45 protein-coding genes, 2 tRNA genes and 1 pseudogene (1 of these 48 cut by a window edge) are annotated in these 53,293 nt (G+C 66.8%); 21 read left to right on the forward strand and 27 right to left on the reverse strand.

Going from position 1 to position 53,293, the window contains the following annotated elements; translation table 11 throughout:
- The 5 genes and pseudogenes from mrf to BPODLACK_RS02120 form a co-directional block, all read left to right on the forward strand.
- A protein-coding gene (gene mrf / locus BPODLACK_RS02100) for a ribosome hibernation factor-recruiting GTPase MRF (protein WP_159404605.1) crosses the window boundary here: on the forward strand, nucleotides 1–793 show its 3' portion. 554 nt of this gene lie to the left of the window's left edge; only the last 793 of its 1,347 coding nucleotides appear in the window; the start codon falls outside the window, past its left edge; the stop codon is at nucleotides 791–793.
- Nucleotides 777–955 (forward strand): annotated as a pseudogene (rpmE, locus tag BPODLACK_RS02105) (50S ribosomal protein L31). The gene mrf and the pseudogene rpmE overlap by 17 nt, the downstream one beginning before the upstream one ends.
- A gap of 31 nt (nucleotides 956–986) precedes the next feature.
- Nucleotides 987–1,235: a hypothetical protein gene (locus tag BPODLACK_RS02110; RefSeq protein ID WP_024497922.1), complete on the forward strand. Its 249-nt coding sequence runs from the start codon at nucleotides 987–989 to the stop codon at nucleotides 1,233–1,235.
- On the forward strand, nucleotides 1,225–2,058 hold the full coding sequence (locus BPODLACK_RS02115; protein WP_159404606.1) for an SDR family NAD(P)-dependent oxidoreductase: 834 nt from the start codon (nucleotides 1,225–1,227) through the stop codon (nucleotides 2,056–2,058). Before BPODLACK_RS02110 ends, BPODLACK_RS02115 begins: the two co-directional genes overlap by 11 nt.
- Before the next feature lie 36 nt (nucleotides 2,059–2,094).
- Nucleotides 2,095–2,814 (forward strand): type 1 glutamine amidotransferase domain-containing protein, encoded by a 720-nt coding sequence (locus tag BPODLACK_RS02120; RefSeq protein WP_159404607.1) that lies wholly within the window; start codon nucleotides 2,095–2,097, stop codon nucleotides 2,812–2,814.
- Nucleotides 2,815–2,820: 6 nt separating this feature from the next.
- Here BPODLACK_RS02120 and BPODLACK_RS02125 read toward each other — a convergent pair whose 3' ends face one another.
- Complete coding sequence (locus BPODLACK_RS02125) at nucleotides 2,821–3,390, reverse strand: TetR/AcrR family transcriptional regulator (protein ID WP_159404608.1); 570 nt, start codon at nucleotides 3,388–3,390, stop codon at nucleotides 2,821–2,823.
- Between the two features lie 75 nt (nucleotides 3,391–3,465).
- Between BPODLACK_RS02125 and BPODLACK_RS02130 the strand changes: the two genes are divergently transcribed.
- Nucleotides 3,466–4,032, forward strand: a complete 567-nt coding sequence (locus BPODLACK_RS02130) for a dihydrofolate reductase family protein (RefSeq protein ID WP_159404609.1) — start codon at nucleotides 3,466–3,468, stop codon at nucleotides 4,030–4,032.
- Between the two features lie 74 nt (nucleotides 4,033–4,106).
- Here the strand turns inward: BPODLACK_RS02130 and BPODLACK_RS02135 are convergent.
- From BPODLACK_RS02135 to dnaA, 9 genes are all read right to left on the reverse strand, one after another.
- Nucleotides 4,107–4,182: transfer RNA gene (locus BPODLACK_RS02135), tRNA-Ala, on the reverse strand.
- A gap of 61 nt (nucleotides 4,183–4,243) precedes the next feature.
- Nucleotides 4,244–4,317: transfer RNA gene (locus BPODLACK_RS02140), tRNA-Ile, on the reverse strand.
- A gap of 67 nt (nucleotides 4,318–4,384) precedes the next feature.
- Nucleotides 4,385–5,290 (reverse strand): DUF3566 domain-containing protein, encoded by a 906-nt coding sequence (locus BPODLACK_RS02145; RefSeq protein WP_159404610.1) that lies wholly within the window; start codon nucleotides 5,288–5,290, stop codon nucleotides 4,385–4,387.
- A 103-nt stretch (nucleotides 5,291–5,393) separates the two neighbouring features.
- The gene (gene gyrA / locus BPODLACK_RS02150; RefSeq protein ID WP_024497928.1) at nucleotides 5,394–7,883 is read right to left on the reverse strand and encodes a DNA gyrase subunit A; all 2,490 of its coding nucleotides are present in this window, start codon (nucleotides 7,881–7,883) and stop codon (nucleotides 5,394–5,396) included.
- A 44-nt stretch (nucleotides 7,884–7,927) separates the two neighbouring features.
- Complete coding sequence (gene gyrB / locus BPODLACK_RS02155; protein ID WP_024497929.1) at nucleotides 7,928–9,994, reverse strand: DNA topoisomerase (ATP-hydrolyzing) subunit B; 2,067 nt, start codon at nucleotides 9,992–9,994, stop codon at nucleotides 7,928–7,930.
- Nucleotides 9,995–10,338: 344 nt separating this feature from the next.
- Nucleotides 10,339–10,926 (reverse strand): DUF721 family protein, encoded by a 588-nt coding sequence (locus tag BPODLACK_RS02160; protein ID WP_159404611.1) that lies wholly within the window; start codon nucleotides 10,924–10,926, stop codon nucleotides 10,339–10,341.
- Nucleotides 10,919–12,133 carry a DNA replication/repair protein RecF gene (gene recF / locus BPODLACK_RS02165; protein ID WP_159404612.1) on the reverse strand — a complete coding sequence of 405 codons (1,215 nt, stop codon included), beginning with the start codon at nucleotides 12,131–12,133 and terminating at the stop codon, nucleotides 10,919–10,921. The genes BPODLACK_RS02160 and recF overlap by 8 nt, the downstream gene beginning before the upstream one ends.
- Nucleotides 12,134–12,170: 37 nt before the next feature.
- On the reverse strand, nucleotides 12,171–13,340 hold the full coding sequence (gene dnaN, locus BPODLACK_RS02170) for a DNA polymerase III subunit beta (protein WP_006437505.1): 1,170 nt from the start codon (nucleotides 13,338–13,340) through the stop codon (nucleotides 12,171–12,173).
- A gap of 667 nt (nucleotides 13,341–14,007) precedes the next feature.
- The gene (gene dnaA, locus BPODLACK_RS02175; protein ID WP_159404613.1) at nucleotides 14,008–15,543 is read right to left on the reverse strand and encodes a chromosomal replication initiator protein DnaA; all 1,536 of its coding nucleotides are present in this window, start codon (nucleotides 15,541–15,543) and stop codon (nucleotides 14,008–14,010) included.
- Between the two features lie 514 nt (nucleotides 15,544–16,057).
- Here dnaA and rpmH point away from each other — a divergent pair.
- From rpmH to BPODLACK_RS02220, 9 genes are all read left to right on the forward strand, one after another.
- On the forward strand, nucleotides 16,058–16,201 hold the full coding sequence (gene rpmH / locus BPODLACK_RS02180; RefSeq protein WP_006437507.1) for a 50S ribosomal protein L34: 144 nt from the start codon (nucleotides 16,058–16,060) through the stop codon (nucleotides 16,199–16,201).
- Between the two features lie 44 nt (nucleotides 16,202–16,245).
- The gene (rnpA, locus tag BPODLACK_RS02185) at nucleotides 16,246–16,677 is read left to right on the forward strand and encodes a ribonuclease P protein component (protein WP_159404614.1); all 432 of its coding nucleotides are present in this window, start codon (nucleotides 16,246–16,248) and stop codon (nucleotides 16,675–16,677) included.
- Complete coding sequence (gene yidD, locus BPODLACK_RS02190) at nucleotides 16,674–17,171, forward strand: membrane protein insertion efficiency factor YidD (protein ID WP_159404615.1); 498 nt, start codon at nucleotides 16,674–16,676, stop codon at nucleotides 17,169–17,171. The genes rnpA and yidD overlap by 4 nt, the downstream gene beginning before the upstream one ends.
- A gap of 28 nt (nucleotides 17,172–17,199) precedes the next feature.
- Nucleotides 17,200–18,399, forward strand: a complete 1,200-nt coding sequence (gene yidC, locus BPODLACK_RS02195; protein WP_159404616.1) for a membrane protein insertase YidC — start codon at nucleotides 17,200–17,202, stop codon at nucleotides 18,397–18,399.
- Between the two features lie 44 nt (nucleotides 18,400–18,443).
- Nucleotides 18,444–19,088: a Jag family protein gene (locus tag BPODLACK_RS02200; protein WP_159404617.1), complete on the forward strand. Its 645-nt coding sequence runs from the start codon at nucleotides 18,444–18,446 to the stop codon at nucleotides 19,086–19,088.
- Nucleotides 19,089–20,368: 1,280 nt separating this feature from the next.
- Nucleotides 20,369–21,073 (forward strand): 16S rRNA (guanine(527)-N(7))-methyltransferase RsmG, encoded by a 705-nt coding sequence (rsmG, locus tag BPODLACK_RS02205; RefSeq protein ID WP_024497935.1) that lies wholly within the window; start codon nucleotides 20,369–20,371, stop codon nucleotides 21,071–21,073.
- Nucleotides 21,074–21,298: 225 nt separating this feature from the next.
- The gene (locus BPODLACK_RS02210; RefSeq protein ID WP_024497936.1) at nucleotides 21,299–22,255 is read left to right on the forward strand and encodes a ParA family protein; all 957 of its coding nucleotides are present in this window, start codon (nucleotides 21,299–21,301) and stop codon (nucleotides 22,253–22,255) included.
- A gap of 37 nt (nucleotides 22,256–22,292) precedes the next feature.
- Entirely contained in the window at nucleotides 22,293–23,333 is a 1,041-nt protein-coding gene (locus BPODLACK_RS02215; RefSeq protein ID WP_024497937.1) for a ParB/RepB/Spo0J family partition protein, read from the forward strand.
- A gap of 146 nt (nucleotides 23,334–23,479) precedes the next feature.
- On the forward strand, nucleotides 23,480–24,340 hold the full coding sequence (locus BPODLACK_RS02220; RefSeq protein ID WP_024497938.1) for a hypothetical protein: 861 nt from the start codon (nucleotides 23,480–23,482) through the stop codon (nucleotides 24,338–24,340).
- Here BPODLACK_RS02220 and BPODLACK_RS02225 read toward each other — a convergent pair.
- The 9 genes from BPODLACK_RS02225 to BPODLACK_RS02265 all read right to left on the reverse strand — a co-directional run bounded on the left by BPODLACK_RS02225 (nucleotide 24,285) and on the right by BPODLACK_RS02265 (nucleotide 31,743).
- On the reverse strand, nucleotides 24,285–25,418 hold the full coding sequence (locus tag BPODLACK_RS02225) for an N-acetylmuramoyl-L-alanine amidase (protein WP_024497939.1): 1,134 nt from the start codon (nucleotides 25,416–25,418) through the stop codon (nucleotides 24,285–24,287). The two genes, BPODLACK_RS02220 and BPODLACK_RS02225, sit on opposite strands and share 56 nt — an antisense overlap.
- A 271-nt stretch (nucleotides 25,419–25,689) precedes the next feature.
- Nucleotides 25,690–26,028: a thioredoxin gene (gene trxA / locus BPODLACK_RS02230; RefSeq protein WP_006437518.1), complete on the reverse strand. Its 339-nt coding sequence runs from the start codon at nucleotides 26,026–26,028 to the stop codon at nucleotides 25,690–25,692.
- A gap of 55 nt (nucleotides 26,029–26,083) precedes the next feature.
- Entirely contained in the window at nucleotides 26,084–27,091 is a 1,008-nt protein-coding gene (trxB, locus tag BPODLACK_RS02235; protein ID WP_159404618.1) for a thioredoxin-disulfide reductase, read from the reverse strand.
- Nucleotides 27,092–27,238: 147 nt separating this feature from the next.
- Nucleotides 27,239–28,072 (reverse strand): hypothetical protein, encoded by an 834-nt coding sequence (locus BPODLACK_RS02240; RefSeq protein ID WP_159404619.1) that lies wholly within the window; start codon nucleotides 28,070–28,072, stop codon nucleotides 27,239–27,241.
- A gap of 155 nt (nucleotides 28,073–28,227) precedes the next feature.
- Nucleotides 28,228–28,803, reverse strand: a complete 576-nt coding sequence (gene sigM / locus BPODLACK_RS02245; protein WP_006437521.1) for an RNA polymerase sigma factor SigM — start codon at nucleotides 28,801–28,803, stop codon at nucleotides 28,228–28,230.
- A 96-nt stretch (nucleotides 28,804–28,899) separates the two neighbouring features.
- Nucleotides 28,900–29,262, reverse strand: coding sequence for an SH3-like domain-containing protein (locus tag BPODLACK_RS02250; protein ID WP_024497942.1), 363 nt, complete (start codon nucleotides 29,260–29,262; stop codon nucleotides 28,900–28,902).
- Nucleotides 29,263–29,264: 2 nt separating this feature from the next.
- Entirely contained in the window at nucleotides 29,265–29,993 is a 729-nt protein-coding gene (scnC, locus tag BPODLACK_RS02255; protein WP_024497943.1) for a thiocyanate hydrolase subunit gamma, read from the reverse strand.
- Nucleotides 29,990–30,850 (reverse strand): SH3-like domain-containing protein, encoded by an 861-nt coding sequence (locus tag BPODLACK_RS02260; RefSeq protein ID WP_035760296.1) that lies wholly within the window; start codon nucleotides 30,848–30,850, stop codon nucleotides 29,990–29,992. Before BPODLACK_RS02260 ends, scnC begins: the two co-directional genes overlap by 4 nt.
- Before the next feature lie 110 nt (nucleotides 30,851–30,960).
- Nucleotides 30,961–31,743 (reverse strand): TetR/AcrR family transcriptional regulator, encoded by a 783-nt coding sequence (locus BPODLACK_RS02265; RefSeq protein ID WP_159404620.1) that lies wholly within the window; start codon nucleotides 31,741–31,743, stop codon nucleotides 30,961–30,963.
- 130 nt (nucleotides 31,744–31,873) lie between these two features.
- Here BPODLACK_RS02265 and BPODLACK_RS02270 point away from each other — a divergent pair, with 130 nt between their 5' ends.
- Nucleotides 31,874–32,821, forward strand: a complete 948-nt coding sequence (locus BPODLACK_RS02270) for a sterol desaturase family protein (protein WP_096274866.1) — start codon at nucleotides 31,874–31,876, stop codon at nucleotides 32,819–32,821.
- Here BPODLACK_RS02270 and BPODLACK_RS02275 read toward each other — a convergent pair.
- The 3 genes from BPODLACK_RS02275 to BPODLACK_RS02285 form a co-directional block, all read right to left on the reverse strand.
- Complete coding sequence (locus BPODLACK_RS02275; protein WP_024497947.1) at nucleotides 32,805–36,431, reverse strand: murein biosynthesis integral membrane protein MurJ; 3,627 nt, start codon at nucleotides 36,429–36,431, stop codon at nucleotides 32,805–32,807. The two genes, BPODLACK_RS02270 and BPODLACK_RS02275, sit on opposite strands and share 17 nt — an antisense overlap.
- Before the next feature lie 341 nt (nucleotides 36,432–36,772).
- Nucleotides 36,773–39,514 carry a DUF6049 family protein gene (locus BPODLACK_RS02280; RefSeq protein ID WP_415270935.1) on the reverse strand — a complete coding sequence of 914 codons (2,742 nt, stop codon included), beginning with the start codon at nucleotides 39,512–39,514 and terminating at the stop codon, nucleotides 36,773–36,775.
- Nucleotides 39,507–40,703: an NUDIX hydrolase gene (locus BPODLACK_RS02285; protein WP_159404622.1), complete on the reverse strand. Its 1,197-nt coding sequence runs from the start codon at nucleotides 40,701–40,703 to the stop codon at nucleotides 39,507–39,509. Before BPODLACK_RS02285 ends, BPODLACK_RS02280 begins: the two co-directional genes overlap by 8 nt.
- A 227-nt stretch (nucleotides 40,704–40,930) precedes the next feature.
- On the opposite strand from BPODLACK_RS02285, the gene BPODLACK_RS02290 reads away from it, so the two are divergent.
- A complete protein-coding gene (locus BPODLACK_RS02290; RefSeq protein ID WP_159404703.1) occupies nucleotides 40,931–42,373 on the forward strand; it encodes a CCA tRNA nucleotidyltransferase in 1,443 nt (480 codons plus the stop codon).
- A 35-nt stretch (nucleotides 42,374–42,408) separates the two neighbouring features.
- Here BPODLACK_RS02290 and BPODLACK_RS02295 read toward each other — a convergent pair whose 3' ends face one another.
- Nucleotides 42,409–43,335 (reverse strand): diacylglycerol/lipid kinase family protein, encoded by a 927-nt coding sequence (locus BPODLACK_RS02295; protein WP_159404623.1) that lies wholly within the window; start codon nucleotides 43,333–43,335, stop codon nucleotides 42,409–42,411.
- 48 nt (nucleotides 43,336–43,383) lie between these two features.
- On the opposite strand from BPODLACK_RS02295, the gene BPODLACK_RS02300 reads away from it, so the two are divergent.
- Entirely contained in the window at nucleotides 43,384–43,965 is a 582-nt protein-coding gene (locus BPODLACK_RS02300) for a TetR/AcrR family transcriptional regulator (RefSeq protein ID WP_159404624.1), read from the forward strand.
- A 13-nt stretch (nucleotides 43,966–43,978) separates the two neighbouring features.
- Entirely contained in the window at nucleotides 43,979–45,511 is a 1,533-nt protein-coding gene (locus tag BPODLACK_RS02305; protein ID WP_159404625.1) for a glycerol-3-phosphate dehydrogenase/oxidase, read from the forward strand.
- Here the strand turns inward: BPODLACK_RS02305 and BPODLACK_RS02310 are convergent.
- The 3 genes from BPODLACK_RS02310 to BPODLACK_RS02320 are packed head-to-tail and all read right to left on the reverse strand — an operon-like array spanning nucleotide 45,498 to nucleotide 50,475.
- A complete protein-coding gene (locus BPODLACK_RS02310; protein WP_236577591.1) occupies nucleotides 45,498–48,623 on the reverse strand; it encodes an MMPL/RND family transporter in 3,126 nt (1,041 codons plus the stop codon). The two genes, BPODLACK_RS02305 and BPODLACK_RS02310, sit on opposite strands and share 14 nt — an antisense overlap.
- Nucleotides 48,624–48,683: 60 nt before the next feature.
- Nucleotides 48,684–49,346, reverse strand: a complete 663-nt coding sequence (locus BPODLACK_RS02315) for a TetR/AcrR family transcriptional regulator (RefSeq protein ID WP_024497954.1) — start codon at nucleotides 49,344–49,346, stop codon at nucleotides 48,684–48,686.
- A gap of 37 nt (nucleotides 49,347–49,383) precedes the next feature.
- On the reverse strand, nucleotides 49,384–50,475 hold the full coding sequence (locus tag BPODLACK_RS02320) for an aminotransferase class V-fold PLP-dependent enzyme (protein ID WP_006438696.1): 1,092 nt from the start codon (nucleotides 50,473–50,475) through the stop codon (nucleotides 49,384–49,386).
- Between the two features lie 104 nt (nucleotides 50,476–50,579).
- On the opposite strand from BPODLACK_RS02320, the gene BPODLACK_RS02325 reads away from it, so the two are divergent.
- Nucleotides 50,580–51,131, forward strand: a complete 552-nt coding sequence (locus BPODLACK_RS02325; protein ID WP_159404626.1) for a hypothetical protein — start codon at nucleotides 50,580–50,582, stop codon at nucleotides 51,129–51,131.
- Here the strand turns inward: BPODLACK_RS02325 and BPODLACK_RS02330 are convergent.
- Nucleotides 51,112–52,443 carry an MFS transporter gene (locus BPODLACK_RS02330; RefSeq protein WP_159404627.1) on the reverse strand — a complete coding sequence of 444 codons (1,332 nt, stop codon included), beginning with the start codon at nucleotides 52,441–52,443 and terminating at the stop codon, nucleotides 51,112–51,114. The two genes, BPODLACK_RS02325 and BPODLACK_RS02330, sit on opposite strands and share 20 nt — an antisense overlap.
- A gap of 167 nt (nucleotides 52,444–52,610) precedes the next feature.
- Here BPODLACK_RS02330 and BPODLACK_RS02335 point away from each other — a divergent pair, with 167 nt between their 5' ends.
- On the forward strand, nucleotides 52,611–53,204 hold the full coding sequence (locus tag BPODLACK_RS02335) for a YqgE/AlgH family protein (RefSeq protein ID WP_159404628.1): 594 nt from the start codon (nucleotides 52,611–52,613) through the stop codon (nucleotides 53,202–53,204).
- Nucleotides 53,205–53,293: the final 89 nt, after the last annotated feature.

The following is a 53,293-nucleotide window of genomic DNA, read 5'->3' on the forward strand; positions in this document are numbered from 1 at the left end:
CACACTGGCACAGGTCGCGGTCGGTCAAGTCGCCTTCGCGGACGCCCTCGTCGTCGCCGGAACGGATCCCAGCACTCGGGACGCCTGGGAATCCGCTCGTCTCATGGCCGTCCTCAAGCGGCTGGCACCGCAGGCGCCGATGATGTTCGAGCTGCCGGAACGCCCGGTCAGTCCCCTGCTGATGGAGCAGCTGGTCACCGCGATCCCGCGATCCTCGCGCCGGGGGCGCATCGACGGACCACACGACCCGCTCCTCGCCGATCAGCCCTCCCTCGACCCTGATTGCGGTGTCACCTGGATGGAGTTCACCGCCGACCGGCCACTCCATCCCGGTCGCCTGCACGACGCGATCGATTCCCTTCTCGACGGCGTGGTCTGCGCCCGTGGGCGGCTGTGGCTCGCCACGCAATCCGACGAGGCGTTGTGGCTGGAGTCGGCCGGCGGCGGTCTGCGCGTCGCACCCGGAGGACGCTGGCTGGCCGCGATGGACGACGACGAACTCAGGCAGGTCACACCTGAGCGGCGCGCACTCGGCGCGCTGCGCTGGGACGACGACCACGGCGATCGCCATTCGTCGTTGGTCGTGCTCGTCCACCGCGGCGTCCCGGACGACATCGCCGAGGCATTACGCAACGCCTGCGTGAACGACGTCGAATTCGCTGCCGGACAGGAGTTCTGGTCAACGTTCGACGATCCTTTCGGACGGTTCCACGCAGACCCCTGCGACGACGTCGACGACATCGTGGTCCCGATGGCCGACAGTCCCATGACCGGGGATCCATCCGACAACTGACCCGGCGACCACGACCACGTGGACCGACGGAAATGTGTACCCGCTCATCGTCATCGACGTCACCAGCGACTCGCACCCCTTCTACACCGGGTGTCCACCATCCCCGACGTCGCGGGGCGGGCCGAGAAGTTCCGGCGCCGGTATCCACATCTGGACCGGTGACGTATCGCCGATCCTCAGGCATGGTGGAGAGATGGCGGACAACGAGCAGCCCGACTGGACGACCACCGAAGCCGACCTGAAGGCCGACCCCGACATGCCCGAGCAGCCCGGCGAACGAGACGGCCCGGGGTCGGTGTTCCCCTCGGCCGACGACACCCCGATCGGTGAGACCAAGCGCATCGCGGAGGAGAAGGCCACCTACGACGCGGCGCCGGCCGATGCCGATTCGAGCAGGGATCATGCGGTCGGCGGATCGGAGGGCACTGCCGATGGCCAGTGAACGACGCACCATCGTGCTGACGGGTGCCAGCGACGGGATCGGTGCCGTCGCGGCCCGCGCGCTGGCCGGGCCCTCGACGAATCTGGTGATCGTCGGACGGTCCCGACGGAAACTCGCGCCGATCGCCGCCGAAACCGGTGCGACTCCGTTCACCGCCGACTTCGCCGATCTCTCCGAGGTGCGTGAGCTGGCCACTCAGATCGCCGGCACCGTTGACTCCATCGACGTCCTGATGAACAACGCCGGTGGGACGTTCTCGCCGTCGATGCGGACCGCAGACGGACACGAGCCGAACTTCCAGATCAATCACCTCGCGCCGTTCCTGCTGACCAATCTGCTGCGCGACCGACTGGCCGCCGGCGGTCCGTCGCTGGTCCTGAACACCTCGAGCGTCGGCAATCTCGCCGGGAGTGTGGATCTCGACGACCTGGACTTCGAGCGACGCAGGGCATTAGGCGGACGAACCTACGGCACCGCGAAGCTGATGAACATCCTGTTCACCCGCGGCATCGCGCAGCGCTGGACAGATGACAAGATCTATTCCGCCGCAGTGCATCCCGGTCCGGCGGCGACCAGTTTCGGTCGGGATTCGCGACTCGTCGGCCTGGCCTACCGATCCCCGCTTGCCAAGCTGGTGACCATCACACCGGAGCAGGGCGCAGCACCACTCATCGCACTCGCCGAGCGCGGCGCGGATCCGTCGGTCAACGGCGTCTATTTCAGCCGCCACAAGCCGAACGGACGCGAGAACCGTCAGGCACACGACCAGAGGCTCATCGACGGCCTGTGGGAGAAGTCGACGGAACTGACCGGGCTCACCTGACCCGCTGACGGGTCATCCCAACCGAAGGAGAGCAAGATGACACACAACATTCTCTTCGTCATGACCGGCGCCGATGCGTGGACGCTGAACGACGGATCGAGTCACAAGACCGGATTCTGGGCCGAGGAGGCGGCGGCGCCCCTCGAGGTCTTCCGCAAGGCCGGCTACTCGGTGACCGTCGCAACGCCGGGCGGCGTGCGTCCACCGGTCGACGAGGGCAGCCTCAGTCCCGACGCGGTCGGTTCCGCGGAACGCGCCGACGAGATCCGGAATGTGGTCGAGACCGCTCCCGAACTCCAGAAACCCATCTCGCTGTCCGACGTGAAGATCGCCGATTACAACGCCGTATTCGTGCCCGGCGGCCACGGACCGATGGAGGATCTCGCGGTGGACGCCGATGCCGGCGCGCTCCTCATCGCCGCCGACCAGGCCAAGAAGACGATCGGCATCGTCTGTCACGGACCCGCGGTCCTGCTGGCCGCGAAGGGCGAGGACGGCGTGAACGTCTTCTCCGGCCGCACCGTCACATGCTTCGGCAATGCCGAGGAGCAGCAGGCCGGGTTGGCCGACAAGGCACCCTGGCTTCTCGAGGACCGGCTCACGCACGAGGGCTTCAAGGTCACCCTCGGACTGCCGTGGACCGTGCACACCCAGGCCGACGGCAACCTGCTGACCGGGCAGAACCCGGCGTCGTCGGAGAAGCTGGCGCACGAGGTCGTGCAGCGGGTGAAGAAGATGGCGGAGGAGTCGGCGTAGCGCCGGTCAGGCCGGTAACAGCCCCGTGACGAGCGCATCGACGATGTCGTCGATGCGCTCGTCGGGCAAGAGCGGTCCGGTGAGCTGATCGAGGATCAGCCCGTCCACCGCGTAGTGGAAGAGCGCGATCTCCCGCGCCGATCCGGGCAGGCCGGCCTGCTCGTTGAAGGCCACGTCACCGGCGAACCCGGTACGACGCCACGTGCCGATGATCTCGGCGACCTCGGGTCGTCGAATGCCCTCGAGCCGTAGTTCGATCAGCGCGATCGTCACGTCGCGATTTGCAAGAAGCCGTTCGACGATGTTGCGCAGGTACTCGGCGAAGAGCTTCTGACTCGGCGGCCGGCCGGCGCGCTCGGCAATGAATTCGTCACTGGGCGCGAGACGCTCACCGATGCGCTCGACCAGCCCGTGGAGGAGCGCTGCCCGGTTCCGGAAGTAGTTCGTCGTCGTGCCCTGCGGAACGCCCGCCTCCCGATCCACTGCACGGTGCGTGAGTCCCCGTGCGCCCGCTGTCGCGAGCACCGTCAGTCCGGCGTCGGCGAGTGCGCGGCGTCGTTCGTCGTTTCGGACCATGGCAAGAACGATAGCGCGAACCACTACAGCTGTTGTACATTCCCAACCACTACACCTGAAGTGATTGGAGTGAGCATGCGAGAACTCGTGTACTACGTGGCGGTGAGCCTCGACGGGTACATCGCGGGACCGGACGGACAGTTCGACGCCTTCCTCGTCGAGGGCGACCACATGACCGGCATCAACGAGCGCTTCCCCGACACGATCCCCACCGACTACGCATCGGCCCTCGGCATCGACCAGAGCGGCGGTGGCTTCGACACCGTCCTCATGGGAGCCAACACCTACGCCGTCGGACTGCCGGAAGCTCCGAGTCCGTACCGGCACCTCGACCAGTACGTGTTCACCCATCACCCGATGCAACCGGTCGACGGGGTGACATTCACGGACCGGGATCCCGTCGAGCTGGTGCGGGAACTCAAGCCCCGGGAGGGCAAGGACATCTGGTTGTGCGGCGGCGGATCCCTGGCGACGCAGTTGGCCGCCGAGATCGACCGACTGGTGCTCAAGCGGCAACCGCTGCTGTTCGGCAACGGCACCCCGTTGTTCGCGCCGGGGTCGTATGCGCCGGGTCGGTTCGAACGGGTCAGCAGCCGGGAGTTCGAGACCGGGGTGACGTTCACGGAGTACGTCCGCGCGTGACCCGCTCACATTCTCCGTGTGCGCGAAACCAAAACGCACCACCGGGGTCCGGTGGTGCGTTGCGGTTCTTTCAGTGGTGGAGCCTAGGAGATTCGAACTCCTGACATCTGCCTTGCAAAGGCAGCGCTCTACCAACTGAGCTAAGGCCCCGTGCCGACCGAGAACGGGTCGACGGGTGCGAATCGGAAGTCCGAAAACTTCGGTGTCGCAGTGGGCCTAGGAGGACTTGAACCTCCGACCTCTTCGTTATCAGCGAAGCGCTCTAACCGCCTGAGCTATAGGCCCTTGAACCGAGAAGTGAGGTTACCCGACGGATCCCCGACCAGCCAAAACGGCTGGTCAGGGGCTCGACTCAGTCGAGGTCCGCGAGGGTCACCTCGGCGCCGCCGACGAGGTCGGCACAGATGTTGTAGATGTAGCTGCCGACCGTCGCGATGGCCGTCAGCAGAATGGCGTTGATGGCCCCCAGCAGGGCCGCCACGCCGAAAACGGTGCCGGCTCCGATGACATCCCCGGCGGAGCTCGATTCGTCCGCCACGAGCGTTCCGAAGCTGTTGTTGACCTGATCCCAGATACCCATGCCGTCGAAGATCAGGTACAGCACGGCGATGGCGATCATCCAGATGAAGAACCCGACGAACGACAGCACCGCGGCGATCTTGAAGGTCGCCCACGGATCGATCCGGCGCAGTTGCACCGCCGCGCGCAGAGCCGTGCCGGCTCCGACCTGACGCGGAGCCGACCGCGGAGGAACCTTCGCCGGCGCAACGGCCGGCGGCGCCTCCGGCGGACGCTTCAGATCGGCCGTGTGGTGGATCTGATCGAGATCGGGCAGATCCTGTCCGGGCAGGTTCTCCCGGTCGATCGTGCTCGTCGGCGACTCGACGAAACCGGGCTCGTCGGTCGCGACGGCCGAACCCGGTCGCCGTGGACTGTCGAGCTTGGTGACGGGAGCCTGCTGGCCGCTCATGCTGGCGGCGGCGGTGCCGCTGTTGGTCACGATGCCGCGCGGCGGCGGACCGCCACGGTGCTCTTGCGGCGGGCCGCTCCGATTCTCCTGCGGCCGGCCGTCGCGATTGTCCTGTGCGTTCGGGCGCGAGTCGTCCTCACGCCCGAACGCCTCCGTCGGCGCGGAGCCCGACGAATCCTCGACCGGTCCACGCTGCCACGGCGGCACCAGCCCACCGGTCGGTGTGCCCGAACCGGGACCGGACGGGCGCCCGTTCTTTTCCTGGTTCGGCTCGTTCGGTGTGCTCACAGGCAATCCCTCACTCTGGCGTCACTGCCGATGGACATCGACGCGTCGGGTCACTTTCTACCGTCACCGACTGGTCGGCTGCACGTGTTCTCAACCCTAACGCCTACTCCGAGGCGTCCGTCTCCTCCGGCTCGTCGGCGTTGCGGGCGATCGCGATGACGGTGGTGCCCTCGTCGAGGTTCATAAGACGCACACCCTTGGTCTGGCGTCCCGCCTTGCGGACCTGCTTGGCCGCGGTGCGGATGACACCGCCGCCCGAGGTGATCGCGTACAGCTCCGAGTCGTCGTCGACGATGAGCGCGCCGATGAGTTCACCGCGCCGGCGGTCGTGGGCGATGGTGAGCACACCCTTGCCGCCACGGCCCTGGACGGGGTAATCGTCCATACCGGTGCGCTTGGCGTAACCACCCGACGTCGCGACGAGCAGGTAGGTGTCCTCGCGAACCACGTTGAGCGACAACAGGGTGTCGTCGGCGTTGAACCGCATGCCCTGGACACCCGACGTCTGCCGGCCCATCGGACGCAAGGCCTCGTCGTCGGCGTGGAAGCGGATCGACTGACCCTTCTGCGACACGAGCAGCAGATCGTCGTCGGCACTGCACAGCTGGGCGCCGACCAGTTCGTCCTCACCGCGCAGGTTGATCGCGGCGATGCCGCCGGAGCGGTTGGAGTCGAAGTCGACGAGCTTGGACTTCTTCACCAGACCGTTGCGGGTGGCGAGCACCAGGTACGGCGCGTCCTCGTAGGTCTTGAGCTGGATGACCTGCGCGATGCGTTCCTCCGGCTGGAAGGCCAGCAGGTTGGCGACGTGCTGACCGCGTGCGGTGCGGTTGGCCTCGGGCAGCTCGTAGGCCTTCGCCCGATAGACCCGGCCCTTGGTGGTGAAGAACAGGATCCAGTCGTGCGTCGAGCACACGAAGAAGTGCTTGACGATGTCGTCCTGCTTGAGACCCGCGCCCTGGACGCCCTTGCCGCCGCGACGCTGGCTGCGGTAGAGGTCGGTCTTGGTGCGCTTGGCGTAGCCGGTCTCGGTGATCGTGACGACGACATCCTCACGCGCGATCAGATCCTCGTCGCTGACATCACCGTCGGCGGCGATGATCTTGGTGCGGCGCTCGTCGCCGTACTTCTCCACGACCTCCTTGAGCTCGTCACGCACGATGGCGCGCTGACGCTCCGGCTTGTCGAGGATGTCCTTGTAATCGGCGATCTCCAGCTCGATCTCGGCGAGTTCGTCGACGATCTTCTGACGTTCCAACGCCGACAGGCGACGCAGCTGCATCGCCAGGATGGCGTCGGCCTGGATCTCGTCGATGTCGAGCAGCTCGATGAGGCCGGTGCGCGCGGTGTCGGTGTTGGCCGACCGGCGGATCAAGGCGATCACTTCGTCAAGCGCGTCAAGGGCTTTCACCAGACCGCGCAGGATGTGTGCGCGTTCCTCGGCCTTGCGCAACCGGTACCGCGTGCGCCGCACGATGACGTCGATCTGATGCGCCACGTAGTAGCGGATCATCTGGTCGAGACGCAGGGTGCGCGGCACCCCGTCGACGATGGACAGCATGTTGGCGCCGAAGCTGGTCTGCAGCTGGCTGTGCTTGTACAGGTTGTTCAGCACCACCTTGGCCACCGCGTCACGACGCAGCGTGACCACGATGCGCATGCCGACGCGGTCCGAGGACTGGTCCTCGATCCGGCTGATGCCCTTGAGCTTTCCTTCGTTGACCTGCTCGGCGATCGACTGGATGAGGTTGTCCGGGTTGACCTGGTAGGGCAACTCGGTGACCACCAGCGTGGTGGTGCCCTTGTTCTCCTCGATGTCGACGACGCTGCGCATGCGGATGCTGCCGCGGCCGGTGGTGTAGGCGTCCTTGATCCCCTGGCTGCCGACAATCAGTCCGGCCGTGGGGAAATCGGGTCCCTTGATGCATTCCATGCAGGCGGCGAGGGTGGTCTCGTCGTCGGCGTCGTGATTCTCCAGGGCCCAGAACACCGCGTCGGCAACCTCATTGAGGTTATGCGGCGGCATATTGGTGGCCATACCGACGGCGATACCGCCGGATCCGTTGATCAACAGGTTGGGGATCCGCGCGGGCAGGACCGTCGGCTCATTGGTCTTGCCGTCGTAGTTCGGCGTGAAATCGACTGTCTCCTCGCCGATGTCACGCAGCATCTCCATGGCGAGCGGGGTCAGGCGGGCCTCGGTGTAACGCATGGCGGCCGCGCCGTCGTTGCCGCGGGAACCGAAGTTGCCCTGTCCGTCGATGAGCGGATAACGCATCGACCACGGCTGAGCGAGACGCACCAGGGCGTCATAGATCGCCGTGTCGCCGTGGGGATGGTAGTTACCCATCGTCTCCGCAACGGGTTTCGCCGACTTCACGTAGCTGCGGTCGGGTCGGAAACCAGCGTCGAAGGATGCGTATAACAGTCGGCGATGCACCGGCTTGAGGCCGTCGCGCACCTCGGGAAGCGCGCGGCCCACGATCACGCTCATCGCGTAATCGATGTAGCTCTTCTGCATCTCCTGGCCGAGATCGACAGGTTCGATGCGGTCGCCTTCACCGCCGGCGGGCGGCAGGGTGGTGTCAGTCATTGTGGTTTCTTTCTCCGATCACTGCGAACTCAATCGATCCGTGATCAGACATCAAGGAAACGAACGTCTTTCGCGTTACGGGCGATGAAGCTTCGACGTGCGGCGACGTCCTCACCCATGAGGATGGAGAACAGTTCGTCGGCGGCAGCGGCGTCGTCGAGCGTCACCTGGCGGAGGACGCGCACCGCCGGATCCATGGTGGTCTCCCACAGTTCCTTGGCATTCATCTCGCCGAGACCCTTGTAGCGCTGGATGCCGTCGTCGCTGTTGATCTTCTTTCCGGCCGCACGGCCCGCCTCGAGCAGGCCGTCGCGCTCGCGATCGGAGTAGGCGAACTCCGGAGCCGACTTCTGCCACTTGAGCTTGTACAGCGGCGGCTGCGCCAGGAACACGTGACCGTGCTCGATGAGCGGACGCATGAAACGGAACAGCAGCGTCAGCAGCAGCGTCGAGATGTGCTGGCCGTCCACGTCGGCGTCGGCCATCAGCACGATCTTGTGATAGCGCAGCTTGGAGATGTCGAATTCGTCGTGGATGCCGGTGCCGAAGGCGGTGATGATCGACTGGACCTCGGCGTTCTTGAGGACGCGATCGATACGGGCCTTCTCGACGTTGATGATCTTGCCGCGCAGCGGGAGGATCGCCTGGTACATCGAATCGCGACCGGACTTGGCGCTACCGCCGGCCGAGTCGCCCTCCACGATGTAGACCTCGCACTTGGTCGGGTCGTTGCTGCGGCAGTCGGCGAGCTTGCCGGGTAGGCCGCCGATGTCGGTTGCGGTCTTGCGGCGCACCATCTCTCGTGCACGACGCGCCGCCATGCGGGCCTGTGCGGAGTCGGCGGCCTTCTTGATGATGATCTTGGCCTCGGCGGGATTCGCCTCGAACCAGTGACCCAGGTGCTCGTTGCAGGTGCGCTGGACGAAGCCCTTGATCTCGGTGTTGCCGAGCTTGGTCTTCGTCTGGCCCTCGAACTGCGGATCGGCGACCTTCACCGAGATCACCGCGGCGAGACCCTCGCGGATGTCGTCGCCGGTGAGCTTGCCGTCCTTCTCCTTGATCAGCTTCTTCTCGAGCGCGTACTTGTTGACCGTGCTGGTCAGCGCCGCACGGAAGCCCTCTTCGTGTGTGCCGCCCTCATGGGTGTTGATCGTGTTGGCGAAGGTGTGCACCGACTCCGAGTAACCGGCGTTCCACTGCATCGCGATCTCGACCTCGTGCCCCTCGCCCTTGGCGTTGAACCCGATGACGGTGGTGTGGATCGACTGCTTGGTGCGGTTGAGGTGCTTGATGTAGTCGACGAGCCCGTCCGGGTAGTGGTACGTGCGCGTCTTCGGCTTCGCCGCGGCCGCGGCCTTCTCGGTCTCGGTCTTGACCGTCTCGGCGACCTCGGTGGTCGGGGCGGCCTCGTCGTCGCCGTTGGCATCGCCCGGCGCCTCGACGGCCTGGGGTCGCTGGTCGGTCAGCGTGATGGTCAGACCCTTGTTGAGGAAGGCCATCTCCTGCAGACGCCGCGCCACGGTCTCGGCGTTGAACCGGGTGGTCTCGGTGAAGATCTCCGGGTCCGGCCAGAACCGCACCGTCGTACCGGTCTTACGGGTGGCGTCGCCCTTCTCCAGGGGACCCGGCTTGGCGTAGGAGTAGGTCTGCTCCCAGTTGAAGCCGTCGTTCGCGATCTCGAGCTCGACCTTGGTCGACAGTGCGTTGACCACCGAGATGCCGACGCCGTGCAGACCACCGGACACCGCGTAGGCATCGGAGTCGAACTTGCCGCCGGCGTGCAGCTGGGTCATGACGACCTCGACGGTGGGAACGCCGGTCCGGTGCATGCCGGTCGGGATGCCACGACCGTCGTCGACGACCTGGACGCCGCCGTCCTCGAGGAGCGTGACGTCGACGCGGCTTGCGAAGCCGGCCATCGCCTCGTCGACCGAGTTGTCGACGACCTCCCAGATCAGATGGTGCAGGCCGCGTTCACCGGTGGAACCGATGTACATGCCGGGCCGTTTGCGGACGGCTTCCAAACCTTCGAGGATGTTGATCGAGTCGGCGCCGTACTCTGACGGCTTCTTCTTGCTCTTCTTGGGTCCGGTGTCGTTGGTGTCGGCCACGAGGTGCGTCCGCTCCTGTTCTGCTCATCGGCGGATCCCAGGTACCCGGTATCCGTCGTCGATCTTCTCGACCAGGGGGCGGGCAGGGCGATGCGCACACAGGAATGCCCGGGACTTCCCGGGTTGCCTGAAGGCGACGGTCGATCTGCCGTTTGTGGTCCCCTGTCGGGACAACTCCTCACAGTGTACTGCCTGACTTGCCCAGGAACGTGCATCCGGGGCCGCTAACAGGCCCTCAGATCGATTATTTTGGACAGAGCCCGGTTCGATCGTGGCCTGGGGAGGAAAATCGGCTCACGGGGCGCATCGACTAGTAATGTGCGGGCGAGTCTGCTAGGCCCGGCTCACCCGTAGGTGTCACGGGGGCCCCTCCCCCGCACATGTCGCTCGCCTTTTCGCCACGACGGCCCCTTGGGCCCGCTGATGCGCAGGGACTTCACCACGCCGTCGCCGACCGCCGCCGCGATCTTCGCCAGGATCTGCGACTGCACGTACCGCAGCTGCGTCGCCCACGCGGTGGACTCGGCCTGCACGTGAAGTACGTTGTCCCGCAATTCAATCGGCTTCGCATGTGCGGCGATGTCGGCGCCCACGATCGTATCCCACATCCCGAACAGGGTGCCCTCGCCGATCTTCTCCTGCCAGCCGCGGTCCTTGGCCAGGCCGCCGACGAGACGACCGAACGGTTGGGGATCCCGCGCGTCCGGCCCCGACCCCGACCATCGCTTACGGCTCTGCGCACCCCTGGGTGTCCGGCGGACCGGAGACGCTCGACCGCGTCCCACCGACTTCCCGGCCGCCCGCGCCGCGGCGCGCGCCTCCTCGAGGGCCTTGCGGGCACGTTCGTATCCGCCGAGTTCGCCCGGCTCGATCGGCCGGTTCGACGGCTCCCCCGCCGCGTCGGGACGCGACCAGTGTGTTTCGTCACTCATCGGAGACCCCACTCACCGGTTCCTCGACCCGCTCGGTCACCGCATCCGTGTCGTCCCCGACGATCGTGGAGCGACGACCGTCCTCGTCGTCGAGGACGTCGACGAAGATGCGGCGACCACCGATCTCGGCCGGGATGTCATCGGCGACGGCGGCGGTGATCAGCAACTGCTCCGCGCCGGCGGTGAACTCCACGAGCTTCTCCCGACGCTTCACGTCGAGTTCGGCGAAGACGTCGTCGAGCATGATGACCGGCTCGATGCCCTCGGCGCGCGTCAACTCGACGGATCCGAGCCGCAACGCCAGCGCCAACGACCACGATTCACCGTGGGAGGCAAAGCCTTTCGCCACATCAGCGCCGAGGACGATGTCGATGTCGTCGCGGTGTGGTCCAACCAGGCACATACCTCGCTCGATCTCTTTGTCGCGCAGTTCGCCCAGTCGCGCGGCGAGGACCTCACTGATCGACTCGGCCGTGGCGGTGTCGAACTCGACCCCGCCGGCGGGCCGGTAGCGCAGCGTCGCCGGCCGTGAATGCGGCGCGATCGAGGCGTAGGACCGGGTGAAATGAGGTTCCAGTTCGGCCAGGACCTGCAACCGTGCAGCGGTCACCTGACCGCCGAGATCCGCGAGCTGGCCGTCCCAGACATCGAGGGTGCTGATGACCGAGTCGGCCTGGTCCCCGCCTCGACGCAGGGCCGCGGCCGCCGTCTTGAGCAGTGCCGACCGCTGTCGCAGCACCCGGTCGTAGTCGGCACGCGCGGCCACCCAGCGGGGACCGCGCTGCGCCACGAGTTCGTCGATGAAGCGTCGACGATCGCTCGGATCCCCACGGACCAGCGACAGATCTTCCGGGGCGAACAGCACGGTGCGCAGGATCCCGAGCAGATCGCGGGAGCGACGGGCCGGACTGCGGTTGATCGACGCCTTGTTGGCGCCTTCGGCGTTGATGCGCAGCTCCACCGTCAGTTCCCGGCCGTCGTTCTCGACGGTGGCGGTGACCAGAGCCGACGCGGATCCGGAGTGCACCAGCGGGGCGTCGGAACTCACCCGATGGGACCGCAGGGTCGCCAGGTAGAACAACGCCTCGAGCAGGTTGGTCTTGCCGAAGCCGTTCCGGCCGGTGAAGACCGTCGGGCCGGGCCGCAGATCGAGGTCCACAGCCCGCCACGAGCGGAAATCCCTCAGGTGCAGCTCACGAACGAACACTGTCGGTTGCGGTGATCGGCTGGGTGCGTGGTGCGGGTCAGCCCGGCAGGCGGACCGGCATCAGCAGGTAGCTGAACGCGCTCTCGGGGGCCACGAAGGCGCCGGATTCGTCGGCGACCGGATCCTCGCCGCTGGCCGGGCGCAGAACCGCCGGACGGCTCGGGGTGGTGAAACCGAAGTCGACGCTGTCGGCGTTGATCGCCGACAGCCCGTCCTGCAGGTAACCCGGGTTGAACGCAATGGTCAGCGGCTCGCCGCGGAACGACACCGGCAACTCTTCCTCGGCCTTGCCCGCTTCGTCGCCACCGGCGGTGAGCAGCACGGATCCCTCGGTGAACTCCATCCGGACCTGGGCGCCCCGCTCGGCGACCAACGCGACACGGCGGATCGCCTCGATCAGCGGAGCGCTGTCGATGGTCGCCACCGCGGTGTGGCTGGCGGGCAGCAGCTGACGGAACTTCGGGAACTCTGCGTCGAGCAGACGCGTGGTGGTCTTCTTGGTCTCGCCCAGAATGCCCAGGATGCCGTCGGATCCGATGGCGGCACCGGCGCCGAAAGCCAGCGAGACCACGCCGGTACCCTCCGCGCCGGCGGTCTTGGCACTCTCCGAAAGCGTCTTGGCCGGGACGAGAACCGCGCCCTTGGTATCGGGGTCCGAAGGCTCCCACTGCAATTCGCGCACCGCGAGGCGGAAACGGTCGGTGGCCGCGAGGACCACGGAGTTGCCCTCGATCTCCACTCGCACGCCGGTCAGCATCGGCAGGGTGTCATCCTTGCCGGCCGCGACGGCCACCTGCGAGATCGCCTCGGCGAACAGCTGCGACGGGATGGTGCCGGTGATCGACGGGACGTCGGGCAGCTGCGGGTAGTCCTCGACCGGCATCGTCGGCAGGGAGAACTTGGCGCTACCGCAGGTGATCGCGACGCGGGAACCGTCGAGGGTCACGTCGACGGGCTTGTTGGGCAGCGCCTTGGTGATGTCGGCCAGCAGACGACCGGACACCAGCACCTGGCCGGGCTCGGCGACCTCGGCGCCCAGGTTCTCCTGGGCCGAGACCTCGTAGTCGAATCCGGAGACGGTCAGACCGGTCTCGCCGACGTTGAGCACCACGCAACCCAGGACCGGTACCGGCGGACGAGAGGGCAGGCTTCGAGCGACCCAGGCGACGGAATCAGCGAACTCGTCACGTGCGACACGGAACTTCATGCTGGGAGGTTGCCCTTCTCTCTCGTGCGGATCGTCGGCATGCCGAAGCCGAAACGGCGGCATGGTCGATCACGTCCCACTTCCGGGAATCCCACTGTAGAACGCCACCGCCGATGCCGGGATGGTTGGGGCCAAGTCAGTCCGTCCGCGACGGCGGGGGCGCTCGGCCCGCGGATGGGTGTTGTGCACAGCCCTTCTTACAAAAGATTTCTCTTTAGAGAGGGATCCATCTCAGTAATAGGAACTGTGGAATCTGTGGACAACCGTGCCATCGGGCCAGTCGGACGGGGTACGGGGGTGTGTATGACCGGTGGACTGTCGTTGAGCCGAATCCCAAGAGTTTGTGGAGAAAACTTGTTGTTCGCGCGGCGTCCACCGACAGTGCACAAGTCTGCCCCTGTTATCCCAAGCCGGTGCACAGCCTTCGGACGCCGAAATCTGTCGTTCGTGATGGCCTGTCGAGTGCGGGAGAACACAGAAACTACGACGCGCGAGTCTCGACCCGGGGAGCAGAGTTGGGGTTCCGACCGGCCGGGGGTGACCTCGATACGCAGCCGGCGACAGACCCCTCGCGGGCCGTCCTCGGCATGTGCCGACAAACGAAACGCGCCTCCCGGGCCCGAGGGCACGAGAGGCGCGTGGAAAGCGGAGAAGAGAAGGAGCCCGCTCAGCCCACCGCACGCTGCTTGATACGCGCGGTGAGCTCCTGGACGTGGTCATAGACCTTGCGCCGCTCGGCCATCTCCTTGCGGATCTTGCGCTCGGCGTACATGACGGTCGTGTGGTCCCGGTCGAAGGTCTCACCGATCTTGGGCAACGACAGGTCGGTCAGCTCGCGGCACAGGTACATCGAGATCTGACGTGCCTGGGCGATGGACCGGGTCTTGCCGGGGCCGCGCAGTTCCTCGAGCGAGACGTCGAAGTACTCGGCGGTGATCGCCAGGATGCTGGCGGCACTGACCTCGAGGGTGCCCGAGTTCGGCAGCAGTGCCTGGAGAACGACGTCCGCGAGGGACTTGTCGAGAGCGGCGTCGTTGAGCGAGGCGAAGGCCGTCACGCGGATCAGCGCACCCTCGAGTTCGCGGATGTTGCGTTCGATCTTCGACGCGATGAGCTCGAGAACGTCGTCGGGCACGGCGATGTTGTCCATCTGCGCCTTCTTGCGCAGGATGGCGATACGGGTCTCCAGATCCGGCGGCTGAACGTCGGTGATCAGCCCCCACTCGAACCGGGTCCGTAGCCGATCTTCAAGCGTTGCAAGCTGTTTCGGCGGACGGTCGGACGAGATGACAATCTGCTTGCTGGCGTTGTGGAGCGTGTTGAAGGTGTGGAAGAACTCTTCCTGGATACCTTCTTTACCGACCAGGAACTGGATGTCGTCGACGAGCAGGACGTCGACGTCGCGATAGCGACGCTTGAACGCCACCCGTCGGTCGTCGCGGAGCGAGTTGATGAAGTCGTTGGTGAATTCCTCGGTCGAGACGTACTTGACGCGCATCCCGGGGAACAGACGCTGGGCGTAGTGCCCGGCCGCGTGGAGCAGGTGGGTCTTGCCCAGCCCCGACTCTCCCCAGATGAACAGCGGGTTGTACGCCCGGGCCGGGGCCTCGGACACCGCGACCGCCGACGCATGCGCGAAGCGGTTCGACGCACCGATGACGAAAGTGTCAAAGGTGTACTTGGGGTTCAGGTTTGCGCCGGAGGGAGACGGCGTGGTCGTCGGCCGCTCGGCGAAGTACGAGGCCCAGTCGCCCGACGGCCTCCCGGTGTCGGCGCCCGGTGTCTGTCCGGTACCGGGAGTGGCCGGGAATCCGGCACCGATGGCCGCACCCGGCACCGCGGAGTAGTCGGGCGCGACCGCCGCGCCGTTGACCGCGCGGGGTTCGGGAGCGGCCGGATCCGGTACGGGTTCGTCGTTGCGCGGGGTCGCGATGCGGACACCGAGATCGACCGGCTCATTGAGGTGACGACTCAGGACCGAACGGATGGTCTCCCGCAGATTCCGCTCGATCTGCTCCTGGACCAGAGCGGTCGGCACGGTGAGAAGAGCGAAACCCTCAGTGAGTGTGAGGGGACGAACCAGTGACAGCCACGCCTTCTGCTGGCGTGTCAGTGGTTCATGGTCACGTGCGGCTTCGTCGTCGTTGAGTTCGGCGACGACCTGCTGCCACACCTCACCGAATGTGTCGCGGTCTGAAGTCACGGGGCTGGCCTCCTGACCCGGAAAACTACCAGCGTTGACGAGGGCCGGGGCACCCACGTCATCAACCGCATCTCTCCACAGAGTTATCCACACCTGTGTACAACGGTGATGACGAACTTGGGACTTTGGTCGGTAACCTCGGTTTCCCAGGGACACATCCTGGTGTCCGGCAGGGGTTCGCGGCCGACGCTGTGACAGAACCTAACAGAGGTCTCGGCGGGGTACAAAGCGATCGGGACAATTGACTCGTTCGGACTGATTTTCGTGACTCAAGTGCTTCAGAACACACCTGGTGGGACACTGTTCAGCCGGCCCGACGACCGCGTTTGATTTGAGCGCGCGCTATCAGTAGTCTCGACTGGTCATCCAGGTAGCGGATTTGCGCGGCGTTTTGTCAAGTTCGCCGAGTTCATCACCGACACCAGTTCGGCACCGTCCTGGATCAACGACCAACGACAACATGTGGGTCACGTGCGGGTAACCGGCGTGCTCACAGGGAGCACAAGGAGTCACCGTGGCCAAGGGCAAGCGTACTTTCCAGCCGAACAATCGTCGTCGTTCGCGCGTGCACGGCTTCCGTCTGCGTATGCGGACCCGCGCCGGCCGTGCGATCGTCAGCAGCCGTCGTACCAAGGGCCGCGCGAAGCTCACCGCCTGATCGTCGGCTACCCACCGGATCCTCGCGGTCCGGTCAGCTGATCGATGACTGCGTCTTCTCATCGGATCTCTCGTGGATCCGACTTCTCACGCACCCTCAAGTCCGGTGCGCGGGTGAATGCTCGTGACTTCGTCGTACACCTGGCACCGGTCAGCTCACGGTGGCCGGATCCCACCGGGCTGCGACGCGATGTCGCCATGACAGGTGGACCCTGGCTCGGCCTTGTCGTGAGCAAGTCGGTGGGCAACGCCGTGGTCCGTCACGCCGTCGCCCGACGCCTACGGGCTGCGTTCGCGGCGACGAGACACCTCTGCCCGACCGTCGAGACCTACGTGGTGATCCGCGCCCGACGCGGCGCCGCGGACAGGACCAGTGAGGAACTGGCCGACCAACTGCGGTCAGCCTTCACCAGCCGCCGGGTCGCCGATATGGCGCACTCCGCGGCGGTACCCACCGGGGCCGGTGTCGGACGATGAGCGACGCCGAGCTGGATGACCGTGGATTGGTCCCCTCCCCCACTCGGGACCACTCCCCCACCCCGTCATCGTCGACGCCGATCACTCGGACCGACTCGCCCGCGCCGGCGGACGATCAGCACACCGTTCTGGCCCGGATGCGCCGAGGAGCCCACCTGCTCCCGCGCCGCACGGTCATCTTTCTCATCGAGCTCTACCGGACGTGGGTTTCGCCTCTTCGATTACCGACGTGCCGGTTCGAGCCGACCTGCTCGGGTTATGCAGTGGAAGCGCTCGAACGTCACGGTTTTCTGTACGGCTCGGCGCTGGCAACGATCCGGCTGCTCAAGTGCGGGCCGTGGCACAAGCCCGGATACGACCCGGTTCCGGACAAAGGTCCCCGTGAACTGTGGAGTGACTTCTGCAATCGCGTCCGTGAACTCTCCGGCGGGCAGCAGTCGGCCCACAGGGGCCGGACCCATCAGCCACCGTCCCGGCGGAACGATTCCACCTAGAGAACAACAAGTGAGGGGTATCTGACCCGTGCTCGACTTCATCTACTACCCGGTGTCCGGGATCATGTGGGTGTGGCACTGGCTCTTCAGCTATGTCACGCCCGACAGTCCCGGTGGCGACGGCATCGCCTGGGCACTGTCCGTGGTGTTCCTCGTGTTCACCCTGCGCGCGATTCTGTACAAGCCCTTCGTGAAGCAGATCCGCACCACGAAGAAGATGCAGGAGATCAACCCGCAGCTCCAGGCGATCCGAAAGAAGTACTCCAAGGATCGGGTCAAGATGACCGAGGAGATGCAGAAGCTCCAGAAGGAGCACGGCTTCAACCCCATGCTCGGCTGCCTGCCGATGCTGCTGCAGATCCCGGTGTTCATCGGTCTGTTCCACGTGCTGCGTTCGTTCAACCGCATGGGCACCGGCATGGGACAGCTCGGCATGAGTGCCGCCGAGACCCGTGCGCAGGGCAACTACGTCTTCAGCGCCGAACAGGTACAGAACTTCCTCGACGCCCGTCTGTTCGGCGTGCCGCTGTCGTCCTACCTGACGGAGCCGGTCACCGAGTTCCAGGCCTTCGTCAACCCCGGCGACCCCATCGACTTCACCCGTGTGCAGATCGCCTACGTCATCGTCCCGATGATGATCATCGCGTCGATCGCCACGCACATGAACTCGCGCGCATCGGTCGCACGTCAGCCCGAGGCGGCCCTCGAGAATCCGCAGACCCGGATGATGAACAACCTCGCGTTGTACGTCTTCCCCATCGGCATCCTGATCACCGGTCCGTTCTTCCCCGTCGCGATCCTCCTGTACTGGATGAGCAACAACATCTGGACCTACGGGCAGCAGCACCTGGTGTTCGGCAAGATCGCCAAGGAAGAGGAAGAGGCCAGGCGTCTCAAGCAGGAGAAGCTGAAGGCGAACGCTCCCAAACCGGGCGCACGTCCGGACCGTCCGAAGAAGCGCAACACAGCTGCCGACGCGTCGACCGCCTCAGAGTCGACGGGTGTGTCCATGATCAAGGCGGATTCGACCGACAACGCGGATTCGACTTCCGACTCCTCCCCCGACGGATCCTCCACGGCCGACGCCGGCCCGGGCGCCAAGCCGAAGCCGGGACAGAAGCCGACGCGCTCAGGCGCCGGCGCGGGCCCGGCCTCCAAGAAGCAACCCCCCAACCGGGGTGGGAAGTCCACCGCCAAGCGCGGTGGAAAGCGCGGCGGCAAACGATGACCGCACAGGACTTGTTCGACGAAGCACAGAGTTAGGTGAATGAGATGACAGCAGAGACTGCAACTCAAACCGGTTCGGAGACCGAGGCGCAGGATGACGCCAAGGTCTCGACCGAAGCCCATGCCGACACCACTGATTCGACCGGTGCGGAGAATGCTGCCGACACCGACGTCACCGAGGAGTCCGCTGAGGACTTCGACGACGACCAGGACGATGACGAGGATGACGAGGATCGACTCGTCGAAGAGGGCGAGATCGCGGGCGACTACCTCGAGCAGCTGCTCGACGTCCTCGACTTCGACGGCGACATCGATCTGGATGTGGACGGCGACCGTGCCGTCGTGAGCATCGACGGCGGGGACGACCTGACCAAGCTCGTCGGACGCAAGGGTGAAGTTCTCGATGCCCTCCAGGAGCTGACCCGTCTCGCGGTCCAGCAGGCGACCGGAGAGCGCAGTCGGCTGATGCTCGACATCGCTCGGTGGCGTGCGGATCGCCGTGACCGCCTGGCACGTCTCGGCCGTGAGGTTGCGGAGCGTGTGCTCAAGTCGGGCGAGCGCGAGGCGCTGGATCCGATGACCCCGTTCGAGCGGAAGATCGTCCACGACGCGGTCGCCGCTGTCGACGGCGTTGTCAGCGAGAGCGAGGGTGCCGAGCCCAAGCGCCGCGTGGTGGTTCTCCCCGAGTAGGACTCCCGGACTACGAGTTGACTCAGGCCCCGACCGTCGGTCGGGGCCTGAGTCGTCTTCGAGGTAGTCCTCTCCCCCGGGACGTCCGCGATCGCAACGGAATTACATCGGTGTTGTTTCACGTGAAACATGCGCCTTGGAATCATTCGAGGTGCACCTTTGAGCACGAGCTTTCGACCGCCTCAGTATGCGGAACATTACGTCACGTGTCGGTTTGTTTCATTGGGCCCGTCGATACGCATCGCCCCTCCGGAATCGGGTCCGGCCGGTGGATCGGTGGTGCACGGAGTGGTGCCCGACTACCGGCGCGGTGTCGCTGAGGTGAAGTCACATATTGTCGTCAGACGCTGGGCACTCACGGTTCTGTCAGCGTCGGCCAGGCGCGTGATCCCAGCGGGGCGCCCTGCCCCTGGTGTGCTGATGCGTCAGGGTCGTCCGGTCGTCGAGGAGGCGAAGCCGGCTGCGGTTTCACGTGAAACTGCGCTCACGCATTCCAGAGTTCGCTCATCGGATGCATCAGCTCTGCTGCCCTGTACTGAGCTGATGTCCTGTATTGAGCTAGAGCGTCGCGTCGTGCCTGGTGTGCATCGGCAAAATCGGTCGAGCTCTTGTGTAGCGTCCCGAGCCAGTCCCGGCCTGGTCGCCGCGAAACGTCCCGACCCACTCCCCTCGCTGGAGGACGATGCGTCTTTGTCGTCGGCCCCAGCGGCGTCGAGCTCCCGCATCGGGAGGAGGAGTACGGACGATCCGGATCAGATCTCGCGGCCATCCCGGCGATGTAACTACCGCCGCGGTTCACTGTCGGGTCCGCTGGTCACTCTCTTCACCGGGTCCCATCCCGGGGCCGCTCCCCCTCCGATGTGTCCTGCCGTGTCACCGACAAGTTGGTCCGGAAGGCCACCCGTTGCCGCGTCCGCCGGGCTTCGCTAGACGGTAGAGCGTTGTCGGGCGTCGTCGGTTGCCGGTGTCCGTTCGGCGACGGGCAACGAGTCAGGTTGCGTGGCTGGTGACTGCAGAACGGTTCCCGACGGTGCTGTCTCCAGCGCCGGGTGCGCGGCGTGCGAGTTCCGCCCGACATGAACTGGCTTGGGCCACTGGTTGTCGTGGGGCCGGAGGCGCGGCAGGTTCGGCACGGCTGTCTGCTGAGAGAGCGCACGCATGAATGACATCGATGTGTTTCACGTGAAACACACGCCGATCGGCGGCATGTGCACCGACCCTCAGTCGCGTCAGGTTCCACGTGAAACACTGTCATAGGACCAACTAGAAACGGAGGCTCAGTGTCGTCAGACGCTCAACCCGATGACCATCCCGACCTTGATGCACTACAGATCCCACCGGACACGGCTGATGTGGTCTTCGGTGAGCGCAAGGAACTGGCGGAAGGTTACTGGCGAATCCTGGCCACCGACGGAATCGATCACGGCCTGATGGGTCCGCGGGAAGTTCCTCGGCTGTGGGATCGGCACATCCTGAATTGTGCGGTCATCGAGGAGCTAATCGACGAGGATGAGAAAGTCTTCGACATCGGAAGCGGTGCGGGTCTCCCCGGTCTGCCGCTCGCCATCGCGCGACCGGACGTGTCGATCACCCTGATCGAACCGTTGCTTCGTCGGAGCACCTTCCTCGAACGAGCCGTTGAGACCCTTGGTCTCGAGAATGTGAGAGTTGTCCGAGGGCGTGCGGAGGAGAGGTCGGTTCGGGCGGAGGTCGGGCTGGCGGATGTCGTGACGTCCCGTGCCGTCGCACCGCTCGAGCGTCTGTCGAAGTGGTCCGCTCCCCTGGTTCGCGCAGGCGGACGAATGATTGCGATCAAGGGCTCCTCGGCGGCCGAAGAGATCGAACGAGATCGTGCTCTCGTCGGCCGTTCGGGAATCAGCGACCTCCGCGTCGTCACGTGCGGCGAGGTCCTGGAGACCCCGACCACCGTCGTCGTGGGAACCAAGACGGAGCGCTCCGGGGTGAAGAAGCCGCGGCGTCGTTGAGTATCGGATTCATCGATCACGCCGGGTCGGCTGATTGTGCCGACGGTGTCACATAGAGGGAGTTCTGAATTGGTATGGAGTCCGCGCAAGGCGCAGAATAGAAAGCGTTCTGGCAGCACGTCTCAGCGTGCTGCCGTTGACGATTCTGCATCTGTCGGAGCCGGGGCCACGTCCGCTGGCGCCGACGACTCGAACGCCTACCAGGTAGGTCAAAGGAGTGCCCGCGTGGTCGAGCAAGACCCGAACGTTTCACGTGAAACGCCACCCGCTGGAGCCCCGCACGTCGCGGGCCAACCATACGCCGACACCCCGATCGCGATGGCTGCTGAGCGCGCGAGTCAGGTCCTGACCCCCGGCGGTGCCGGCCAACTCCCCCGCCCGCAGCACACCCGGATCATGACGGTCGCGAACCAGAAGGGCGGTGTTGGCAAGACCACCACCGCAGTCAACCTCGCCGCCGGTCTGGCGCTGCGCGGGCTCCGTGTCTTGGTGGTCGACCTCGACCCCCAGGGCAACGCGAGCACCGCCCTCGGCATCGATCACCGCGCCCAGGACATCGCTTCCGTCTACGAACTCCTCCTCGGCGAAGTGACGCTCCAAGAAGCGATCCAGGAGTCGCCGAGCCAGCAGGGCCTCTTCTGTGTACCGGCGACACTCGATCTGGCCGGCGCCGAGATCGAACTCGTCTCGCTGGTCGCGCGCGAGAACAGATTGCGCAACGCGCTCAACGATGAGGTGCTGGCCGAGTATCAGATCGACTACGTCTTCATCGATTGCCCGCCGTCGCTCGGCCTTCTGACCGTCAACGCAATGGTTGCTGCGCGAGAGGTGCTCATCCCCATCCAGTGCGAGTACTACGCTCTCGAGGGTGTCGGGCAGCTCCTTCGTAACATCGAGCTGGTTCAGGCGCATCTCAACCGTGCGCTGCACGTGTCGACGATCGTTCTCACGATGTACGACGGACGAACCAAGCTCGCCGATCAGGTTGCAGAGGAGGTCCGACGCCACTTCGGTGACAAGGTGCTGAGCACGATCATCCCCCGCAGCGTCAAGGTGTCCGAGGCACCTGGCTACGGGATGACGATCATCGAGTACGACCCCGGTTCACGTGGCGCGATGAGCTATATGGATGCCGCGCGAGAGCTGGCTCTCCGCGGTGCAGCGGAAAGCGCTCAGGCATGACGACAGCAGGGTTCCAGTTCCGAGTGGAGGTAGAGGCATGAGTCAACGGGACACCGCTCAGCGTCGAGGCGGATTGGGTCGCGGACTGGCTGCGCTCATTCCCACCGGCCCCACCGACGACCAGACAAACACTCCCCGACTGGGAAACGCGGCCGCCGATGTCGTGATCGGTAAGGGTCCGACGCCTGGGGTCGACGGTCAGGCCACCCCGACGAGTGCCCCGACCATCGACGTGCTGAGTCGCGAAGAGGCCGGCGCTGTCTACCGCGAGATCCCGCCCAAGCAGATCCAACCGAACCCGAACCAGCCGCGTACGGTCTTCGACGACGAGCAGATGTCCGAGCTCGTGCACTCGATCCGCGAGTTCGGACTGATGCAGCCCATCGTCGTACGGCGCCTGAAAGAGCCGACCGCTGATGGTGTCGCCTTTCAGATCGTCATGGGTGAGCGTCGGTGGCGGGCCAGCCAGGAAGTCGGCCTCGAGGCCATTCCGGCCATCGTCCGCGAGACGGCAGACGGCGATATGCTGCGCGACGCACTGCTCGAAAACATCCACCGGGCGCAGCTGAACCCGCTGGAAGAGGCGGCCGCCTACCAACAACTCCTCGAAGAATTCGGCGTGACCCACGAGCAGCTGGCGGCCAAACTCGGCCGATCACGTCCGCTCATCAGCAACATGATCCGGCTGCTCAAGCTACCCATTCCCGTCCAGCGTCGTGTAGCGGCAGGCGTCCTGTCAGCCGGGCACGCTCGTGCCCTCCTCTCCCTCGAGACCGGGAGCGACGCTCAGGAGGCGCTGGCCGCGCGCATCGTCGCCGAGGGACTGTCGGTTCGCGCGACGGAGGAAGCCGTCACACTCGCCAATCGTGGGGACGGACCCGATTCGAAGGCTCCGGTCGCGCCGAAGCGTAAACCGATGCAGATGCCAGGACTCCAAGACCTTGCCGAGAGACTGTCCGACAGTCTGGACACCAGGGTTACAGTCAGTCTAGGAAAGCGGAAAGGGAAGATCGTCGTGGAATTCGGATCAGTTGATGACTTGGAACGCATCGTCGAGTTCATTGATCCAAAGAAGTGAATTTCACCGCGAACTTCCCGGTACCAGCGGATGCGGAAGTAATGTCACAGTGACGATTGATCGGTCAGACGACCGCCGGTTTAGTGAGATGGGCTGCAGCTCAATGGTTTTCGTAGATTCATGTCGTCGGACCGGAGCTCGGTGACATGAGCGTGTCGATCGTGCGGCTGGAACTCGGATCCTTCGAGTTGCTGCCCCAGCACACCCGGCGATGTGTCTTCTGGGAAGTCGAGCCGACCGCCCACGGCGAATCGTATGAGAGCGAATTCGACAAGGAGGCCTGGATCTCCGGGCTACTGCTCGAATGGGGCGCGTGCGGACAGGTCGCCATCGAATCGACGACCAACAATGTCATCGGCACGGCCTTTTACGCTCCGCCGAACAGGGTGCCCCGTTCGCAGCACTTCCCCACTTCCCCGGTCAGTCACGACGCGGTCCTGCTCACCAGTATTCGCACGGAGCCGGGACACGACGAGGTCGCCACGATTCTTCTCGACGCGGTTCTCGGCGATCTGATCCGCCGCGGTGTCCGTGCGGTGGAGTCATTCGGGCTCGTGCGTAACGGTGCCGGCGCGGCCGAGTTCGGTTCTCCGACGGGTTCGGCGACGTCCGGATCGACGGAGTCGGGACCGGCCTCCACTGGAGGCGCCCTCCCCGACCTCGACTTCTGGACGGACGAGGCGATCATCGAAGTCGCGCGGGAGATCCTCGAGGATCCGCAGGCCGATCTGTGCACAGCCTGCATGATCGATGCGTCGTTCCTCAAGAACTCCGGATTCGATGTCGTTTCATCCCATCAGCGGTTTCCGCGGTTCCGTCTCGAACTCGATGAAGGACTCGGCTGGAAGTTCGAGGTGGAGAGCGCGCTGGAGAAGCTCGTGGTGATGGCGGAGATCGATCTCGCCGGGCGGCAGCGAACGGCCGTCCCGGTGGGGTCGGGTACGGCGCGGGTCAGCGCGAAGCGTTCTCCGCGGCCAGGAGATCCGCGAAAGTGTAAGTGCCCGTAGGCCGGTCGTCCTGGTCGAGCAGGTACAACCGCTTCACCGCGACCAGGATGGCGTCGGCGATGACATTGCGCCAATCCGAATTGGCAAGCACCGCAGCGTCGTGCGGGTTGGTGATGTATCCGACGTCGATGAGTGCCACCGGCATCCTGGTGAGTCGCAGGACATCCCACGTGCGCTCATGCGTCCGACAATCGGCAAGCGGTGTGCGGGCAGCGATTTCGCGCTGGATGAAGCCTGCGAGATTACGCCCGATCGTCGAGCAGGAGTTCTGGTTGTTGCCGAAGTAGAACGACGCGACACCGTTGGCCTGCACGTTGCGGTAGTGGCCGCAGCGCAGCGAGATCATCAGGTCGGCATCCATCAGGTTGGCTACCCGGGCGCGTTCGTTGTCACCGGGACGGCCACGACCGTCATGAGACAGGAAGGTTTGCATCCCGGCGGCGGCCATCCGCCCCTCGAGACGTGCACCCAGATCCCAGAGGAGATCGGATTCGCGTTCGGCGAGATCGCCGGTCGAGAGGGGATGCAACCCCCCGGAGCCCGGATCGATGAGGATCCGCTTGCCCGACAGCTGTGGACCGGAGCGCCGAACCTGCTCCTCCTGGCGGATCGCGTACGGCGAGCCACCGGTGACGCGCGTGCCGAGTCGCTCGAGGGAGCGCAGCGTCGCCGGACCACAGATTCCGTCCGAGGCCAGTCCGTATTCACTCTGGTACAGACACACTGCGTTGTGGGTGTTGAGCCCGAAGATGCCGTCGACGAGGGAAGTGTAGTAGCCGAGGTTCTGGAGTCGGTGCTGGAGGGTGGCGACGTCGTCGCCGACCATCGGCGCCGAGAGTTGATACGAGAGGACGCGGGCACCGAGACGGTACGAGGCCTCCCGCAGGACGCGGTAGGTCGCGGGACCGACGATGCCGTCGACGATCAGACCTCGTTGCTGCTGAAACGCCCGAATTGCCCGGTCACACGCTTCGTCGAAAACGGCGTCCCCGTCCTCGGGCAACAGACCGAGCCCGACCAGGATGGCGCGGATCTCGGCCACCGCCGAGCCGTGATCCCCAAGTCGGAACAATGGCATGTCGTCACCCCTCGTACGAATCGCGGCAGGGTGACGCCCTGCCGGCGATATCTGGCGGACCGCACTACGGCGGTACCGGTCAGCATCAGCCTGCATTCTCTCAGCTGAAGTTCACTACACCAAACTGGAACAGGTCCAGCCGCGTCGTGGTCGGCTCGTGTCCCGCATGGTCGGGGACCCGGGCCGAGACTACCAACGACGAGAGCCCGCGGGCCGACACCAACGTCGTTCACCCGTCGGACTCTCGCCGCGGATCAGAAGGAACAGCAGGTCAGGCAGACTGGCCGATCACCGAGTCGAGCTCGCGGAGCAGTGCGGCCTTGCCCTTGGCGCCGACGATCGTCTTCACCGGCTGACCTTTGTCGAAGAGGATCATGGTCGGAATCGACATGATCTGGAAGTCACGCGCGGTGGCCGGGCTCTCGTCGACATCCAGCTTGGCGATGGTGAGCTTGTCGCCGTGGTCGCGGGCAATCTCCTCGAGGACCGGGGCAACCATGCGGCACGGGCCGCACCAGGTGGCCCAGAAGTCGACCAGGACCGGCTTGTCGGCGCCGAGAACGGCGTCCTTGAAGGTGGTGTCGTTGACGACGACCGTGTTTGCACCCATGGTGGTGTCCTCCTCAGATGGACTCAAGAATGAAGTTCGGAGTGGAAAGTGCAGGTCAGGCAGGTGCCTGAACAGCCTCGACGTCGGCGACGGACTCGGCGTCGACGGTGTGCTCGGGCGCCTCGCCCTGCTCGGCGAGCCAGCGCTCGGCGTCGATGGCCGCCGAACAACCGCTACCGGCCGCCGTGATGGCCTGACGGTAGGTGTGGTCGACCAGGTCGCCGGCGGCGAAGACACCGGGCAGCGAGGTGTAGGTGGTGCGTCCCTGGACGAGGACATAGCCCTCGTCGTCGAGATCGACCTGTCCGCGGACCAGCTGGCTGCGCGGATCGTGGCCGATCGCGACGAACATGCCCGTCACGTCGAGGGTGCTCACCTCGCCGGTGCGGGTGTCCTCGAGCTCGAGACCGCTGACCGAACCCTCGCCGAGGACCGAACGCACAGCGGCGTTGGTGACGAAGCGGATCTTGTCGTTGTTGCGTGCCCGGTCGAGCATGATCTTCGACGCGCGGAACTCCTCGCGGCGATGGACCAGGGTGACGGTGCGCGCGAACTTGGTGAGGAAGGTGGCCTCCTCCATCGCGGAGTCACCACCGCCGATGACGGCGATGTCCTGGTCCTTGAAAAAGAATCCGTCACAGGTCGCACATGCCGAGACACCGCGGCCGAGGAGCTGCTGCTCACCCTCGACACCCAGGTACCGTGCGGCGGCACCCATCGCGAGGATGACCGCGCGTGCGCGGAACACCTCTCCGCCGACCTCGACCTCCTTGATGTCGCCCTCGAGGCGGACCGTGTCGACGTCTTCCATGCGCAGGTCAGCGCCGAATCGGATCGCCTGCTCGCGCATCTCGTCCATCAGGGCCGGACCCTGGATACCGGTCTGGAAACCGGGGAAGTTCTCGACCTCGGTGGTGGTCATGAGCGCGCCACCGAACTGGGTTCCCTCGAAGACGATCGGTGCTAGCTCGGCGCGCGCGGCGTAGATCGCCGCGGTGTACCCGGCAGGACCAGATCCGATGACGATCACGTCGTGGATCTGCTGGGTCTCTGGCTGGCTCATCCGTCCTCCGTGCTGGTGGGGTATACGAGATCCCGGATGTGTCTCGTCGGGATCACGGCTGCTTCAACACAAGGGTAAGCGCAGATGTTCCCGGTCAAGTCCACGCGCCCGGCGTGGTGACGCAGGTCTCGGCCTACGGATGTCGGGTCAGCCGCCGATCGTCCCCCGGGCCAGGAAAGCGGGACTGCCGGTGTCGCACTCGAGACCGACGATGAGGGCGTCGAAGCGGCCGGCGATTCCGGTGGACAGCAGGATGGCGGCAGCGGGGGCACCGTGGAAGATGATCCGCCCCGAGCCGACGACGACCGCGGTCGCGGGGACGAGGTGGGCCGCGGTGCACCGGCGGAGTGCCGCGACCGACTCGAACGGCGCGCCGTCGGTGCGGCCGAGGACCGAGAGCGCCGACGCGGAACCGGTCGGGTCCAGAGTCCGGGTGGACGCAGGCTGGGCCTGCGTCGGCCGCGGAGTGTCGTCCGAGGACGAGGACATCAGACGCAGCACACCGATCGAGCCGAATGCGACCACCACGACTGCGGCCGCCACCAGCACGAGCGGCACGACCATCCTCGTGCGGCGTGACCGTTCGCGTCGTCCGGCGAGATCCACCGGCGCGTCCGGATCGGCGGGTGCCGAGGCCGTGCCTGCGGATGTGGAGGGTGCAGCGGTGGACGGGACGTCTGTGAACGAGGGGGATGTGGCCGAGGACGATCCGGCGAGGGCGGCGAGCATGGCCTGGACATCGGCGCGAACCCGATCCGGAACCCGATGCTGGGCCGGCGCCGACGCGCGGAGTTGCCTTGCCGTCCGATCCAGAGCAGCCAGGATCTCCTGTGCTGCAGCGTCATCCGCGATCTTCGCACGAATGTGGTCGGTGGCGCGGTCGGACAGCACGCCGGCATGGAACTCGGCCAGCATGTCTGCCGAGTACGGCGGATCGGGCAGATCGCCGGACTCGGTGTCGTCTGGTCCCCGCGGGGTCATGGTGTCAGTCTTCCATTCCGGAGGTCGGGCGTCGGTCTCTCGATGGTGGCATTTCGATGGGCGTCGTCGGTGGTCGTCGAGTACTTGGACGCGCGACGCGCCGTTCCGGTTCCACTCCGACCGGGACAGCCGGGAAGATGTTGGCAGGCATGGGGTTACGCGTCATCGGCAGTCCGGAGATGGCCGAGGACCTGGGCGAGTTTGAGGCGCCCTCGCGCGCACCGGCTCTTGATCGTCCCCTCGGCGACACCGAGCAGTGATGCGGCTTCGGCGATGGAGTACCCCTCGAGGTCGACGGCGACGATGGCCTGTCGTTGGCCTTCGGGCAGTGTGTGCAGCGCCCGGCCGATGGAAACCGACAGGTCCACCGCGGAGATGTCGTCACTCGTGTCCGCGATCGACATCACGTCCCATTCGGGCAACGGGACGGTCTTGCGGGAGTTGTTGCGACGAATCCGATCCAGACATGCGTTGACGACGATCCGGTGCAGCCAACTGGTCACCTTCGCGTCGGAGCGGAAATCCGCCGCGGTTCGATGAGCGGCCAGCAGCGCATCCTGCAATCCGTCGGCGGCGTCCTCGGGGCTCTGGCTGGTTCGTAGGGCGACCGACCACAGATAGTCGAGGTGGCGGTTGACGAGATCGGAGAACGCACCCGGGTCGCCGGCGACGTGAGCCCGCAACAACTGCTCATCGGTACGCAGGTCAACTGCGTCTTTCCCCCCGGCCATGCGCTGAGAGTAATGGAGAAGTCAACACACGACGCAGTGGTGAGGCGGTTGTCTACAAGGATGATCCCATTGTGGACAGCCGGTTTGTCCGCGGCCTCACGCCTCCAGTCGCGCCCGGACCGCGGCCATCCGTTCGGCGAGTTCGCCTTCGTCGATCACCCCGCGGTCGAGCAGCGTGTGGGCCAGGGCGACGAGTTGATTCTCCGGATAGGGAAGGTCGGCATAGGTGGTCGCCGCCAACCGGTCCTCCTCGTCCCGGCGCTCCACGGTCCCGGGTGCCGCGCAGCCGTTGTCGGCGGCGCGGTCGAGCGCATCGCAGAGACCGTCGAGGCTGGTCTTCCACGGCGGAACGAGATTGGCGACCCCGTACCTGGCGGCCATTCGTGGCCACACCTGGTCGCGTTCGACGACCTCGGCGAGGGACGGGTGGACATCTCCGGTTTCGGCCCGCGTCGACATCGTCACTCTCCTGCTGGGTGGACGGCGGGCCGCACCGTGGTGACCGCGTTGGTGGTGACGCCCGGCTTCGGGAGCGCCACCCCTATCAGACAGTCCCGCGTGATGATCTCGGCCAGCTGGTCTCGGGTCCAGTCCTCGGTTCCGGCCGGACGTTGCGGCATCACCATGAACCGGTGCTTCTGGTTGGAGTCCTGGACCCGCACCGACACGTTGTCCGGTAGTTGGAGACCGAACTCCGACAACACCTGTCGCGGCCACCTAACCATCCGACGCCGGTAGTTCGGCGTGCGATACCACTCGGGCGAATTGCCGAGAATCGGTCGCGGATAGCACGAACACAACGCGCACACGATCACGTGATGAAGCGTCGGCGTGTCGGCCAGAATCGAGAACGCGGTGAAATCACTGGGCGTTCCGAAACCGGTGGGTTCCAGCCAGTCGACGCCGACCTCCTTGCTCGCGGTCATGGGTTCGGCGAGGGCCAACTCTCGAAAATCCGGTTCCACCCACGCCCGGGCGACCAGGGTCGCCGCCGGCGTCGGACCTATCTGCTCGGCGAACTCGGTGAACCTTCGGTGTTCCTCCGCGGTGAAAAGTCCCTTCTCGATGCACAATTCACGCAGAGCGATCTCAAGGACCTCGAAATCGGTGACCTCCTCGACCATCGGCGCGACCGTGCGCGCGTGGTCGTGATCATGGTCGTGGACGTGCGCACCGGGGGCGTCGCTCATGGTTCCTGGCCCTCCTCTCGACCGGCCGGCGCCAGCCACCTCTCCGGGATCTCGGTTCGCAGGGTGTCGTCGTCGGGGCCGGTGTATCCGTGCCAGAGCTCACTCATCCGGAACTCCACGACGTAGAACCACTCGGGTTGCGCGTCGGACAGACCCCACGTCTCGTCCTCCGGTGCGGGGCTCTCGTAGGCGACGGCAGCGATCTCGCCGGTGGCACCCCGAACGTATTCCGGTGTGCGCGTGTAGAAGACGACCGGTAGTTCACGCACGAGGACACGATTCCCGACGGTGAACCGTGCCTCGCCGGCCGTTCCGGCGTAGATCTGCGGATCGCCGACGCCGACCGCGTGGCGGTGGTGGGTGTTGCGGGGGACGTCGGAACCGTCGCCGGCACCACGGGGTCGCGCCTCGAGGGTCTTGCCGACCAGTCCCCCGGCATAACGTTCCTGCACCTCGAGCATGCGTTCGGAGAGCTCACCCAGGGCGATGTGATGCTTCTCGACCAGGACCCTCGCCACCGCCAGGAGCCAGCGGCCGTAGTACGGGAGTCCGAGGTATTCCGCACGACCGACGTCGACGTTGCCGATGCGCCGACGCTCCTCGGACAGCCAGATCCCGCGCCACGCCAGCACTTCACACATGACGTAGGTCATGTGCTCCCACAGCTCATATGCCTTTCCCTCATAGAAGATCGGCGCATCGGGCTCTCCGCCGACATCGTGAACCGGCTTCAGGTAGGCGGTGATACGCGCGTGATCGAGGAGATCGGGAGTCGGTGCGTCCGGGAGTTCCGGATAAGAAGATTTAAGGCGCGCAACAAGATCCAGCTGTCTCGCGCGCTCCTCTGCTGTACTCATCCGTCGCCTCCCGGCAGTAGCGGACCCGCGGCTTGAAGCAGAATGGTCCGAAATCTACTCCCCGAGCACGTCTTATGGAGCCGTTTTGGCGGAGTACGAGAATCGTGACGTCAGTTCAGCAGACGATCGTGCGCGGCGACGAAGAGTTCGACGCACACGTCGAGGACGTCTTCGAGGGGTTCGCGGGGAATGTCGGAATCCGATTGTCCCGCAACGTACCAGTCGACCATCAACTGGGTGACCGCGCCGACGAGTCCGACCGAGGCCAGCCGCTGGCGGGCGGTGGGCGGACGACTCCCCCTCGCCAGCATCAGGATCAGCTCTGCCCAGCCGTGGATCGCACTCATCCGCACGCGCTCGATCTCCGGCGAGACGCCGACGACCTCGACCAGCATGACGCGCGCCCGCCGCTCGTCGTCGGTCAGTGCCGACATGAAGGCCCGGAGTGTGGCACGCGCGGCGTCGGAGATGAGTTCACCGGCAATCCCTGATCCGGAAATCCTCGCTGGAGCAACCTCTTTCGGTTCTCGCCGGTCCTCGGTGTCGTCGGCTTCGGTGTCGTCGGCTTCGGTGTCGTCGGCTTCGGCGTCCAGGAACGGGCTCGCGGCGGCGAGAGTCGCGGTACGCGCGAAGTCGACACAGTCGTCGTAGACGGCGACAAGCAGATCGGCACGGTCGGTGAACGACTCGTAGAAGTAGCGCTGGGTCAGGCCGGCCTGGTCGCAGACACTCTTGACCGAGGCCTTGGCGTAGCCCTCGCTGCCGAAGACGTCGAGTCCGGCGCTGATCAACGCGCGGCGGCGGCGCGACTGACGTTCGATCGGATCCGCTCCCCCGTAGCGTCGGCCCCCGATGGGTGCGGCGGAGGGCCCCGCGGTGGCGGACGTGGACACGATCCGTCGTTCCTCTCGTCGTGACCCGCGAATGGCGGATCGGCTCTTTACAGCGCAGCTTCTGACACGATACCTTGTCAGAATCAAACTGACATGCTGACGTGTCAGATGGTGTTCTAGGGAGTACACGGTGTTGGAGTTCTTGCCGGAACCGATGCGCGAGCCGACTGTCCTCGCGATCCCGTTCTTCGTGACGATGCTCGCGATCGAGTGGTTCGCCGCGGCCAAGCTCGAGCACGATGACGGCCACGATGATGACGGGGGCGGTCCTCGGCCGGGCGCATACGAGACACGCGATGCGCGCGCGAGCGTCCTCATGGGCCTCGTCTCCATCGGTACCAGCGCCTTCTGGAAACTCCTCGGGCTGATCGCCTACACCGCCCTGTTCACCTATGTCGCACCCTGGCACCTACCGATGAACCAGTGGTACTCATGGGTCATCGCCTTCGTGGGTGTGGACTTCATCTACTACTGGGTGCATCGCGTGTCGCACCGTGTGCGCATCGTCTGGGCCACCCATCAGGCCCATCACTCCAGCGAGTACTTCAACTTCGCGACGGCGCTTCGTCAGAAGTGGAACATCAGCGCGGCGATCGTGATGTGGCTGCCGCTCCCACTGCTCGGCGTGCCACCGGCCCTGGTGTTCTTCGCGTACTCGCTGAACCTGATCTACCAGTTCTGGATCCACACCGAGCACATCGACAGGATGTGGGCGCCGTTCGAGTACGTGTTCAACACCCCGTCGCATCACCGGGTGCATCACGGACGGGATCCCGAGTACCTCGACCGCAACTACGGCGGCGTCTTCATCATCTGGGACCGGATGTTCGGGTCCTTCACGCCGGAGGTGCGCCGCCCGCGCTACGGACTCACCAAACCGGTGGACACCTACAACATCTGGAAGCTCGAGACGCACGAGTATGCCTCGATCGCCCGCGATGTGAAGTCGACGACGAGCTGGCGTGCCCGCCTCGGCTACATCTTCGGACCGCCCGGGTGGGCGCCGAAGACGGATGGACCGGCCGCCGAGGCCGCGGCGCCGAGCGTCGCGAACGAGTCGGTCAGCCCGCCATCGTGACGCGGCTGATCTCGGCCTGATAGCCGCCGGCCGCACTGGGAAGGGTGGTGATCCATACCATCACGTAGCGGCTGGCCTGCGGAGACGCGATCTCGATCGTCGTCGGGTTCTGGTCGACGCGCCCCGCGGCGACCGGCGTTGTCCGGGCGAATGCGGGCTTCGCGTTCGGCGAGGTGCGGACCTCCACGTCGAAACCCGGGGTCGGGGACTCGATGGTCACCGACTTCACGGCCCGGTCACTGCCGAGGTCGAACATCAGGCCCAGGCCCTGCTTCAGACCGCCGAAGTCGGGTCGCCCCCGATAGTTGTCGGTCTCCCATGGCGGCGCGGCGCCGGTGATGACGTTGCCGACGTTGGCCGAGTTGTCCGGCGGCTGTGACGAGAAGTCGGTCACAGACACCGACTGCAACGGGATGTCCTGGGCCGGCGGGGCCTCGGTGGGCGCCTTTGCGCCCGGCGCCTGTTCACCCGGCGTCGCCGGCTCCGTCGTGGTCAGGATCGAATCGATGTCGCTCGAGCCGTCACCACTTCCGAAGACGTTGGTGGCCCCCACGATCAGCGCGATGACCACGAAGATCGCGAGGAGTCCCGCACCGACGAGCAGCGCGATGTTCTTTCTCCCCGGCTTGTGCTCGGTGCCGCCGACACGTGAGGCGACCGTGACCGGCGGCGGGGCGTCGGCATCGGTGATCGCGGGGAGCATGTCGGTGTTGAGGTCTACGACGGTGGCCTGGTCGAGGACGTGCTGGACCGTCGCAGCCGTCCGGATCCCGCGGGTTCCGTCGAGCGCGCGCGCCGCGACCGCCGAGATCTCGAACGGGATGTCGGGCTTGCCCGCCCGCGGTTCCAGCGGCTGACCGTTCTCGCCCGGCGCGGCCACCGGGATACCGCCGATCGGTTCGGTGACGTCGTCGGTGGTGACCAGACGTGACCCGTTGTCGGGATCGAGTGTCCACCGGTTCAGCAGCAGTGCGTAGAGCACCGCACCGAGGCCGCGGACGTCGGAGGCCTTGTCGTCCCCGGCGAGCGTGCCCGGGAAAGCGAGAACCGCGTTGCCGTCGTGGCTGATACGGATGCGATCGGGGTGGTCGATCGACAGCGCACCCCCGGAACGATGCGCGATTTCGGCGGCGGCCGCCAGCGAACGCACGGCTCGCGCCGCGCCGATCGGCGACGGTTGGGTCCGGGCGACGTCGGCCAGCGACGATCCGGGCACCCACTCGGCGACGACGATCCCGCCGGAGGATCCACGCACCACGTCGAGGACTCGCGCCACCCCGTCGGAGGTGATCTGTCCGAGCCGGAGGGTGCGTGAGAGGACGGCCTGGGGTCCCTGGTCGGTCGTCTTGACCGCCTGGCCGCGCTCGAGCGGCGGTGCGAGTTGGTCGGCGTCGACGAAGGTCAACGCGACCTCTCGGTCGAGGTTGATGTCCTGGGCGCGCCAGAACTGCAGGCCGCGGGTGCCGCCGTGCTGTTCGAGCAGGCGGTAGCGTCCACCGGCGACCGCGGCGCCCGGGATCAGTCGTGGACCGCGGGGACGGGTGGAACCGCCCGGTGCGGCGGCACCGGCCGCCTCGGGAGTCTGGGCGTCGGGAGACTTGGCGTGAGTGGGTACGTGCGGAGCCTGCGGTTCGCCGGGGCCGGATTCGACGGGCGACCCGGTGGGCACACTCGTGTCGATCTCGCTGTCACTCACGCGACGGACTCCTTTCCTCCGGTATCTGATGTCGCGCGGAACCGGTGCACGCTCTGGGATGGGACGCACACCCCGGCCCGCGCCGATCGCGCCACCGGAATGTACGGAGTACGACTGCCACGTCGCGGTACCCCTGTCGAAGCGGCGTAGCACCTGTACCTGACCAGAGTACGGGAGCGATTCGTCTCCGGAGACGCGCGGAAACTGAACTGTGATCGCCGGGGACTGTTCACGTTCGGGCTCCGCCGGCGGTGCGAGCGCCGGAATGAACCGACCGAGGACACGGCGTACCGCGTTGCTGATCGCGACCACGTCGGGCACCCGCGCGGCGGCGAGGCCGGCGTAGGTGACCGTCAGCACCACACCGGCGGTCAGGATGAGATACAGGACCGAGCCGACCTTGCCGAACCAGCCGATCATATGGTCGAGGCCGGAGATCTTCGCGATCGCCCAGACCGCCGCCGAGACGCTCAGTGAGACCGCGATGGTGACCAGCGTGGTGCGGGCGACGTTCGACAGCCGGGCGCCGTGCAGACGGCTGCGCAGCAGGAAATGTCCGACGACGGCGCCGACGAGGTAGCCGAGACCGTTGGACAGGGCCAGCCACCGCACGACGTTCGACGGGTCGTCGAACAGGACGGGACCCAGGTACGACGACGTGACCTTGACGACCGTGATGCCCAGGGCGATGAACGTCGGGGTCCAGGCGTCCTCGCGGGCATAGAACACGCGCAGCTGGACGAGCGTCATCGAGTACGGGATCAGCGTGAACGCGCCCCAGGCGAGCACCGAACCCAGCTGGGCGGCGTCGGAGGCGTCGAACCGGCCGAAGTTGAACACGGCGATCGCGATCGCCGGCCCGAAGAAGGTCATGAACGACACGACGGGGACCAGCGCGACCATCGTCAGCCTGGTGGCCAGCGACAGGTCGTCGACCACGGCCTTCGTGTCGTCGGCGGCCGCGTTGCGCGACAGTCGCGGCATGATCGCGGTCAGGATGGTGACGCCGAGAACGCCGTAGGGCAGCTGCAGCAACTGCCAGTGGGTGAAGTAGATGCTGACGCCCGACGCCTGCGCGGAGGCGGCGATCCGGTAGGTCGCGATCAAACCGACCTGCAGCAGCGCGACGTAGGCGACGATCGCCACGGCCATGTTGCCGAACTGGCGCAGACGCGCGTCGATGCCCCACTCCAGTCGCAGGTGCACGCCCGCCTTGCGCAGGAACGGCACCAGGATCATCGCCTGGAGTACGACGCCGAGGGTGCAGCCGATGCCGAGGACGAGCAGCTGCGGATCGCTCATCCGGACCGGGTTGAGCGTGATCTCCCCCGGTACGAGGGCGTACAGGACGAGCGTCGTGATCTGGACGACGTTGTTCAGCACCGGCGCCCACGCACCGGGTTTGAACAGGCCGCGCAGGTTGAGGATCGCGATGAACAGAGCCGAGAGACCGTAGAACAGGATCTCCGGTAACAGCAGGTAGGCGAGATGTGTCGACAGATCCCGGTTGACCTGTCCGTCACCGAGGTTGAGGTAGGTCAGCAGCGGCGCGGCGATGACCGCGAGCACGGTCGCGGTTCCGAGGACGACGACCGTGATCGTGAAGATCCGGTTGATGAACCCCTGGCCCCCGTCGGGATCCTCGGCCTCCGCGCGGGCGAGCAGCGGGATGACGATGGCCGTCAGCACCGCGCCCAGCACGACCTCGGCGATCATGTTCGGCAGCACGTCGGCGGCCTGGAACGCCGAGGCGATGCCCGATCCCAGCATCGCCAGGATCAGCACGGTCCGCAAGAAGCCGGTGATGCGACTGAAGAGGGTGGCGATCGCGATCGAGCCGCTAGTCCGCAGGATGCTCGAGTCGGAGTCACGTGCCAGACCGGTCGACGACGTCCCGTCGTCGCCGGCGGTCACCTTCTTCGACGAGCCGGTGTGGACAGCGTCCGTCTCGCCACTGTGTCGTTCGCGGTATCCGGCGGCATCGAGCCGACCGGGACGAGCCGCCGGCGGGGCGTCGACACGGACACCACCGGGTACGGGGCCAGGGGTGTGCCGGGCACCGGGGTTGTGCGGTGGCGGCGCCGGGGGGCCGGGACGGGGCGGTGGCGGTACGGGCCCGGAGCCGGGCGGAATCCGGCGGGGAGCGGCGCGTTCCGGACGCTGGGGAGGCACCGCACCGGGTGTCCCCGGCCGCGGTTCGCGCGGCACATCGTTCCAGTTCACGTACTGTTTCGCCGTCCTCGGGTAGTGCTCGATCAGGGGTCGTGCGGGTGGTCTGCCGGCTCCTCGCCGGGCGGCCGACCCTCGCCTTGCAGGGTACGGCGTCGCTCCTGATACCCGCTTCCCGCCAGCATTCGCTCGAGTTCGTCGGGTTCGGGACGGTCGGCGTCGGCGGGGTCGGGCTGACCGCGGAATCGATGCCACAACCTGCGGGCGGTCAGCAGCACGAGCGCCACGCCCGCGACGATCGTGATGTAGAACAACGGTTTGCCGTAGGCGTTTGTGTGCACCCGAAGGGTGATCGGCTGGCCGAGGGACACCCCGGTCACCGTGGCCAGCCGGATGTCGATGGTGATCGCCTCGGACGTCTCCCCACGTGTGGGGAGCTGGATCTGGCGTGTTCCGCGGGCCGGGATCTCGATCACCCCGAGATCGCCGATCTCCACCCCCTCGGGTGCCGACGTGGTCAGGCGGGCACGGACCGGCAGGGCGAGGTCGTTGCGGACGGCCAGCAGGACGGGGCTGCGTTCGGACGCCAGCGTGTAGCGGCCGCCGGGGTCGAGGATCGTCACCGACTGACCGAGCCGGTGCAGGGTCGACGCGACGGCGTCGACGCGCTCCTCCTGGAGCCGGCGCAGATGCGTGTAGACGGCGGATCCGTCGCCGTCGGGGGACCTGATGGCGCGCAACTGGTCCTCACGCAGCGGCGACATGTACCGCTCCGGGGTCGCCGCGACATCGGCCGACCGGACCAGCGCGCCCTCGAACTGCCAGCTGTCCTCGACATTGCGCCGGATGGCGGCGGTGGCCTGCGTCGTGAGCACGGATCCGAGGCGGCCCACCGGTCCCACACCCGGCGGGTTCGTCAGGCGGCCGGTGGCGGTCGTGGCGCCGAGTTCCTGGACGAGGGTCGGCAACGGTGTCGGGGTCGCGGCACCCGACTCGAGCAGCAGGCGGGCGGTCGCGAACAACGCATCCGAATCGGCGACCGTCGGGGACCAGTAGGTCGGCGGGACGAGGAACGCTGATCGGCCCACCACCGGATTGCGGGGCGCGGAACCGTCCTCTCCCGAATCCGGTTGCGGCGCCGCGATCGCCGGATAGGCCAGTGCGGCGAGAGCGCTCTGGCGCCGGCTACCGGCCGATTCGTCGGTGAGATCCACCTGCTGTGAATCGGGTGTGAGGGCGGGCGTGCGCGGCGCGGTGCCGATCGCGGCGAGCGAGGCCGTGATCGGTGCGTCGAAGGTCTGAGCGGTGAGGCGTCCGACGCGGTACCGACCGGTGTCGTCGCGGCGGCCGGTCGGGACGACGGAGTTCGACGCCAAGGCGGTCGACGTCATCTCGGCCTGCGCGAGGGCGTCGGCACCGGCGTCGTCGATCGCGCCGAGAGCGGGCACCGACAGTCCCCGCACGCTCCGGACGTCCAGGATCACGTCGATGATGTCGGCGGGACCACGCAGTGCGGCCTCGGTGAGTCCCGGGATTCCGATCCGGCTGAGCGAGGTGAGGTCGGCCTGGGCGAACGGCAGGGCCACCACGCACATCCGGCTCGCGGTCCAGCGCAACGCGTCGAGCCAGCGTTGCGCGACGTCGGAACCGTTGCCCGGGCGGGTGGCCGAGGTCGGGTCGGCGGGGTTGGTCGACACCTCGTAGCCCAGGGACATGGCGCGGACGGTCACCAGGAGGTCGGGGTCGATGGCCAGGCACATGCTGTCGGCGAGCTTCTCCGAACCGGGCATCGCGGCGGGCGCCGGTTCCGACGAATCCGCGGCGGCCGGCTCGGACGAGGGCGGGCCGGACTCCTCCCGCGGTGGTTCCCCGACCACCTTCTGGAGTGCCGTGAGCAGTTCGTTCAGTCGGCCACCGGTGTCGAGGGAGCGGGCCATGTCCTCGCTGATGAGACGGACGGGTTCGGTGTTGCCGCCGAGGACTCCGGGGGCGAGCTGTGGCGGTGCGGCCAACGGCCAGAGCAGGGTCATCCGGGCCGGTCTGGCGAGGTCGGCGGAGATGGAACCGTCGGGTCCCAGGCCGGGGACGGCCGGCGATCCCGTGTCGTCGGTAGTCGGGTCGACGTAGTCGCGGGCGCGGATCTCGTCGGGCGGCAACGAGAGGACCGGCAGCAGCATTCGCGATCCCGCGACCTGCGCCGCGTTGCCGTAGTCGGGGGTGCCGTTCACGTTGACCTGCATCGGATAGACGCCGGTCTCGGAGATCCCGAGTCCCTGGCCGTCCGGCCCGGAGCCGGCGGACAGCGCCATGGACATCCGGAAGCCGACGCTCTCCCCCGGTGCGAGGGACTCGCTGAGCGCCTCGAACGGGCCCGCGACGGCGACCGCGGGGTCGTCATCGGCGAGCTCGGTGCGCAGTCCCGACGCAGTGGCGACCGCATCACCGCGCTCGAGTCGGATGGACAGGTTGCTGATCGAGCGGTCGCCGATGTTGTCGACGCGACCACTCACCGTCACCACCGGACGGCTGGTGGTGGTGATGATCGACGGGGTCATCGAGTCGATGACGATGTGCGCGAACCGCGGCGACGACTGCTGTGCGGCGGCCGACCCGGTGGCATTCGTCTCGGGCACGGCGGAAGCCGGTGCTGCGACGCCCGGCAGGGACAGCAGTGCGACGATCCCCAGCACCGCTGCCAACGCGGTCACGATCTGCACCCGCCGGGGTAGGAGGATCCCGCCGCGACCATCGTGACGTCGCTCGGGTCCGCGGCGAGAGAGTCGGGGGAACGGACCGGACCGGGCAGGCAACTGACGCGGGTCAGCCATCGCCGGCCGCGGGCCGTCGGGGACGGCGCCGGCGCCGGCGGGGACGAGCCGCGGGCGGGGGCTCGTTGCGGCGCTGATTGCGCGCTGCGGCGGCTTTCTCATAGGCGTTGGGTTCGGTGCGAATGCTGTCGGCCTCGGACTGGGCGAGCCGGGTCGGGTCGGCGGCGAGATCGGCGATCACACCGCGGGCCATCCGGGCGAGTCGTCGCTCGTCAGAGTACGTGAGGCGACGCGGCAACTCGTGCAACGGCACCCACGCCACCTCGCTGACTTCGTAGTCGGCGTCGGACAATTCACCACCGACACAACGCAGCAGGTAGTGGTGCACGGTCTTGTGGATGCGACGACCCTCGCTCACGAACCAGTAGTCGATCTTGCCGAGCGGTGCGACGACCGTGCCCTGGATCCCGGTCTCCTCCTCGACCTCCCGGATGGCGGTCTGCTCGGCGGTCTCGCCCGTCTCGATGTGCCCCTTGGGCAGTGACCACATCATCCGGCCGCGACGATCCACCCGCCCGATCAGTGCGGCGGACAACTCGTCGATGGGCAGCCCGAGATCGGAGATGACGAGTCCGCCGGCCGAGGTCTCCCGGACGGTCCGTAGCTTGTCGGTGTTCGTGCGATCGGCGGTCCGGTCGGCGGTGCGATCGGCCCGCGCGGAGCGGCGTCGACCCTTGCCGGTCTTTCCGGTCGCCTGCGTCAGGCCCTTGGTGGTGATGGTCGCCGTGACCGTGGCCATGTCCGAGGGCTTGGGTGGGGTCACCCGGGGACGTGCGCGGTCGGGGTCGACGGGCAGCTTCTCCACCGACTCGGCCTCGACGGGGTCGGGGCATGCGGGATCGGCGGTCCGGGCGCGCACGAGATCGTTCGGCGTGGGCCGGCCGGTCGTCGGCGCCGGTGGTGTGGCCGGATTGTGCTGTTTGTGGGTGCCGGGTTTGTGGCCGTTCGAAGTCGGCCCGCTCTGCTTGGAACCGGACTGCTTGTGTCCGGCGGCGGCGTGACCACCGCTGTTGTGCGCAGTCGCGGTTCCGCGACCCTCGCCCTTGCGCCGTCCTCGACGGCGCCGGCCACGGCGGGTACGACGTCCCTGGCCGGATTGGTTCTGACCTGCCTGTCCGGCGCCGTCCCCACGCGAACCCGACGAGACGTCGCTGACGTCTGAAGGGTTGGTCGAGGAATCGGTGGACACTCCACGATGCTAGCGGCATGTCACCTGCAGTTTGCCCGGACGCCTCGTAGTGCGAGAAGGATGTGGACGCCCGGCCACGGAAGCCACGGACACGGTGTACGACGGATACCGACAGGTGACCACGACCCGGCCGTGGGCCGGCCTCCTCCACGGCGTCGATGCCGCGGGTGACGACGGTAGTGTGGCAAGCCGTGAATGACTCTTCTCCGTCGGATGTACGGCCGACGGTGTCGGATCCGGACCGCAAGGTGCGGCTGATGGCCGCGGCGGCGATAGCCCTCCGGGAGCTCGACGACGTCCTGGCTCCTCTCGGTGAGCTGTTCGCGTCGGCAGGTCACGAGTTGTACCTGGTCGGCGGCTCGGTGCGCGATGCCGTGCTGGGCCGCCTCGGCAACGATCTGGACTTCACCACCGACGCGCGTCCCGAACAGGTGTCCCGTCTCCTCAAGGGGTGGGCGGACGCGTTCTGGGATGTCGGGATCGAGTTCGGCACGGTCGGCGTCCGCAAGGGCGACCACCAGATCGAGATCACCACGTTCCGCGCCGACACCTACGACCAGGTCAGCCGCAACCCGGAGGTTACCTTCGGCGAGACCCTCGAAGACGATCTCGTCCGCCGCGACTTCACCGTCAACGCGATGGCCGTGCGGATCGACGCCCGGGGCGCCGAGGACTTCTGCGATCCGCTCGACGGGATGACCGCGTTGCTGGCCGGTGTCATCGACACCCCGGCGACACCCGAACAGTCCTTCGGCGACGATCCGCTGCGGATGCTGCGTGCTGTCCGCTTCATCTCCCAGCTCGGATTCCGGCTCGCGCCGCGCGTGTGGCAGGCCATCACCGAGATGAACGGAGAGATCGAACGCATCACCGCCGAACGTATCCGCGCCGAGCTGGACAAGCTCATCTGCGGTGAGTTCCCGCTGGACGCGATCGACGCGATGGTCGAGACGGGCCTGGCGGAACGGGTGATGCCGGAGATCCCCGGGATGAAGCTCACCATCGACGAGCACCACCAGCACAAGGACGTCTACCAGCATTCGCTGACCGTCCTGAAGCAGGCGATCGACCTCGAGGAGGGCGATCCCGACCTGGTCCTGCGCTGGGCGGCACTGCTGCACGACATCGGCAAGCCCGCGACTCGACGCCACGAACCCGGCGGCGGGGTGAGCTTCCATCACCACGAGGTGGTCGGAGCCAAGATGGTGCGCAAGCGGATGAGAGCGCTGAAGTATCCGAAGGCTGTCGTCACCGACGTCGCGGACCTGGTGTTCCTGCACCTGCGGTTCCACGGATACGGCGACGGTGCCTGGACCGATTCCGCGGTGCGGCGCTATGTCAACGACGCCGGTCCCCTGCTCGACCGGCTCAACAAGCTGGTGCGCGCCGACTGCACCACGCGGAACAAGCGCCGCGCCCGCCGGCTGCAGCAGAACTACGACAACCTCGAACAGCGGATCGCAGCGCTCAAGGCGGCGGAGGATCTCGAGAAGGTTCGTCCCGACCTCGACGGCAACGCGATCATGGAGATGCTGGGCGTGCCGCCCGGCCCGATCGTCGGCCAGGCCTGGCGGCATCTGAAGGAACTCCGCCTCGATCGGGGGCCGCTGAGCCACGAGGAGGCCGAGCAGGCTCTACGGGAGTGGTGGGCGTCGCGCGGACAGAAGTAGGCGCGAACAGAAGTAGGCGCGGCGAGAAGCGGGTGTCAGCTCCCGGAGTGATGCTGCGCCGCCGGCGTGAACACCTCGACCGCGTGCGGGACCGCCTCGAACACGGCGGGCAGTTCCCCGACGAGATCGCCGTCGACGGACACCAGTGCGGGCGGATCGCAGTACAGCTCGACCTCTGAGCCGCGCATCGTCTGGACCAGGGGGTGATCGACGTGCTTGCCGGTGAACACCTTCGGGAAGACGCCGGCGAGCGTCGGTCGGGCCAGGCGCGGCGGGTTCTTGGCAAGCGTGACGTCGAGCAGTCCGTCGGACACCGATGCCGTCGGGGTGATCCGCATCCCGCCGCCGTACGACGTGGTGTTCCCGATGGCGGCGAAGATGAGGTCGGCCTCGACGGTTTCGTCGTCGACACGGACCTGATAGTGCCGTGACCGCAGGGCGATGAGTTCGAGCAGTGCGGCGATCGTGTAGCGCGCCTGTCCGCGGGGCCAGCGCATGTCGATGGCGCGTGCGGTCACCGCCGCGTCGAAACCGGTGGCGGCGACCGTGGCGAACAGCGCGGTCCGGCCGTCGGGGAAGCTGACGCGGCCCAGGTCGACGGGCTGCCGGTGGCCGCCGAGAATCACCTTGACGGCCTCGGCGGTGTCGAGCGGGATGCCGAGATTGCGGGCGAAGTCGTTGCCGCTGCCGGCGGGGATGACGGCAAGGGGTTTGCCCGAGCCGATGCTGGCCTCCACCGCGAGCCGGATCGTGCCGTCCCCGCCCGCGACGGCCAGGACGTCGGTGTCACCCCGGGCGGCCTTTCCGGCGAGGTCGGCGGCGTCGGCCATGTCCTCACCGACGATGACCTCGACCTCGATCTCCTGAGCCCTCAGAAGGTCGGCGGCGTGATGGGCCACGCGCAGGCCGGTTCCGTGCCGCGCGTATGGGCTGGCCACGATCGTGGCGTGTTCGATGGTCATCTGGTCGGCCCCCCGCCGATTGAGTGATCCGTTACAGTGTTACACATCATGTCAATCCGTAACGAGGAGATCGGGGATCTCGTTCTGGACGCGGCCAGGGTCTGCCTGCTGCGTAATGGCGGTCGCAAGGTGACCGTCTCCGAGGTCGCCCGCCGAGCAGGGGTGAGTCGTCCCACTGTCTACCGGCGCTGGTCCGACATCACCGAGATCATCCGTGATCTGCTCACCCGCGAGGTTCTCACCATCGTCGACGACGTGGTCGGCGAGCGCGGTGAGCCCGAGGACCTCGACGCACTGGCCGACCAGGTGGTGACGGTGGTCGGGGCGTTGCGCGACAGCGAGCTCATCTCGTCGCTGTGGCGTGAACAGCGCGACTTCATGGCGCCCTATGTGTTCGAACGTCTCGGCACCAGTCAGCAAGGGATGCTGGCCCTGCTGGCGGACATGCTCGCGCACGGCCAGGGTCGCAAACAGGTACGCGCCGGCGACGCCAAGCGAATGGCGTCGATGGTGCTGCTGATCGCGCAGGGTTTCCTACAGTCGGGCGCGCTGGTGTCGGACATCCTGGCCGAGGGATGGGGCACCGAACTCCACAGCGTGGTCGTCGGCTACCTGCGACCGGTGCCGTGAGGGTGTCGTTCTGATGGCCACGTTGTCCGTGCGAACCCGCCGACGGGCTCTCGAGTCGCTGGCGTCGACCGCCGAACCGGTCGACCTGCTGGTCGTGGGCGGCGGGATCACCGGTGTCGGTGTCGCGCTCGACGCCGCCACCCGTGGTCTCCGTGTCGCCCTCGTCGAGCAAGGTGACCTCGCGTCCGGCACCTCGCGGTGGAGCAGCAAACTCGTCCACGGCGGACTCCGGTACCTCGCGAAAGGTGACGTGCGAATCGCCCGGGAGAGTGCCGTCGAGCGACACCATTTGATGACGTCGATTGCCCCACACCTGATCTCGCCGCTTCGGCAGATCCTTCCCGACCGTGGCGAGCGCCAGACCTCGATTCTCCGCGCCGGTATGCGTGCGGGAGATCTGTTGCGCCGCACTGCGGGAACGTCGAGCTCGCTGTTGCCGCCGCCGTCGCGGATGTCGGTCATGGAGACCCTCGGGCGGTGCCCGAACCTGTCGCCGGCCGGACTCCGCGGCGGTGTGTCGACCACCGACGGCCAGTTGATCGACGACGCAAGGCTCGTCGTCGCCGTGGCGCGCACCGCGGCCGCGTACGGCGCGTTGATCTGCACGCACACCCGAGCCGATCGGGTCGACGGTCGGGGTGCCACGCTCACCGATCTCCTCTCGGGGGAGGGCTTCGACGTCGGCGCACGGATGGTGGTGAACGCCACCGGGGTGTGGTCCGGATCGGTCGACGACTCGATCGCCGTGCAACCCAGCCGCGGAACACATCTCGTCGTCGACGCGGCGACCTTGGGCAACCCGACCGCCGCGCTGACCGTACCGGTGGGAAATTCGTTGTCCCGGTACGTCTTCGCTCTGCCCGCCCAGTTGGGTCGCGTCTACATCGGTATCACCGATGTCGCTGCCCCGGGCCCGATCCCGGATGTCCCCACCCCGGACGACGCCGAGATCGACTTCCTGCTCGACGCGATCAGCCCGGCACTGACACGGCCCCTCGATCGCTCCGACATCACCGGCGTGTTCGCCGGTCTGCGGCCGCTCATCGACGAGCGCGGGACCGCCGATGGCGTGGCATCGGAAGGCCTCGCGGACGTCTCCCGCCGGCACCACGTCCGAGTGCGCGGCGACGGCCTGGTGACCGTGCTCGGGGGCAAACTCACCACCTATCGCCGGATGGCCGAGGATGCGGTCGACGCCGCCCTGGCCACCACCGAACTGACCGCGGGTGAGTGTGTCACCACCACGACTGCGCTGGTCGGAGCTCTGCGCGACCCGCGTGAGTCGGGACTCCCACCGTCGCTGGTGGCGCGCTTCGGCGGGGAGGCGCCGACGGTCGTCGAGTCGGCCACCGTCGACCGACCGCTGGAGCCGGTCGCGCCCGGTATCGACGTCACCCGCGCCGAGATCGAGTTCGCGGTCACGCACGAGGGTGCCGTCGACGTCGACGACGTCCTGCACAGGCGGACGCGGATCGGGTTGGTCCGGCGCGACGCGGACCTGGCCCGGCCCGAGATCGAGACGATCGTGGGCGTCACACTCGCCTGACATCGCCGGCCGGCGTCGCTCCGACCGGCGAGGTCGCCTGTCGGCGGTGTGGCGCGCGCTGGTGGGGTTTTCTCGGCCACCAGTTCATGGTGCCGAGCCTCGCCGCGATGAGGGGGACGACGATTGTCCGGACGACGAACGTGTCCAGCAGGAGACCCATTCCGATGATGAAGCCCGCCTGCACCAGCGTGGACACCGACCCGGCCATGAGCCCGAACATGCTGCCCGCGAAGATGATCCCGGCCGAGGTGATCACGGATCCGGTCTTGACGATGGTGCGCAGCACACTGACCCTGGTGCTCGTGGTCGACTCCTCCCGCAGTCGTGAGACCAGGAGCATGTTGTAGTCGGCGCCGACGGCGACGAGGACGATGAAGGCCAGCAGGGGAACCGTCCAGTGGATGGATTCGCCCAGGATGTACTGGAAGAACACGACTCCCACTCCGAGTGTTGCGGCGTAGTTGAGTACCACGGTCATCAACAGGTAGAGCGGTGCCACGATTGCGCGGAGCAGGGCCATCAGGATCAGTCCGACGATGAGGAGCGTCGCAAGGGCCAGAACCCAGAAGTCCCTGGTCATCAACTCCTGGAGGTCGGAGTTGATCGCCGGGAAGCCTGCCATGGAGACCTCGGCGGCGTCGAGAGTGGTGTTGGGTAGCGCACTTTCGGCGACGCCCCGGATCCCCTCGCTGAGGTGCATCGCGTCGGCCGAGTAGGGATCGCTGGATGTCTGCACGATGAACCGGACGGTCTTGCCGTCCGGAGAGACGAACTGCTGTGCAGCATAGGCGAATCGGTCGTCATCGAAGGCGTTCGACGGTAGGTAGAAACCGACGGCCGAATCGGTGCTGCCGACGTCTCGTGAGGCTGCGCGTAGCTGGGTGGCGAGCTGTGACATGCCCCCGAGCATGTCGAGATTCGAGTCGACGAGGGATCGTACCCCGTCGGCGAGGAGTCCGGCCCCCTCGGCCAGCTGATGTACTCCGCTCTGCAACTGTGTCAGCTGTCCGGACAGGTCGGCCGGGATCGAACCCACCGTCTGGTTCAATGACTTTGCCGCACTCTGCAATCGGCCGACCACCTCGGATACCGGGGTGTCTGCGGACTGAAGATCGTCGCCGAGCCGGGCCATCTCGGTGAAGAGCCCGCTGCGGTGTGTGCGCACCAGATCGCGTGCCCGGGTGCGGAGCTGGACACACGTCGGCACCGCGTCGCACCAGGGCGTGTCCAATTGGGGCACCACAGGCGCGAGTGCGGTGATCGCGTTGTCGACGCTTTCCGCTGCCGGCCGTAGCGAGTTGCTCGTACGCATCAGGTTGTCGATCGCAGGTGCGTTGTCTCCCAGCACCGACAACATCGGTTCGTACTGTGCCAGAGCCGAACCCGTGGACTGCACCTGGGTCAGTAACGGCGCGAGCGGTGCGAGGCCCTCGCTGATCTGCCGATCGAGGAGTGCCAGAGCGTCCGCAAGTTGGTCGGCCCCGCCTGCGAGGGTCTCCAACTGGCCACGTCGGGAAGTGCCGGCATCGACGGACTTCTGCACCTCGTCGCCGATTCGAGCGTTCTGCCAGGGCAACTCGGCCTGTTCGAGACGGGTGCCGGTCGGTCGGGTTATCCCGACGACTCTGGTGACCCCGGGCATCTGCGCGACTCGCGTCGCCATCTGCTCCAGGTCGGCGAGTCCGCGTGCGGTGCGCATGTCCCGAGGTGACTGGATCAGGAGGAACTCCGCGATCACGGTATCTCGCGGAAAGTGGCTGTCCAGCAACGCGTAGCCGAGGTTGCTGTCGGATCCGGTGGGCTGACCGGTGCGGTCGTCGTAGGTGACCTGCATGGTCGCGGCCACAGCGCTCAGCGCGAGGAGCGTGACCATGCTGACGGCGAAGAGCGGGCCCGGGTGACGAATCACCAAGACGCCCACCCTGTTCCAGTACTTCCTGGTGAGTTCGGTGCGGGGCAGACCGATGCCGCGGCGCGCTGCCGTGGACAGCAGAGGCGGCAACAAGGTCACCGTTGCGGCGAACCCCACGACGACCGCGACCGCGCAGGCGGGACCGACCGACGCGAACGCACTCAATTTCGCGAGAAGCATCGCGAGGAACGCCAGGGCGACAGTCGCCGCCGAGGCGAGGATGACTCGTCCGATCGAGGCGGCGGCGTCGACGATGGCATCGTCGGGATCCATGCCCTGTCGGAGTCTCTCGTGGAATCTGCTGATGAAGAAGACCGAGTAGTCCACCCCCGCGCCGAGCAGGATCGCCGTCATGAACGCAATGGTGAACTGGGACAGCGGGAAACCCGACTGGCCGAACCACGACAACAGTCCTCGGCCCACCGCGAGGCTCATGCCGACGACGATGAGCGGGAGAAGCGCGGTGAACACCGAGCGGTAGACGATCAGCAGGATCGTCACGATCAGCGCGATCGTCGCCAGGGTGATGACGGTCAGATCGGCTTCGGCGGTGGTGATCTGGTCGCTGAAGGTGGCGGGCGGTCCGGTGACGTGCACCGACGTTCCGGTGCCGTCGAACGCCTCCCGCGCGATCTCCCGAACCGCTTCGATCGCCAGGGTGGAGGTGGTGCCGCCGATTGTTCCGGCGACACCGACCGGCAGGTACCACGCCTGCCCGTCCGCGCTGGTGGCCTGACGCGCAGTCTGGGGATCACCGACGAGGTCACGGACCGACAGCACGTGCTCGGAATCGGAACGTAGCCGGTCGACCATCGTCTCGTAGCGATCCCGGACGGTTTCGGACAGTCCTGCCGGGTTCTCCATCGTGACGAAGACAGAGTTGGTCGCGCCCTTCTCGTCGAAGGCCTCCCCCATCCGGTCCAGCGATTGGAAGGACGCCACGTCGCGAGGTAGCGGATCGAGCGACTGCTCTCGGACGACTGCCTCCAGCTGCGGGAACAGGATCGCGAGCGCAGCCGCGGTCGCGATCCACGCCCCGACCACGGCGAGCTTGTGTCGCAGTGTGAACCGAGCGAGCCGTTCCAGGGTCGGGCTGTACTCGCCACGTCGCTGCGGTTTCGGCTGCCGCCCGCCGGCCGGGGGCGGCACGTGATCGGTCTTGCTGACAGCGTCCACGACGACCTCCCCGATCCGATACATACTGGATCGCAACGCTACAGGATGTATCGAAACTTGCGAAGGGGGTTGTGGCGCGGGAAATCAGGACTTTCGGTGGGCCGCGAGGAAGTCGTCGACGATCCGCTCACGATCGGCTGCGGTCAGGGTCAATATTCCGGAAAGGCGGGCGAAGACCAGAGGACCGGCGAGTTGCAGGACAGCCAGGTCGTGGTCGACGTCCCCGAGCTCGGCCTGTGCGATGTCGCTGTCGAGGAAGTGGTCGAGTGGTGCGCGATATTGGGCGATGACCCGCTCCCGCAACTCGGCCAGTCGGCGTTCGCGATCGGTGGTGTGCTCCGGCGAGTCGGTGCTGATGGCCAGCCAGGCCAGCACGGTCGTGTGCATCGGCGCGCTGTCGGCGAGCGCGGCGTTCTGATGCATCAGTTCGACGAGCTGGTCTCGTAACGAGCCGGTGAGTTCCGTGGGTTCGATCGCGTCGGGAAGCAGACGGTCGAAGGCCGCCGCGAGCAGATCGCCAGTGGTGCCGAAATGCCGGTACAGGGTGGTTCGCGCGACCTTGGACGCACGGCTGACGGCGTTCACGGTGACCGCTTCGACTCCACCGCTCTTCAGCAACGACACCGCCGCGTCGACGAGTCGTGTGCGGGAACGCACCCGACGCGGATCTTCGTCGTCACCCAGGTCGTCTCTCGGTTCGGACATGTCGTCGCTGCGGCGCGGAGCGCCGTCTTCGTCGGATTTCACGTGGCCGTCCTGGATCCCTGAGAGGCTGATCGATCTGTCAATAACCCATGGTGCGCAACGCATCTGCGAGACGGTCGAGGTCTTCTCGCTGCACGTCGAGGTGTGGGCTCAGCCGGAGGACGGGCGTCTCGGTTGCCAGCGGGGCCCGCCAGGCGTCGGCCGCGGTGACCAGGATGCCGAGGGAGAGCAACTTGTCCCGCGCGGCGGCCACGTCGTCGAACTGCCAACCGGGGGGCGGCGCCAGGGTCACGATCGCCGACGGCTCGTCGAGGGGTTCGAGGACCTCCCAGCTGGCGATGCCGTGCAGCCGCTCGCGGGTGGCCTTGCCGATCGTCGCCAGCTCACGGAAGACCCGTTGTTGTCCGATGTCCAGGAGTTCGCGGACCGCGATCCCGAGCCCGAGACGGCCGGCGATGAAGGCATCTGATCCGTCGATCTCGACCGGCCGCAACGAGTCTCGGCGTACCGCCACGAAACCGACGCCGCGCGGGCCGGTCAGCCACTTGCGGCTGGTGCCGTAGACGACATCGGCGCCGGTCACGGTGGGGACGTGACCGACCGACTGGGCCATGTCGACGACCACGGGCACGCCGGCTCGGTGGGCGAGCTCGACGATCCGCGCAACCGGCTGCACCGCGCCGGACATCGACCCGATGTGGCAGACGTGGATGAAGTCGGGCTGCTCGAATTGCAGCATGTTCTCGAGCGCATCGGTGTCGATGTGGCCGTACACGTCGCCGTCGGGCATGGTGTGCACGGCGTAACCCCGACGCTCGAACTCCTCGAGGTTGGGGCCGAACTCGTTCTTGGCCACCCAGACCGTCGAGGTGACGGGGAGACTCCAGTTGGTGAGCAGTGCGCGCAGTGCTGCACGGGCGCTCTCGCGGAAGATGATCTCGTCCGCCGTGTGCCCGAGCAGTGCGGCGAGATTGCGTGTGTCGCGGGCGATTTCCTCGGCGCGATCGTCGGCGGCGACGTAGGAACCGCGCTCGGTCTCACGCCACAGGTGCGCGGTCATCGCACCGATCACCGCGTACGACGATCGGCCGGCGGAGGCGGAGTCGAGATGCGCGAGGGCTGGTTTCAGCCGCGCTGCATGCCATTGCTCGCCGAGGTCGCTGACGTACATAGGGCCTCAACCTACCGGGTACGGACGGTCTCGGTCACACGCCGGGTGTGATGTGGCATGCGATCGATGGAACCGGGCGGGGTGGTGCTTGCGTCCAACAACGCATGGACCCGGTGATCGAGTATCTCTTCGGGCCCGGCGACGGTTCGACGACGCGCTGGTCCACTCCTGCAGACACCACTCTCGGCGATGCCGGGCCCGACGCGGTCCGACTCGATTTCGACGGTGACGGTCGGCGCGACGACGCGATGTGGGACACCGACGCCGACGGCATCGCCGACGCGGCCGCGCTCGACACCGATGACGATGACGTGCCGGACGCGTTCTACCGCGATTCCGGCGCGGGTCTGTGGGACCGGGCCGTTGCCGGTGACGCCCTGGGTGCCGGTGCTCCCCACGACCCGGCGCCCGAGGACCACACCTCGGGTGAACCCGACGGGTCACGCCTCCTGAGACTCGACCTGGACGCGGACGGAGACGCCGATGCCGAACTGGTGGGGGCGGAGAGGGGCGGTCGGCTCGTGGCCGAGCGCCTGTACGTCGACGCCGACGGCGACGGCACGACCGACTCGGTGGTGGTGGATCTGAACGGGGACGGGGTCGCCGACGCCGCCTATGACAGGCGCGATCCGCGGTTCACGCGGCGGGGTCGGTGAGGGCCTGTGGGCCGGCCGTCGGCTCACCGACCGCCGCGGCGCGGTTGTACAGGGCACGTACCGCCACCATGCCCAGGAGGTACAGCGCCACACCGAGGACGACGAGCACGGTGGCATGACCGTCGACGGGGATCGCCACGGCCGCCACGGTGACTGCGCCGACGTAGGCGATGTTGAACACCGCGTCCTGCACCGAGAACACCTGACCTCGCACCGTGTCGCCGACGTCGACCTGCATCGCGACATCGCCGCACAACTTGGCGACCTGACCGATCAACCCCAGCACGAACGCCGACCCACAGATCACCGCGAAGTGGAATCCGAGGACCGTGACCTCGGCGATCGCCCCGATGGCCAGTGCGCACATCAGCGTCGGGTACCGCCCGACGCGGGCCACCGCGATCGGGGTGACCACCGCGGCGAGGAGGGCACCGGCTCCGGTGAATCCGATGACGAGGCTGACGCGGTCGAGCCCGTCTCCGGGTCCCATCTGCCGCGTCAGCACCAGGATCATGAGCGTGTTCATGCCGAACACGAGCCGGTGGGCGCCGATGGCCGTGAGTGCGGCCGCAACGGTCTTGTGGTGCGCGACCGCCCGGGCGCCGTGCCACAGACCCACCGACACCGCGTGGAACGCCGACCTGCCCGGATCGTCGGGTACGTCGGGACCCAGCTGCAGCGGTCGGAATCGGTGGGCCAGACCGCCGGACACGACGGCGAGTGCGATGCCTGCCAGCATGGTGAGCGCACTGCCCGAATTGTCGTCGCCGAAGATCGCGCGCAGACCCAGCGTGATCCCGAGCCCGACGCTCAGCATCGCGCCACCGAGGGTGGTGAACAGCGCATTGGTCGCCACGATCACCTCGCGCCGGGCGACGTGCGGGAGTCCGGCGGACAGGCCGGCGGCCACGAACCGGCTCGCGCCGGTGGCGGCGAGCGCCGAGATCAGCACCACGACATCGGGGGCCCCGGAGGCGACCGCGATCGCGACGAGTCCGATGATCGCGCCGCGCAACAGGTTCGCGTACAGCAGCACATTGCGTCGATCCCAGTGGTCGAGCAGTGCTCCCGCGAACGGTCCGATGAGCGAATACGGCAACAACAGCACCGCGAGACCCCCGGCGACGGCGAGCGGATCCGCGTGGCGTTCGGGGTTGAAGAGGATGCTTCCGACGAGTGCGGCCTGGAAGATCCCGTCGGTGACTTGGCTGGAGAGACGGACGAACAGCAACCGTCCCAGGCCTGGTGAATGACGGAGCGAATCGATGAACACCGACCAGCCTCGGCGGCGGCTCACCTCGGTGCTGTTCACTTGTTCAAGCGTACTCACCGACGGGTTGCGGGTCCGTCGACTGTGGCGTGTTCGGGACTCGACGGACGTGCGATGATGGCTGAGTGGCGGGCGGTGACGACGCAGAGGATCCCACACCGGAATTCCGCTCCGGGGATCCTTCGGCGGGCAGCGGTGGCGGTGGCCGCATGCCGGGGGTCCCGTGGGATGCAGATCCCACCAATCGCGTCCGGCCCGGAACCGCACTCATCGCGTCGACCGATCTCATCGAGCCGACCTTCGCGCGCACGGTCATCTATGTCATCGAGCACAACGAGGCCGGCAGTCTCGGCGTGATCCTCAACCGCATGAGCCAGACCGCGGTGCACAATCTGCTGCCCCAGTGGACGGACATCGCGGCGTCCCCGCGCGCGCTCTACGTCGGCGGTCCGGTCAACCAGGACGCGGCACTGTGCCTGGGCGTCATGAAGCACGGTCACGCTGTCGAGGACCATCCCGCTCTGCGCCCGGTCGACGGCCGCGTCGTGCTCGTCGATCTCGACGCCGACCCGGAACCGCTCGCCGAGGTGCTCGAAGGCGTGCGCATCTTCGCCGGCTACAGCGGATGGGGTATCGGTCAGCTCGACGACGAACTCGACCAGTTCAGCTGGATGCTCGCCTCGGCACTCCCCCGCGACCTGCTGGCCCCGCCCGCAACCGACGTCTGGTTCGACATCCTCCGCCGGCAGCCCTGGCCGCTGCCGCTCCTCGCGACTCACCCCATCGACCTCAGCCTCAACTGACCCCCGTTCCTCGCGACGCATCCCATCGACCTCAACTGACCCCCGCTCCTCGCGACGCATCCCATCGACCTCAACTGACCCCCGCTCCT

It is taken from the genome of Gordonia sp. YY1, assembly GCF_009872315.1.
In the GTDB taxonomy this organism is placed as follows: domain Bacteria; phylum Actinomycetota; class Actinomycetes; order Mycobacteriales; family Mycobacteriaceae; genus Gordonia; species Gordonia amicalis.

Bases quoted from the DNA above. Each gene is read 5' to 3' on its own strand.
- BPODLACK_RS02215 (WP_024497937.1), top strand. From the start codon at position 22,293: ATGAGTCAACGGGACACCGCTCAGCGTCGAGGCGGATTGGGTCGCGGA.
- yidD (WP_159404615.1), top strand. From the start codon at position 16,674: ATGAGCGACGCCGAGCTGGATGACCGTGGATTGGTCCCCTCCCCCACT.
- scnC (WP_024497943.1), bottom strand. From the start codon at position 29,993: ATGAGCGACGCCCCCGGTGCGCACGTCCACGACCATGATCACGACCAC.
- BPODLACK_RS02110 (WP_024497922.1), top strand. From the start codon at position 987: ATGGCGGACAACGAGCAGCCCGACTGGACGACCACCGAAGCCGACCTG.
- BPODLACK_RS02240 (WP_159404619.1), bottom strand. From the start codon at position 28,072: ATGACCCCGCGGGGACCAGACGACACCGAGTCCGGCGATCTGCCCGAT.
- BPODLACK_RS02295 (WP_159404623.1), bottom strand. From the start codon at position 43,335: ATGACCATCGAACACGCCACGATCGTGGCCAGCCCATACGCGCGGCAC.
- BPODLACK_RS02130 (WP_159404609.1), top strand. From the start codon at position 3,466: ATGCGAGAACTCGTGTACTACGTGGCGGTGAGCCTCGACGGGTACATC.
- BPODLACK_RS02280 (WP_415270935.1), bottom strand. From the start codon at position 39,514: ATGGCTGACCCGCGTCAGTTGCCTGCCCGGTCCGGTCCGTTCCCCCGA.
- BPODLACK_RS02200 (WP_159404617.1), top strand. From the start codon at position 18,444: ATGACAGCAGAGACTGCAACTCAAACCGGTTCGGAGACCGAGGCGCAG.
- BPODLACK_RS02260 (WP_035760296.1), bottom strand. From the start codon at position 30,850: ATGAGTACAGCAGAGGAGCGCGCGAGACAGCTGGATCTTGTTGCGCGC.
- gyrA (WP_024497928.1), bottom strand. From the start codon at position 7,883: ATGACTGACACCACCCTGCCGCCCGCCGGCGGTGAAGGCGACCGCATC.
- BPODLACK_RS02115 (WP_159404606.1), top strand. From the start codon at position 1,225: ATGGCCAGTGAACGACGCACCATCGTGCTGACGGGTGCCAGCGACGGG.
- trxA (WP_006437518.1), bottom strand. From the start codon at position 26,028: ATGGGTGCAAACACGGTCGTCGTCAACGACACCACCTTCAAGGACGCC.
- BPODLACK_RS02310 (WP_236577591.1), bottom strand. From the start codon at position 48,623: ATGTATCGGATCGGGGAGGTCGTCGTGGACGCTGTCAGCAAGACCGAT.
- trxB (WP_159404618.1), bottom strand. From the start codon at position 27,091: ATGAGCCAGCCAGAGACCCAGCAGATCCACGACGTGATCGTCATCGGA.
- BPODLACK_RS02225 (WP_024497939.1), bottom strand. From the start codon at position 25,418: ATGCCATTGTTCCGACTTGGGGATCACGGCTCGGCGGTGGCCGAGATC.
- BPODLACK_RS02325 (WP_159404626.1), top strand. From the start codon at position 50,580: ATGGACCCGGTGATCGAGTATCTCTTCGGGCCCGGCGACGGTTCGACG.
- BPODLACK_RS02120 (WP_159404607.1), top strand. From the start codon at position 2,095: ATGACACACAACATTCTCTTCGTCATGACCGGCGCCGATGCGTGGACG.
- dnaN (WP_006437505.1), bottom strand. From the start codon at position 13,340: ATGAAGTTCCGTGTCGCACGTGACGAGTTCGCTGATTCCGTCGCCTGG.
- sigM (WP_006437521.1), bottom strand. From the start codon at position 28,803: ATGGCCGGGGGGAAAGACGCAGTTGACCTGCGTACCGATGAGCAGTTG.
- BPODLACK_RS02250 (WP_024497942.1), bottom strand. From the start codon at position 29,262: ATGTCGACGCGGGCCGAAACCGGAGATGTCCACCCGTCCCTCGCCGAG.
- BPODLACK_RS02125 (WP_159404608.1), bottom strand. From the start codon at position 3,390: ATGGTCCGAAACGACGAACGACGCCGCGCACTCGCCGACGCCGGACTG.
- BPODLACK_RS02160 (WP_159404611.1), bottom strand. From the start codon at position 10,926: ATGAGTGACGAAACACACTGGTCGCGTCCCGACGCGGCGGGGGAGCCG.
- BPODLACK_RS02220 (WP_024497938.1), top strand. From the start codon at position 23,480: ATGAGCGTGTCGATCGTGCGGCTGGAACTCGGATCCTTCGAGTTGCTG.
- BPODLACK_RS02305 (WP_159404625.1), top strand. From the start codon at position 43,979: ATGGCCACGTTGTCCGTGCGAACCCGCCGACGGGCTCTCGAGTCGCTG.
- BPODLACK_RS02320 (WP_006438696.1), bottom strand. From the start codon at position 50,475: ATGTACGTCAGCGACCTCGGCGAGCAATGGCATGCAGCGCGGCTGAAA.
- BPODLACK_RS02335 (WP_159404628.1), top strand. From the start codon at position 52,611: ATGCCGGGGGTCCCGTGGGATGCAGATCCCACCAATCGCGTCCGGCCC.
- rnpA (WP_159404614.1), top strand. From the start codon at position 16,246: ATGACTGCGTCTTCTCATCGGATCTCTCGTGGATCCGACTTCTCACGC.
- BPODLACK_RS02300 (WP_159404624.1), top strand. From the start codon at position 43,384: ATGTCAATCCGTAACGAGGAGATCGGGGATCTCGTTCTGGACGCGGCC.